This window comes from Phocaeicola sp. RTP21198st1_B8_RTP21198_201120 (assembly GCF_040929485.1).
Classification (GTDB): Bacteria; Bacteroidota; Bacteroidia; order Bacteroidales; family Bacteroidaceae; genus Phocaeicola; species Phocaeicola dorei.
This window is the reverse complement of record NZ_JBCOCI010000036.1, coordinates 1-47,525: the sequence shown is the minus strand read 5'-3', so window position 1 is coordinate 47,525 and position 47,525 is coordinate 1. Positions and strand designations below refer to the sequence as shown.

Here is a 47,525-nt window from a genome sequence, read left to right as displayed (position 1 = left end):
CTCAAGGACTCCAAATCTATCAATACAATAAAAATATTGACGGTTCTTGTTTTTCCGTACACCATATTATATATACGATGCACCGGCTTGTACTACTTGTTTGTTTATCTTAAATCTTTCAAAGAACTCTTATTCTTGTCTATTTCCGTTTTACCCGGAAATGTTTTGCAAAGATAAAGTGTTTATTTTAAACCACCAAAAAAAATCGAACTTTTTTTAAAACTTTTTTGTTTCATCTATGTTATTCAAATCATCTTGTCAGTTTTAAACTTACCTCTCTTGCTAAGCGGATGCAAAAGTAGTTGATTTCATTTCTTTATCCAAATATATCTATTGTTTTTTCTATTTTTTTTATGATTATACTTATAAATAACTGATTTACAGATTATCTATAATGTTTATTTCGATAATCCATTTTGCAATATCAAAAAGTACACACCATATTATATATCGCGCGCGATAGACTAAAATGAATATTGGATAAACATCGGCTCACCTGCAAAATCATAGGGAAGGATTTTAGCTCTTAAAGGATCATTTTATTCTTCGGACAATTTCCGAAAGTCTTCTTGACGCATCATTCTTTCTCATTAGGAAGTTCGGACCTTTATGCCCTCATGCCCTCACTTTGTGTACAACAAACTCATTATAAACAACTTATGTAGTTAGAGTAAAAATTATCACCCTCACTTACAACCCATGCCCTCACTGTGTTTTGAAGCATATTTCTGTATAACATGCTTGCTTCCAATTATATATACTTCTTTTTATAGACTATTCCAATTTAATGTAAAATAGAGCGTTCTCGGGCCTTTTTCCCGCAAAAAGTGTGCATACCTCCACGGAATATGATAGCCCCCCCGGCAGCAGTAAAAAGACCAAGACACTTTTAAGAAAGCTCGTTATCTTTTGGAAGTGAATGATTTCACAGATGTGTACTAGGATTTAGTTAACAACTTCTATTGTTATTACTATATCAGATTTGCATAGTTGTTTTTAGGCCTAATGTAGTTGTTATATGGGAGATTCCACATACATCCGCATAAGTCCGCACATACAATATGTGTAGCCCTATGCAGACATACGTGTAAAAGCATGCTTTCTGACACGGGTAAAATATTGACCGGACAGCCGAATCGATTTTAAACTAAAGACTGATGAATATACAAACTTACAAACATCAGGCTAACACATTCTATGTCACATATCATGACAAAAGATGCTAAGTACAATGCTCCGTATCCAACTTTTATTTTAATATTCTATCTGTTCTATTTTAGGAGACAACTTTTCAATGACAGTACCCAGTTCTTCCTCCCACGGAATAACATTAAACTCTCCCCAAAAGTCAGCATCATATTTAAAATGTGTATCCGAAAATATAGTGCGTGTAGGCATCCGTTCTTTACGCTGGAAACGGGTCACATTATCTACATCCACCTTACAGGTAACCATTTCAAACCATGTATGCAAGGAAGAAGCACTGAACCATTGCCGTTTAAGTTTCACTTTAAAATAGAGATCGCCACGAATATGATTCATGTAATAAATGCCATTCCACTGCCTGTAAGAAATGGTATAAACCACCTCTTGCGCGGTTATTTTCCACTTCCGTGTCTTTCGTTCTATAAACATATCCGTAGCTTGCCTCACATAAGCAGGATTAATTTCAAGACGTGCCTGAACCAACGCATTGTTTTCAGCATCAATATATAATTCGCCACAATAAAGAGGTTCTTTTATTCCTTTATTTTGCCGAAAGGAAATCACATTAACCAAACGATTGTCTATCACCGTCATATCACAGGAGGCATAAAAATACACATTACCCTTACCGTCAGGCAACAGAAAATCCGGCAAGTTCTTGACAATATCCAGTTGCAAACAAGCATCAATTCCCGCACTCATCTTGGCTATCAGTGTATCCCGTTCCTGACTATCGACTATGCGACTCATTTTTAATAGTTTTACATGATCCTGAGAATGATTCAACAAAGAAGAAGGTTTGTAGATTTTAAAAACAGCCTCTGTCAGATTACGAAATTTTTGTTTATACCGAACCCCTTCCCTATAAAATGTAGTGAGATAAACAGGAACCGACGCATAATTTGTTTTTTTAGCTTTCAACATCTCACGCAACAACCGTATAGGATTGACAGCACGAATCACCACTTCTTGAATAGGAATCACCCGAGGTTCCAGAGACCACACCGCGTGTTGAGCCTCTAATAAAGACATATCCATCTCCTGTCCCACATACCCCACATGAGAAACCCCGATGCGACCCTGTCTCAACGAATCGGGCAATCGTAAACGGAATTCGCCATCCTGATTGGTAATACTGCCTATAGAAGTACCGACTACCCCTACCGTGCCGTAAGCAATGGGAGCCCCTGACTGATTATCCTGCAATTTGCCCTCTAAAGTAAAATAGGCCAAAGTATCTTTAGAAGTGGTAACAACCGGACATTGCACCTGCAACTGATTGATCAAAATATGATTCTCCACAATGCGCAGACTGATATCCTGCCGACCGATAATTTCGTAAACAGCCTGACGAATAGTGCGCTGTCCTGCCCCCAACTTCACCATACGATCATTGTCCACCACCTTGCTGTCATAAACAAAAAGAAAACCAGACTGTTCGGACACCTTGCCCAGTAAAGTATAGACAGTACCCTTACTCTTAGCAAGATAAATGACTCGCTCCAACACATCTCTATCCGCCGCTTTCGTAAATTCTGCCATGCAAACCAGCAAACTGAAAAAGAAGATATGCCAATAATAATGATATGTACGAATATGATTCATCTTCCCACTTTATTCGGATAAAACACCTATATCACCTTCACGAGTATATTTTAAATTCATAGCCAAACAGATAAGCTCTGCCATAGACTCCGGAGCTTCCCCAGAAAATGCAACCGTAAGCCGACGCTCCCCTAAGGAGGGAGAAGTCTTAAGCTGCAAACCGGAAGAATGCATATTAATAACTCTAAGGATATTCATCAAAGATTCGTCTTTGAAACGCATACTTTTCCAATAATGAGCTATCCGGGTATCGTCCCTATAATCAGTGAAACGCAATTGATGTGTTTTAAGCGTCACCGCTTCACCTGCATTGACATACATCTCTTGATTTTTATTTTTCAATGCCACTTTGACCTTGCCACGCTGTACGGACAGTTCGAAAGTACTCCCTACATCACTCTTCACATGAAACATCGTTCCCAAGACCTCAATTCTGACCTCCTCTGTTTCAATCAGAAAAGGACGTTCCCGGTTACCGGTCACATCAAACAGAGCGTTTCCCTGCAAACTAACCTCACGCTTGTCCATAGAGAAATGTTCAGGATATTGCAAAGAGGTTTCCCCACCCATATAGACAATAGATCCATCCTCGAGTGTGGTCACCAAAGTAGATTGCTCCGTGTTCTCCTGCATAATTAAAGCCTGGGCTTCTACCGATTCGCCCACTTTTCGATAAGTAACAGTCAAAAAGACACATATTCCGACCCATATAGCAGCCACAGCCCCCCACTTCCACAACATGGATGCAGACAAACGTTTCCTATCCTGCCGGCCTGATAACAAAAGTCCGTCAGCATCCAAACGGTCATACAATTTATTCCATGCCCGATCCACTCTTTCCTTATTTCTTTTTGTTTCACTCATGTCCTTATAATATAATTCTCAATTTCTTTTTTTAATGCTTTAAGAGCTTTTGTCATCTCAGCCTCTACAGTCTTCACCGACAAAGAAAGCTGCGAAGCTATTTCCGCATACTTTTTACCTTCCATACGATGCATCCGGAATATGCGCAACCTTCGTTCCGGCATCCGAGCAAGCGTAGTATCTATCAAATGTCTTAATTCCTGGTATTCTATCTCTTCTTGAGGACTGCTATCCTGTGTCCGCCCCTTCCGCGAGAGAACAAACTCCCGATATTTGTTTCTCACCTCCAGATGCTCGCAATATTGAAAAGACTGATTGCGCACCGCAACATAAAGATAGCTTTTCATAGAACGGAACAACGGCAGCCTCTCCCGATCTCTCCAAAACCCATAAAACAACTCCTCTACGATTTCCTCCGCAGCCTCCATACTGCCGGTGATACTCATGGCATACCAACAGAGAGGGGAATAATAACGGCGAAACACATCTTCAAACGCCTTTATATCTCCCTCCCTTATTTTGGTCAGTGTTAACAAATCATTCAGCATCCACTTCTTTTTTGGTAATTCTTTTCAACCATGCAAACTTCATCCGAGGCCTTAACGCGATTGTTTCTTTAACTTATGGACTGCATTTTCCAATGATTCCGTAGGTTCAATAATATTATAGGAGCCCCAGAAATCCTCGCTCCAATATTCATCCACTTTATCATAAAAAGCATCTTTCTGATGAAAAGCCATCTTTCCGGGAATTATCGCCACATTATTTTCCTCCCTATCCGTTGCCACCATCTCTGAAAGCACAGTATAACCGGTAGAGAAAAGCTTGCGCTTCCAATCACACTTAAACCGAATACGGTTACGGATATAGTTCAGAAAGGTTTTCCCATCCACATCTTTATAGGTAACAAGGAAAGAAAGTTCCTGTGGTTTAAAACGTAAGCCATAAGGTTTCTTGGCAAGAATAGCCTGTACCGCCTTGACTTTATTATCCATAGACAAGCTAAATTCCGCACGAGTAAACGACAACTTGTCACGATCAATATACAATTTGCCATAATACAAGGCATAAGGCAAAACAACACGGGGACGGAAACTGATCACATATTGCTGACGATTGTCTATCTGTACCGGTTCTTCCATAAAGAAATCATAATAGTTCAACGTTTCCACATCCAACAACGCATCCTGATTTTTCACAATGTCCACATAGATAGATAAAGTAGGACCGCCAGCCAGTTTCACCCCCAACGTATCACTGGCTCTCTGACTAAGCAGCCGACGTCCTTTCAAAACCTGTACCCGGTCTCGAGTAGTTGTCATATCCTCATAAGAAGTCTTGTAAACATCAATAATAGCTTCCGAAATATTGATATAACGACGCCCTTTCTGAACAGTTTCCCTGTAAAAACCGGTAAGCATATTGTTTTTATTACTGTAATTGACAGGAATCTTGCGAATGGCCTCTTCCACTATAAAACGAGGGTTGTGGGCATAAACCACAATCTCATTCAACATATTGGCATGAGGGGTAAGGTAAATCTTTAAATCCGATAAATGTTCTTTATCTAAACGTACTCTATTGTTATGATAACCGATATGTGAAATTTCTAAAGCAAAAACCATCTCCGCATCTTCTATCTTCAAAGAAAATTCACCATCCGCATTTGTCACCGTCCCCACACTGCTGCCCGGAACAGATACATTGACATACTCTAAAGTCCTTCTATTTTGTTTGTCCTTTACTACACCGCTGACTGTAATATAAGTATTCTCTTCAGCAAACGGTACCTCCTCTTGGCTCCATCCCGGAATGGCACTCAGCCAAAGAACAATGAGCAGTGTCCATTCAATAAATTGTTTTTTATGCGCTCTCATATTCATTAAGGTATTAAAAAAGTAAATACTAATCCTGTTTCTACTTATAAGATCACCCAGGATTAAAATACCCTATGAAAATAAGAAAAATAATTTGTTTTATCGATATTGATGCCCTTTTTACAGACCCAAAACAGTATAAACAATCAAAATAACTGTATCATTCTGTTTCTTCTTTTTTGATTATTGTCTTCTTTTTCTTCATTCTGCCACTCTTGCGCAAAGCTTCCGCTATAATCCATTGAAGCTGTCCATTCGTAGAACGGAATTCATCTGCCGCCCATTTCTCGATAGCTTCCATAGTTTCTGCGTCCACTCTGAGCACAAAGCTTTTTATCATCTCTTTCTTTGCCATTTCCTACATTAATGATTCAACGTTCCGGAATTAATTACCGGCTGTGCTGGCTCGTCCGCACAAAGCACTACCAACAAATTACTGACCATAGCGGCTTTCTTTTCTTCATCCAGTTCTACAATTCCATCCTCGGCTAATTTATCCAAAGCCATCTTAACCATAGAAACAGCCCCTTCCACTATTTTTTCGCGCGCGGTAATAATAGCACTTGCCTGCTGACGACGAAGCATCACCGCTGCAATCTCTGGGGCATAAGCCAAATAATTGATTCTGGCCTCTACTATTTCCATACCGGCCATAGCCAGACGCTCATTAAGCTGACGTTCCAGCTGGTCATTAATTTCTTCACCTCCGCCACGCAAGGTCAGTTCATTAGTATCATGCTCATTGTCATCGTAAGCATACTGTCCGGCCACCTGGCGAAGAGCCGCATCACTCTGCACACGTACAAAATCTTCAAAAGCATTCATACGCCCTGCCACGCTAACACTTGCCGTCCCAGTCCCTTTACTGTCCGCCATCGTCTGCGCATCAATCTCAAACATCGCCTTATAGGTATCTTTCAATTTCCAAACCAAAACCAGCCCTATCAGAATAGGATTACCAATCTTATCATTCACCTTTATCGGCTCCACATCCAGATTACGGGCGCGAAGAGACAACTTTTTCTTGTTCATGAAAGGGTTTACCCAAAAGAAGCCTGTGTTTTTAAAAGTGCCTTTATATTCACCGAAAAACACCATTACACGTGCCTCATTAGGTTCTTGAGAAAAATATCCCGGAAGCATCAGCACAAACAACAATACCAGCACAAATAAAACAGGAATAGATAACCAAGGTAGTTGTCCAAAAATCAAAAAGTTCAGGAATACTAGTGCAGGCAACATAACCAAGTTAAAGAACAAAGCCATAAATCCATTGATTACCAGCTCATTGTAAGACATTTCTTTTGTTTCCATAATGATTTATTTTGATATTATTATGATATCACAAATCAAACAATATTTCTTGAGGTAAGCAAACTGATTTATATGTTATACGGCAGAAACGAACAAAATATTCACCAAAATGCAACAAGAAGCTCCTACTTTGTTGACCTAAATCAATAAAATTGGAATATTGATTAAAAATATGCTGCAAAATACATATTATAACGAACAAAAGCTTTATCTTTGTGTTGTAAAACATAAAAAGATATTTTTTAGTAGCTACTAAGGTAAAAAGAAAGATTGTTTAAAGAAGGCTAACCGGGAGGTATGCCTGCTATTTATGAGTGTTTTTAGGTATTAATTAAAAAAGAAAGGATAACATTATGAAAAAGGTAAAAAACATTTTTCACAAAATCGCTAACGCTGATCCTATGATTTGGGGTTACGTTATGTTGAACGAAACAAAGTAAATTAGAACCAATACAGAGCAACACCCTGTAGGACTATAAAAAAGGACGGTTATTTAACCGTCTTTTTTATGCCCTTTTACGGGATTTCCACTATCTTTGTTCATTCATTTTTAAACGTATGGACAAATGCAAGTAGATACCCATAATAAAGAGTTTCAAGATGCCTTGAATCTTATCCAATATACACGTCAGTCAGTATTCCTCACTGGAAAGGCGGGTACAGGTAAATCTACTTTTCTAAAATATGTCTGCGAAGTAACCAAAAAGAAACATATAGTACTGGCTCCCACAGGTATCGCAGCTATCAATGCCGGTGGAAGCACACTGCATAGTTTTTTTAAATTACCATTCTATCCACTTTTGCCGGATGATCCTAAATTCAGTTTGAAAGATGGAAAGTTACATAGCTTTCTAAGATATACTTCCGCCCATCGCAAACTGATAAAAGAAATAGAATTAGTGATCATCGATGAAATTTCCATGGTTCGGGCAGACATTATTGACTTTATAGACAAAATATTGCGGGTATATTCACAAAATATGCGTGAACCATTCGGAGGCAAACAAATTTTGCTGGTAGGAGATATTTTTCAGCTTGAACCAGTCATTAAAAATGACGAACGTGAGATAATCAACCGCTTCTATCCCACCCCTTATTTCTTTTCGGCACGAGTCTTTCAGGAAATGGAGTTGGTATCCATAGAACTGACAAAAGTATACCGCCAGTCGGACAAAGTTTTTGTTAATGTATTGGATCATATCCGGACCAATACTGCCGGAGCAGCTGACTTACAACTACTAAACACCCGTTACAACACTCAAATAGAAGAAAATGAAAGTGATATGTATATCACACTTGCTACCCGGAGAGATACCGTAGACTTTATCAATGAAAAGAAATTATCTGAACTGCCTGGAGAATCAACGATTCTGACCGGTGAGATACATGGAGAGTTTCCAGAAAGCAGCCTTCCCACCCAAATGGAACTGGAAGTAAAACCAGGAGCACAAATTATTTTTATAAAAAACGATTACGACCGCCGTTGGGTGAACGGTACGATTGGCACCATTTCAGGTATAGACGAAGAGGATACATTATATGTTATCACAGAAGACGGGCAAGAATTTGACGTTAAAAAAGACAGTTGGCGCAATATACGATATAGGTACAATGAACTAGAAAAAAAAATAGAAGAAGAAGAGTTAGGAGTATTTATACAATATCCTATCCGTTTGGCATGGGCCATCACTATACACAAAAGCCAAGGATTGACTTTCAGCAGGGTCGTTATTGATTTTACAGGAGGGGTGTTTGCCGGTGGACAAGCCTACGTAGCATTGAGCCGCTGTACTTCACTAAACGGCATCCAACTAAAAAAGCAAATTACACGTGGAGATATCTTTGTCCGTCCGGAAATAGTAAAGTTCTCTCAACGATTCAACAACCGCCAGTCCATTGAAAAAGCATTGAAGCAGGCACAAGCTGATGTACAATATGTAGAAGCAGTACAACACTTCGACAAAGGTGATTTTGAAAGATTTCTAGAACAATTCTTTCTTGCCATCCATTCACGTTATGACATCGAAAAACCTTTGATTAAAAGATTTATACGTAAGAAACTGGGAATCATCAACAATTTGAAGGTCGAAAACAAACGGCTAAAAGACCAATTCCATGTACAACGTAAAAATCTTGAAAAATATGCCCGCGAATATTATTTAATGGGAAATGAATGTATTATCCAAGCACATGATTCACGTGCTGCTATTGCCAATTATGACAAAGCGATTGAATTGAATCCTTCTTATACGGACGCTTGGGTGCGTAAAGGTATCACATTACATAATGACAAGGAATATTACGAAGCCGAAGTTTGTCTGAATGAAGCAGTACGCCTTAGTCCCGCTTTATTCAAAGCTATTTATAATCGAGGAAAAAACAGACTAGCACTAGATAATATAGAAGGAGCTTTGGGAGATTTTGACCGGGCTGTTTCTTTAAAACCGGAACATCCAAAGGCCCATGAATATTTCGGAGACGTATTGATGAAAGTAGGAAAAGAAGAGGAAGCCGCCCTACAATGGGCTATTGCGGAACGCTTGCGTGAAAAAAATTCTAAAAATTAAAATAACATGCTTTTAAGACTTTATAATAAGAATAATAATCCCAAAGATCTGGAAGAAGTAATCCGGATATTGGAAGAGGGCGGGTTAATTATTTACCCTACCGATACGATGTATGCCATAGGATGTCATGGCCTGAAAGAACGTGCAATAGAACGTATCTGCAAACTGAAAAACATTGATCCACGTAAAAACAATTTATCCATTATCTGTTACGACTTAAGCAATATCAGCGAATATGCCAAAGTAGATAACAGCACATTCAAGCTAATGAAACGAAATCTTCCCGGACCGTTTACTTTTATCCTGAATACGGGAAACCGTCTGCCCAAAATATTCAAGAACCGTAAAGAAGTAGGTATACGCGTACCTGACAACAACATCATCAGAGAAATATGCCATATACTAAAAGCACCGATCATGACCACCACGTTGCCTCTGAAAGATGGTGAAGACATAGAATATATTACCACTCCAGAACTAATAGAAGAAAAATTCGGGAAAGAGGTAGAACTAATTATTGACGGAGGTATCGGAAACATAGAACCTTCTACCATTGTGAACTGTACAAGCGGAGAAGCAGAAATTGTACGCCAAGGCAAAGGTATTCTGAACGATTTTTAATCTGAATTGTTTTATATATTAGAAATGTCAAATTAAAGTAAATTTATCATGTTATTAGCATCTGAAACAAGTATTCAATTAACCAATGCATTAGAGAAACTGATCGACTCCGGCATTCAATTAGGAGAAAGAGTATTAGGAGCACTTATTATTTTTATAATCGGAAAGTTCCTCATAAATTGGCTGAACAGACTTTTTGCACGTATTTTGGAAAAAAGAAAAGTGGACCCGAGTATCCAGTCATTCCTAAAGAGTATGGTGAATATCTTACTGCTCATCATGCTGATTCTTGCTGTGATAGGGAAATTAGGTATCGAACTGACAGGATTCGCCGCACTTCTCGCTTCTGCCGGTGTTGCCATCGGTATGGCACTGTCTGGTAACTTACAAAATTTTGCCGGAGGACTGATTATCTTATTGTTCAGGCCTTATAAAGTGGGGGACTTTATCGAAGCTTCTACCGGTGCCTCGGGAACAGTAAAAGAAATACAGATTTTTCATACTATTCTTATCACTGCAGACAACAAGATGATATATGTACCTAATGGAGCCATGAGTAGTGGGGTCATTACAAATTACAGTAAACTGGACACCCGCCGTATAGAATGGAATTTTGGCGTGGACTACGGAGAAGACTATAATAAAGTAGAAAAAGTATTGCGCGAAATCATAGCCAATGATAAACGTATTCTTACCAGTCCGCCCCCTTTTATTGAATTAGGAGAACTTGCTGCCAGCAGTGTAAATATAAAAATCCGCGTATGGGTGAATAGTTCGGATTATTGGAACGTATTTTTCAGTATGAATCAGACTGTTTATACTACTTTTAATAAAGAAGGAATTAACTTCCCATTCCCGCAGCTTACTGTACATCAAGCCTAACGTCAGAAATTTTTAGAACACGAATGACGCAATTGTCACAAGCTTGATCTTACCAATCATGTGTCATTTGCGTCATTTATGTTCTATCACAAGATTTATTTTCTATCCGCTTTCAAACGATCAGCCATAGCCTTAGCCAACTCCTTTGCCTGAGTGTTAGTTTCGGCCTTCATGCTATGTTTCATTTCTACAGGATTTCCGACAGGCTCAAATTTCAACTTATCATTAAACTCTGCAATTTTCTTCACAGCAGCGCTAGCCCATGTAAATGAGCCAAAATATCCCAGATAACGTCCCTTTATCTCGCGAGAAGCCAGCTTGCTCAGCAGAGCTTCCATTTCCGGATACATCTGAGTATTATAAGTGGGGCATCCCACAATCAGTCCTTTATATTTGAATACATCCGCAATAATAAAAGAATGACTGGTATGAGAAACATTATGCATCACGATATTACGAATTCCCTGCTTGCTCAGTTCTTCTGCAATAACTTCTGCCACTTCTTCTGTATTACCATACATCGAGCCATAAGCTATTACAACCCCTTCTTCAGCCTCATAACGACTCAAACGGTCATAAATACGTACCACGCGAGGAATTTCTTCCGTCCATACCGGACCATGAGTAGAACAAACAGTCGTTATTTTCAAGTTTTGCAATTTCTGTAAGGCCTTCTGTACCGGCGCACCATATTTGCCTACAATATTAGAATAATAGCGCACCATTTCATTCCAATAAATATCTGTATTAATATTTGTATCAACCACACCACCATTCAATGCACCAAAACAACCGAAAGCGTCACCGGAAAACAAAATACCTTCCGTTTCATCAAAAGTAACCATCGTTTCGGGCCAGTGAACCATTGGAATCAATGAAAAACGCAGTCTGTGGTGTCCCAAAGCTAAAAAATCTCCTTCACCCACTACATAACGCTCACCGCCTACACCATAAAATCCTTCAATCATTTCGAAAGTCTTCTTATTACCGACAATCACAATGTTAGGATAATATTGCTTGATCAAACTAATAGAACCGGAATGGTCTGGTTCCATATGATTTATAATCAAATAATTGATAGGTTTATCACCGATAATACTACGAATTTTCTTTAAATAAACCTCAAAATAGCATACATCTACTGTATCCACCAAGGCGACCATCTCGTCGTCAATCAAATAAGAGTTATAAGACACACCGTAAGGTAACGGCCACAAGTTCTCAAACAAAGCCTTGTTACGGTCATTCACTCCCACATAATGTACTTTTCCTTTGATTTCCATATCTGTTTCCTTCTTTTAATATTTATAGTATTTGCCTTGCCAGGCATCTTTTTCTCTCATCCGCTTTTTCACCTTATTCGTAAATTCATAATTTTTCAATCCCCAATCAGGAGCTATCAACAATTCTTTGGGTGATTGGGAAACAAAACGCTCCAGTACGATGTCCGGACGAAGATGTTCTATATAATCAATGACTAAATCAACATATTCATCAGCTGTATAAAGATGGAAAGCTTCAGGATCTTTCACATATTCACTCGCCATACGCGTACCTTTAATAAGTTGTAACTGATGCAGCTTTAAAGTAGTCAGAGGTAATTGTGAAAGTACTCCGGCCTGTCCGATTAACATTTCTCTTTTTTCTCCGGGCAAACCAAGGATTATATGCCCTCCTACCAAAATCCCTCTCTCTGCAGTCTTCCGAACAGCCTCTGCAGAAACGGCAAAAGTATGTCCCCGGTTTATCCTGCGCAACGTTTCATCATCCGTACTTTCAATGCCATACTCCACTAATACAAAAATGTGTTTACCAAGCTCTTCCAAATAATCCAGTAATGATATCGGCATACAGTCCGGACGAGTCCCTATCACCAGCCCTACCACATCCTCTACCATCAGCGCCTCTTCGTATTTTCTTTTCAACTCTTCCAGTTCCCCATACGTATTGGTATAAGCCTGAAAATAGGCCAGATATTTCATTTCCGGGTATTTACGTACAAAGAACCGCTTTCCTTCTTCCAACTGCTGAGTAACAGACTTTCCCGTATGGCAATAGGCCGGATTAAATGTTTGATTATTACAATAAGTGCAACCTCCGTATCCTACCGAGCCGTCACGGTTAGGACAAGTAAATCCGGCATTAATAGAAATCTTCTGCACTTTGCAAGGAAAGTGCATGGCTAAAAAGCCGGATAAGTCGTTATAAAGCATCTCTCTGTTCATGAACTTATTTTGCGGGACAAAGATACGTATTTTCAAACAAAAGTTTTACCTTTGTCTTTGATTATCATTTAAAGAATTTATCTATTATGAGAAAATTAAGCATATTTATTATTTTATTCTTCTGCCTGCTGACAGTCGGAGCCCAACAAGTAAGCTTGCAAGACGTAGCAAACAGAACGTATCGTGCCGAAGGAATCAGAGGTATCAAACCGATGTTGGATGGAGAACATTACACCCAAATGAGTACTGATGGCAAAAAAATCATGCAGTATTCTTTCAAGACCGGCAAAGAGACAGGTACCATCTTCGATGTAAATACGGCCCGTGACTGTAGCATCAAGTCATTTGATGACTATATCATGTCACCCGATGAGAAACTGATTCTAATACAGACTGATACCAAACCGATTTATCGTCGTTCGTTTACTGCCAATTATTATATTTTCAACGTAAAAAACAATAAAATGGAACCGCTCTCAGAAAACGGCCCACAACAGGTTCCTTTATTCTCACCGGATGGCAATCAGATAGCTTTTGTACGTGATAATAACATCTATCTGGTAAAATTATTGTTTGGCAACAGTGAATCACAAGTAACCAAAGACGGCAAATTCAACGAAGTACTAAATGGTATTCCCGACTGGGTATATGAGGAGGAATTCGGTTTCAACCGTGCTTTCGACTTCAGTGCAGACAGCCAGATGCTTGCCTATATCCGTTTTGATGAGAGTCAAGTACCTATGTATTCTTTTCCACTATACAAAGGTATGGTTCCCGCATTAGAGAAATTCAGCACTTATCCGGGAGAATATGAATACAAATACCCTATGCCAGGAATTGACAACTCCAAAGTAACCGTTCATACTTTTGATATAAAAAGTAAGGTAACCCGCAAGATGGACTTGCCTCTAGACGCAGACGGTTATATTCCTCGCATCAAGTTTACGGATGATGAGAATGCGTTGGCAATCATGACTTTGAACCGTCATCAAAACCGTTTCGACCTCTATTTTGCCAATCCACGAAGTACATTGTGTAAACTGATGGTACGTGATGAAGCTCCCCAATACATTAAAGAAGAAGCATACTCCAACATCGTTTTCTATCCAAAAAATTTTGTAGTGATGAGTGAAAAAGACGGTTATAACCATCTCTATCTTTACACTAGCGGAGGAAACCTGGTTAAGCAACTCACAAAAGGAAACTTCGAAGTGAAAGATTTCCTGGGATGGGATGAAGCTACCAACACATTCTATTTTGAGAGCAATGAAGGCAGTCCGCTACGCACCGCTATCTACAAAGTGGATGGCAAAGGTAAAAAGACCAAACTGTCCAAGCAGGAAGGAACTCATAAAGCTATTTTCAGTAACAATATGAAGTATTACATCAATACTTTCTCTAATATCAACACCCCTCCTGTCATTACCCTTAATGACAATAATGGTAAAGAGTTGGCAACCTTAGTAGATAATAACAAATTGAAACACCAAGTTTCACGTCTGAATATGCCAAGTAAAGAACTATTTAGTTTCAAGACCAATGACGGTGTGGAATTGAATGGTTGGATAATGAAACCCGCAAATTTCAATCCAAACAAAAAATATCCTGTTATCATGCACCAATACAGTGGACCGGGTTCACAAGAAGTTGCAGACAAATGGGGAATTGGAGCCCGTAGAGATGGCGGCATGTTCGAAGCTTATATGGCCGGTCAAGGTTTCATCATGGCTTGTGTAGACGGACGCGGAACTGGTGGCCGGGGTTCTGATTTTGAAAAATGTACCTACTTGAACTTAGGAGTAAAAGAATCGAAAGATCAAGTAGAAGCCGCCAAATACTTAAGTACACTACCTTACGTGGATGGTAACCGTATCGGTATATGGGGATGGAGCTATGGAGGTTACAATACATTAATGTCCATGAGTGAAGGAACACCGATATTCAAAGCAGGAGTCGCTGTTGCAGCTCCTACAGACTGGCGTTTCTACGATTCGGTATATACAGAGCGCTTCATGCGTACCCCCAAAGAAAACATGGAAGGTTACAATGCTGCATCTGCTATTAACCGTGCCAACAAACTGAACGGTGAATTGTTGCTGATCCACGGCACAGCAGATGATAATGTACACTTACGTAACAACGCAGAATATAGTGAAGCATTGGTACAGGCCGACAAGCAATTTGACATGCAAATCTATACCAACCGCAACCATGGAATCAGTGGAGGCAACACAACTAGACATTTACTGACTCGCGTAGCCAATTTCTTTATTGATAATTTAAAATAAAAACCATTCATCACAGATTATACAGTTTTACATAAAAACCGAATGAGAACAATTTACATTGGTATAATCTGTGGTGAATTATAAATCTAATATCATCATGAATCATGTTAAAAAACCAGACTGGCTTAAAATAAGCATAGGGGCAAACGCTCGATATACCGAGACCAAACATATTGTAGATTCTCATAAACTACATACCATTTGTAGTAGCGGACGATGTCCCAATATGGGAGAATGCTGGGGAAAAGGTACTGCCACTTTTATGATAGGTGGCGAAATTTGTACCCGTTCCTGCAAATTTTGCAACACACAGACCGGACGACCTCTTCCGTTAGACCCTGAAGAACCGACCCATGTAGCAGAGTCCATTCAACTCATGAAATTATCCCATGCCGTTATTACTTCTGTAGACCGTGATGATCTAAATGATTTGGGTGCTGCCCATTGGGCTAAAACGATTTCAGAAATCAAACGATTGAATCCGGAAACCACGTCCGAAGTTTTAATTCCTGATTTTCAAGGAAGAAGCGAACTGATTCAGCTAGTCATTGACGCCAAACCAGACATCATTTCACACAATATGGAAACCGTACGCCGCATCAGTCCCTTGGTACGAAGTGCAGCCAACTATGCAACCAGTTTAAAGGTCATCAAACAAATAGCCAATAATGGTATTACAGCTAAATCCGGTATTATGGTAGGTTTGGGAGAACGGCCGGAAGAAGTAGAAGAAGTCATGGACGATTTATTGGCACAAGGTTGCAAGATACTTACTATTGGCCAATATCTACAACCCACCCACCGCCATTATCCGGTAGCGGAATATATTACCCCCGATCAATTCAAACAGTATAGAACAATTGGATTAAAGAAAGGATTCCGAGAAGTGGAAAGCGCACCTTTGGTACGTTCCTCCTATCATGCAGAAAAACATATAAAATTTAAAGGGTAACGAGTAAACCAACTTTATATCTTTTTTGTTATAAAGATATAAATAGAGATAGAGAGAATGAAATCGTTACTGGAATACAAGAATTTAATCATGTCTACAGGGTTAATTCCAACCATCGTATGTATGATTTTCTGCATTTTCTTTCAAGATGCAGCTGTTTTGTATGTCTGTAGTTTGGCTAGCATTATTTATATCCTATACAGACTTGTCAAACCTCCTGTTTATCAGCCAAACCTAGTATTACTACATGGAACTTTGGCATTAATCATTGCATCCATCATAAAAGGTATAAGCGGAGATATGCTTATTCCGGACCGAACAGTTCCCATTACGTTAGAAATACTGATACTCTGTTTTTCACTACTCTACCTCATGGTCCCCAATTTTTATGCAAAACTATTCTCCTACTTTCATTATAAGATATCTATTCTGAACTGTTGGGCCACACAGGTTATAGCTGTTTTATCCGGCATTCACTTGTTTGCTTCCTGTATAATTTATTTATTTTTCAGTCCACTTTCTTATAATACCCTTTACGCTATGACCCACATCATCCCTCCTTTGATATATGTCATTTGCATTATTGTCAATCATGCTTTTGTGAAAACAATCAGTTTAACTTATAAAAAAATGCCTTTCTTACGTATCGCCCCTATTTGCAATGGAAAGATTTATGTTGCCCCCCGCAGTTATCAAGGTGAAGAACCCGGCAAGTTGGACATACCTATGGAAGACTACATTTATGCCTGCAAGACAGATACGGATAAATATGCCAAAGAAGTAGAAAATAAATATAGCAACCATATTACCGGACAACCGGAGCCACGCTTCAGTCTGAAACATTTGGTAAAAGAAACCAATGGAGTAAAAAAAATCATCATGCTATATATTCTTCCTTTAAATGACGAAGAACAGATACATTTTACTGGAGGGAAATTTGTTACTCCCGAAGAAATAGAAATGAATTCTGCCCAATATAGTTCTTTTCTAAAAGAAGAAGTAGATCATCTGAACATAGTGGCACAAATGTGGGAGGAATTTAAATGAATATCTGTTATCGCACTACTTATAAATCAAGAATATGCAGGGAATCTTCGATAAGTCCGGCAATTTCCCCTGCCACTCCTTTATTGTCTTAGTCTTGATATATTCTCCTTCACACGTAATATTGGCAGCAATACAAAGTTTGGTTTGCGGACGGCAATTCTTAAGAATATCTTCCACCATCTTATTATTACGATAAGGAGTTTCAATAAAAAGCTGCGTCTGATCTTCTGCATAAACACGCTGCTCCAATACCTTAATACGTTTTGCACGCTCACCAGACTCAATAGGCAAATAACCATGAAAAGCAAAACTTTGTCCATTAAAACCCGACCCCATAACAGACATAATAATAGAGGAAGGTCCTACCAAAGGCACCACTTTAAGATTCTTACGCTGAGCAATAGCAACCACATCCGCTCCAGGATCGGCAACAGCCGGACAACCGGCTTCAGAAATAACTCCCATGGACTGTCCGGCTAACAAAGGTTTCAGATAACCGGAAATATCTTCAGGAGAAGTATGTTTGTTCAATGGATAAAAAGTCAATGCATCTATGTCAATCCCACGATCTACCTTTTTCAAAAAGCGACGTGCCGAGCGTACATCTTCTACAATAAAATGTTTGATGCCGAGAATGACCTCTTTATTATACACAGGTAACACATTTTCCACAGGAGTTTCGCCCAATGTGACAGGCAATAGATACAAAGCAACTTCCATCATACTACTAATCAGTCAAAATATCAAGGTTTGAAATCTGTTTCAGCTAACATCTGATGATAATCTGTTTTAGCCAACAAATCCTTTATTGTCATATCAGGATGCTTTTTCATATATTCATCAATCAGCAAAATCCCCATCCATACTCCAATGCTTGCAGGAGTTTTCTCACCCATAATAGAAATAAAGGGATCCTTGCGTATATAAGTACGTACAACAAGAGGATCGGTAGCATATAAATGACCATTTTCAACCATTGTCTTCCACAGACTTATTTTGTTCTTCCTGCACCACTCAGCCTCATCCTCACTATATCCCATCTCTTTCTCAAAAGATTCATACCCTAAAATATGAGCCACTATCCAATTTATCTTTCCACGATGCATAATCATATCTAATAAAGTACGACCAGGCTGCCATGGCAAAGGATACTGACTCAGCAAATAAAAGGTAAAACAATCCGGAACAATACGATCAGGCTCCATACTGCGACATTGATAGTCATAATAGAAGCGTTTATATAAAGGATAATCCGCCCCCATATACTTATCAATACTAAAGCCCAAAATACTATCCCCAACTACAACCGACTGATTCAGCGCAGCTATTTGAGCATAAAAATGAGGTACAAACAATGCAGGAACCTCTTTCTTCAAACGTTTGAAACCTTTAGTCAGTTTTTCCTCAACCCAACTAAGATCCTTAAATTTCTCTTCGGCATCGTGCATCAAAGTCAATAAGGTAGAATCCGAATAATATTCCAACATCCGGTCGTTAATCTTCATGTCATCCACCTCACCTATCGCCAATACATCTTCTATCAACAGCTTGGTAACCTGAGGATAGTCCGTATTCATTTTTTGCAGTGCCGAGAAACTATTCATCGTAACATACTCATACTGCAAACGATCATAACGGGCAACTCTTACATCCACATCAGCAGTATTGCCACTCTTCCCATCCCATTGACAGGAGGAAAGAGCAACAAGACATCCCACTAATATGAATATAATTTTGCGTATCATCTATTTCTTATCCGTAAATGATATTTCCGTTTTCGTCTTTATATTCGTCCAAACCTTTTTCATAAGTTGCCATGGCACGCAAACTCATACCTACACTGGAGAAGCCTCCATCGTGATATAAATTCTGCATAGTCACTTTGCGAGTCAGGTCAGAGAACATTACAATACAGTAATCTGCACATTCGTCTGCCGAAGCATTGCCTAATGGTGACATACGGTTAGCAAAATCAAACAGTTTATCCATACCTTTCACACCTGAGCCGGCAGTAGTCATAGTCGGCGACTGAGATATGGTATTCACACGCACATGATGTTCACGACCATAAATGTAACCAAAACTGCGCGCGATAGATTCAAGCAATGCTTTTGCATCCGCCATATCATTATATCCATAGAATGTACGTTGCGCAGCAACATAACTCAATGCCAGAATTGAACCATACTCTGCAATAGCATCCAGCTTTTTAGCAGCTTGAATCATTTTGTGGAACGAAACGGCAGATATATCCAAAGTCTTGCTCAACATATCATAATCGAGGTCATCATAAGTACGTTTCTTACGAACGTTAGGAGACATACCGATAGAATGAAGAACGAAATCTATTTTTCCACCTAATATTTCCATCGAACGTTTGAAAACATTCTCCAAATCTTCAACGCTGGTTGCATCTGCTGGAATTACCTCACAATTCAGTTTCTCAGCTAAAGCAGAAACTTCTCCCATGCGGACAGCTACCGGAGTATTGGACAATGTAATGGACGCACCTTCTTCTACAGCCTTTTCAGCAACTTTCCATGCGATAGACTGTTCGTTCAATGCACCAAAAATAATACCTCTTTTTCCTTTCAACAAATTGTAACTCATACCTTCTTTATTGTTAAATTAGTTTGCAAAGATACAAACAAATAAATTAATCATAGCTTTTTTTGCACACAAATGAAGAAATAATGCAATTATAAAACTAATTTTTACCATTTAAGGTTTCAGCTAAATGAGAATTTAACAAAAAATCCACTTATTCTATCAAATAGTGCACATAAAGGACAATTCTTTCAGTTATATTTGCCATCGAATTAAGAGGTTTTTTCATAATATTTATTTAAGGTTAGAATTAGGTTAACATGAAACATTATTGCTACTCCCGTAAATAGCCCGTGAGGGTCTTTTACGGGAGAGTGATAAGACTTCTTAAAGCAACAATCAACTAGATAATTATTAATCTTAAACATATATAATACCAATGACTACTTTAATAAAGAAGATTCTATTACTTCCTGCCACATGTTTAATCCCCCTTTTGACCGGATGTAATAATTGTCCGTCTACGACTATTGTAGAAGATATCATAGATCCCGCCATCTATACAAGTCTCCCTTTCAAGATGGATAAAGTTGAACAACCTACTTTCCCAGACTATTCGGTAAACATCATAGATTTCGGTGCCAAACCAGACGGTATTACTTTAAACACAAAGGCTATTAATGATGCAATCCAACAGGTTAATGCCAAAGGCGGTGGTAAAGTCATTATCCCTGAAGGCTTGTGGTTGACCGGTCCCATCGAACTATTGAGCAATGTGAATCTATATACAGAAAAGAATGCATTAGTATTATTCAGTGCAGACCATTCACTATATCCCATTATAAACACGTCTTTTGAAGGTTTGGAAACCCGTCGTTGCCAGTCTCCTATTTCAGCACGTAATGCTGAAAATATAGCGATTACAGGTCACGGAGTATTTGATGGTAATGGAGACACATGGCGTCCGACCAAGAAAGATAAACTGACTGAAGGTCAATGGAAAAAATTGATCGCCTCTGGTGGTGTAGTAGATGCCGACGGAAGAATCTGGTATCCCAGTGAAGGTGCATTGAAAGGTGCTATCCTATCAAAAGACAACTTCAATGTACCTCGTGGAGAACTTACCGATTCTGACTGGGACTACATGCGCGATTGGTTACGTCCTGTATTGCTAAGTTTCATCAAATGTAATAAGGTATTGCTGGAAGGAGCGACATTCAAAAATTCACCTAGTTGGTGCTTACATCCGCTATCATGTGAAAATATTACAATTAATAAAGTTACAGTTTCTAATCCTTGGTACTCACAAAACGGAGATGCTCTTGATTTGGAATCATGTAATAAAGCATTGATTATCAACAACTCATTTGATGCAGGAGATGATGGTATCTGTATAAAGTCAGGAAAGGACGAACAAGGGCGCAAACGCGGTGAACCTTGTCAAAATGTCATCGTTATGAACAACACCGTATTACATGGACATGGAGGTTTTGTTGTAGGTAGTGAGATGTCAGGAGGCGTAAACAACATATATGTAGACAATTGTACTTTCATGGGTACAGATGTTGGCTTACGCTTTAAAAGTAATCGTGGGCGTGGCGGATTGGTAGAGAATATCTACATCAGCAATATCAACATGATTAATATTCCGAACGAAGCATTAATATTCAATTTATACTATGGTGGAAAAGGTCGTGGTGAAGACCCTAATCAGGATGAAAAGAAAGCAGAAACTACCATCCCTCCTGTAACAGAAGAAACTCCGATATTCCGTAATATCTTTATCAAAGATGTAACCTGTAACGGAGCAGGCAGGGCTGTGTTCTTCAATGGTTTGCCTGAGATGAGAATCAAGAATATCAATATGGAGAATATCATCGTATCTAATGCTAAAGAAGGTGTAGTATTAAGCGAAGCCGACGAAGTTAATATGAAAAATATCAAAATAGAGTTATTAAAAAGTGGAAAGAACTTGAAGATGCAAAATGTTTCCAATGTAATGATAGACGGAAAGAATCATGCTGAAATCGGGGCACAAGGAGAAGAACTCAACTTCTAATTCTTACACCCATTAGTGCATTTCTCCACTTAATTTATAAAAATAGTAAAGCACGGATTGCACGGATAAACACGGTTTTCATACTAACACTGTGTAATCCGTATGATCCGTGCTTAAAATAATAAACTATACATCATTATGAAAAAGCGCTCAATTATTGTCCTCACATTATTAGCAGGATGCTTTACCAACTCTTTTGCACAAAAAGGCGAAAAGACACTGACCGTAGAAGTCAGTAATGAATGGACTCAAAATAAGACCGATGAACCGGTAGTGATAGATTTAAATAACCTGAAAGCAGGTTTCAACATCAAATCCGCCACTGTATGGGAAGGTAATAAAGAAATTCCGTCCCAACTAGACGATCTGAACGGTGACGCACGTGCTGACGAACTGGCTTTCCTTATCGATATGCCAGCCAAAAGCAATAAAAGTTTCCGTGTAATTCTCTCTTCAGAAAAAAGTGAAAAAAACTATCCGGCACGTACTTATGCCCAAATGAAAGCTTACGGACATAACAACAAATTCGCCAATATTACGGGATTTTCAGCGGCAGGAACCGAGAATGTATATAGTTTTGTTTACCATCACGGACCGGCTATAGAGAGTGAATTAGTTGCCTATCGTATCTATTTCAATGAAAAACAGACGGTAGATCCATATAGCAAAGTAAATAAAAGACTGGAAATAAAAGAGACTTGTTTCTACCCTACCAAAGCGCAACGTGCCAACGGCTACGGAGATGATGCGCTACGTGTTTACAATAGTGGTGGTGTAGGTGCATTAAAAGGTTGGAATGGTACTGAAGCGACCCACATAAAACCAGTAGTAAACCGCACGGAACGTGTACTAGCCTCCGGACCTGTACGTGCCATCGTCGAAGCAGAAGTCATCGGTTGGGAATATCAAGGAAACGATTTGAACATGATCAATCGATATACCATCTATGGCGGTCATCGAGACATGAAGGTAGATGTCCTGTTTGACCGTCCGCTTAAACAGGAAGTCTTTGCAGCAGGTGTACAGATTCTGAAAGAAGGAGGTCACATGAGCGACCATAAAGGACTGACTGGAAGCTGGGGAACCGACTGGCCTGTCACAGACACCATAGGCTATGTGAAGGAAACAACAGGTATGGGAACTTTCATTCCTAAATATATCGGTAAAGAAGTACAAGACGGATCAAACTACTTATATACCTTACAAGCACTGGGGCAACAGCATTTCCACTATTACGTTACTTTCACCTCAAAAAAAGAAAGTTTCGGATTTAAAGATATGAAAGACTGGTTCAATTATCTTCCCCAATGGAGAAAAGAATTGGAACATCCTTGCAAAATTACGATTAAATAAAAAATCTAAAACCATGAAACGACTAATCACTCTCTGTCTGCTAGGAAGCTGTTTTTTATCTGCTCCCGCACAGAATTATGTATCCCAAGCCTGGGTGGCCGATCAAGGCAATGGAACCTACAAAAATCCAGTCCTGTATGCGGATTACTCCGATCCGGACATTTGCCGTGTAGGAAACGATTATTATTTGACCTCATCCAGTTTCAACTGTCTGCCCGGTTTACAAATATTACACTCCAAAGACCTTGTCAACTGGACTATCATAGGTGCGGCTGTACCCTACGCACTGCCCCCTGTTACCGATGTCCGTCCTGAACATGGCAACCGTGTATGGGCACCCAGTATCCGTCACCATAACGGTGAATTCTATATATTCTGGGGTGACCCGGACCAAGGAGTATTCATGGTGAAAGCCAAAGATCCGAAAGGTCCCTGGAGCGAGCCAGTTTTGGTGAAAGCTGGAAAGGGCATCATCGACACGACCCCATTATGGGATGATGACGGTCGTGTATATCTGGTTCACGCTTATGCAGGAAGCCGGGCCGGACTGAAAAGTGTAATTACAATTTGTGAGCTAAGTGCTGATGCAAGTAAAGCTATCACACAATCCCGTATCATTTTCGATGGTCATGAAGCACATCAAACTTGTGAAGGGCCCAAATTCTATAAACGTAATGGATACTATTACATCTTCCATCCGGCAGGCGGCGTTCCTACAGGATGGCAAGTCGTACTTCGCTCAAAAAACGTATACGGTCCATACGAATGGAAAACAGTATTAGCGCAAGGCAACTCTCCCGTCAACGGACCTCATCAAGGCGGTTGGGTAGACACCCCTACAGGAGAAGACTGGTTCATGCACTTCCAAGACGTAGGAGCTTACGGACGCTTAGTCCACCTGCAACCTATGAAATGGGTTGATGACTGGCCCGTTATAGGTGTTGATAAAGACGGCGATGGTTGTGGTGAACCTGTTCTGACTTATAAAAAGCCTAATGTAGGTAAGAACTATCCTATTTGTACCCCGCAAGAAAGTGACGAGTTTGATGGTTATACATTGTCTCCTCAATGGCAATGGCAGGCTAACATCAATGAAAAATGGGCTTATTTCAACGGAGGAGAAGGATTTGTACGTCTATACTCCTACCCAGTTCCCGAAGATTATAAAAGTTTATGGAATGTTTCTAATCTGATGCTACAAAAAACCCCGGCTCCCAATTTTACTGCCACCACCAAGCTTACTTTCAAGCCGACAGAAAAATATAAAGGTGAACGTACGGGACTGGTTGTAATGGGAATGGATTATGCCGGATTAGTTGTTGAAAACACAGACAACGGACTTGTCCTGTCACAAGTGGAGTGCCTGAAAGCCGATCGGGGGGCTACTGAAAAAGTAAATGCTTCCGTTCCCTTAAAAGGCGGCACAATCTATCTTCGCGCTAAATTTTCTGCAAAAGGAGACAAGATTAAAGCCAGTGAAGGCGGTCACGACTTATTAGTGAAATGTAACCTCAGTTACAGTACGGACGGCAAGAAATTCCAGCCATTAGGAGAAACTTTCCAAGTAAAAGAAGGTAAATGGATAGGAGCCAAGGTAGGTATCTTCTGTACGCGCCCCGCTATTGTAACCAATGACGGAGGATGGACAGACGCTGACTGGTTCAGAATTGAAAAATAAAGAAAATATTCATAATACATTGTACTTTTTGCATTTTTAATCGGTGAAAGTCGTATATCGTGTCGGTTAAATTCCTAATTTTGTGCCGCAAAAGGCATCCATGAACAATAATGCAAGAAAATACAATAGATATAATGAAGTAGACGAAAGGATACTAGCTCTCTTTGCTGAAAACAAAGAAAAGGCCTTTCGTCTACTGTATGATACTTATTATCTCCCTTTATGCCTCTACTCTGTACAATTCACAGGCTCTACGGAAACTTCAGAAGATATTGTACAGAATCTATTTGTCAGTTTTTGGGACAAAAACTCACATACCACCATTTCCTCCAATCTGCACGCATGGTTGTTCAATGCCGTCCGTTTCTCTTCACTGACAAAAGTGCAGCGAGAACGTTACTTTTCTTTAGACGAAATGGAAGAAGAATCTTCTTCTCCTATCGATGACTTTTATGATGAGGAAGAACTATTGCAAAAAAGAAACCAGCTACTGACTGAATTAAAAAAATTGCCAGAACAAGAGTACAATGTTCTAGTCAAAATTGTTCTGGAAGATAAAAAGTACAAAGAAGTAGCTGAAGAGCTCCATATTTCCGTAAATACAGTAAAAACCCATCTATCACGCGCACTAAAAATGTTGCGTCGTTTCAATATGATAGAAATTCTAATCTTATTTAATTTATAAATTTATTCAGATTTTTGTCACCCATTTTGCGTATTTGTGATACTTCTGTTAAACTGTACAACAATTATGCAAAAGAGTAAAACGGAAACACTAATTCAAAAATACCTGTCCCATCAGCTTAACGAGCAGGAATTGGAAGAATTAAAGCTATGGATTGAAGAAGACGCATCGCATAGAGAAATCTTTGTGAAGTTACTTTCACTCCACCATGTAAACAACCAACTTAACTTATTACATCAGTTTGATAAAGAAGCCTCATGGAAGTCTATTCAACACCGTTGTAACCGGTCCCATACTATTCATCGCCGTATCGCTATTTATTCCTCGGCCGCTGCAATAGCAATACTAATAGGAATTACCTCCATTTTATATTTCAATGGCCAGAAGCCAGTACCTGCCATTGCCCAAAACGAACAGCCACAACAATCCCCTCTTCCCAAAAACACAGAAACTCCTAAAGCCACCTGGGTACAAGCAAACCATTCTGTAGTTCCCCTCTATGAAAACCAACGGGAAATCAATGGAAGTCATATCAACAATGGAGAAATCATATTTCCTCAAGAAAGTGATTCCCCCCACAAACCCAAACTGGATACTGAATTATTACAGAATAAAATTATAGTGCCAAAAGGTTCGGAGTACGCAATAGTATTAGCTGATGGCACAAAAGTAAAAATGAATGCGGACTCTCATATTGATTTTCCGGTTCAATTCGGAGATACCCGAGAAGTCACTTTGGAAGGAGAGGCCATGTTTGAGGTAACACACGATGAAGCCCGCCCTTTCATAATAAAAACACACGACCATGCTATTTATGTATTAGGAACAACTTTCAATATCTCGGCTTATCCCGATGAAGAATTATCAGTAACCTTAATTGAAGGAAAATTAAAGGTAAATGCTCCATCAGGTGAATATTATCTACTACCAGGCGAACATTACTCTTCTGCACAATCAAAAGTTTCCAAAGTAGATACTGAATTCTATATTTCATGGACTGAGGGTGCTATGGAGTTTGACGCAATGCCATTTCCTTTGCTGATAGCCCGTCTGTCCCGATGCTATAATGTAGATATTCAAATAGCATCCAAGGAATTAGAAACCATGAAATTCACCGGAGTTATTTTCCGTAACAAGCCTTTGGACTTTGCACTAGACATCATTCATCGTGTATCCGATGTCAAGTTTGAGAAAAAGGGAGAAACCATATTAGTAAAAAAACAATAATCAAGCCCTGTATAACAGGAACATTCTAAATTATTAAATAAGTTATTTGAGTTTTATGAAAAGAAACGAGCTTTGGAAGCGTTTAGTAGCTAAACCTCCAAAAATGAGGTTTTTAGTAATGCTAATGTGCATATTCTGCACATTCAACGCTGTGTTTGCAAATGTATCAGCTGACAAGACAGTCACTATCAAAAGTGAAAACATCAGTGTGAAAGAGGCCCTTAACATGGTCAAAAAGCAAACCGGCATTAATATCATGTACGAAGATGCAACTTTAAACAATGTACCTTTGAAACTAACATTAAACAAAGAACCTCTGGAGCAAGCACTTTCAGTGATTTGTAGCCAGGCAGGTATGCGTTATGAGTTGGTAGAAAACAATTATGTGTTAATATTACCGATTGACAGAAATGCCAAACGCAGAACGATTACCGGAGTTATCAAAGATGATACGGGTGAACCGGTCATTGGAGCTTCTATTGTCATCCAAGGTACAACTTTCGGTACTGTAGCCAATATGGATGGGCAGTTCATGTTGTCTTATCCCGAAAATACTAAAAACGACGAACTGATGATCAGCTTTATCGGTATGCAGACGGTTAAGGAGAAAATTGGTAACAGACATGTCTTCAATATAAAAATGGAAAGCGAAGTAACCAATCTGGATGAAGTGGTCGTAGTAGGTTATGGTACTTCTTCTGTAAAAGATTTGACCGGTTCTGTGGCTTCAGTAGGGTTAAAACAATTAAGTCAATTAAATACTCCTAATGTAACTTCCATGCTTCAAAACTTGGCCGCTGGTGTACAGGTATCACAAAATACCGGTGTACCGGGCGAAACAGTCCGCGTGCGTGTGCGTGGTGCTACCTCATTGACCGGTTCCAATGAACCCTTGTATGTGATCGATGGAGTTCCTGTAGAAGATCCCAGTATGCTGGATGCAATTTCGCCCAATGACATTCAGTCTATGGACGTACTGAAAGATGCTTCTGCGGCTGCTATCTATGGTTCTCGTGCTGCAAATGGTGTAGTTATCGTTACCACCAAAAAAGGAGTAGAAGGTTCCAAACCCACCGTCAACTTCAATTATAATGTAACCACTGATGTCCAGATCAAGAATTTCCGTATTTTATATGGTGACGAATGGCGCGAAACAGTACGCCGCTTCGCTAAAGAAACCTTGGTATATGATCCGTCCAACCAATATGCATTAGAAATTCTTGAGCCTAATTCCACTGCATTAGGTAGTGCTAATACCAACTGGTTTGACGAAGTGAAACAAACTGCCATCCGCCATAATGCCGACTTGACTGTAAGCGGAGGCAGTAAAGTATCCAAATACCTTATTTCATTATCAGTATTCGATCAGCAAGGTATGGTCAAAGGAGGTGACCTGAGCCGGTATAACGCACGTGTGTCTACAGAAATGAATGTGCTGCCTATCCTCCGTTTTGGTATTAATGCCAATATGAGCTATACAGACCAAGATAATGCAAACACTTCACTATTTAGTGCGCAAGGTTTCCGTCCTGACCTTCCTATATACAATGACAATGGTGAATTTGATTTATCAAGTGGCAGTGCCAATCCGGTAGCTAACACCTATAAGAAGAACCATAATAATATTTACCGTATCATGGGAACCGTATATGGAGAAGTTGATATCTGGAAAGGATTCCGCTTCCGTTCCAGCTTATCAGGTAATTTACAATTTACTGAAAACAATTCATTTAGTCCAAGTTTTCTAAGTACTAGAAATGAAGCTAGCGGATCTGAATATCATTATAAATATTCAAAAACCGTATTCGACAATACATTGAATTATAACTATGAGTTCAACAAGAACCATGTACTGGATGCCGTAGCCGGTGTCTCCTTTGAACGCGGCATCAGCCGTAGCACCACCATGAACGGCCAAACTTATCCGGATAATGACATCTACACCAATCTGGGAAGTGCTGCAAGCATCTCATCTTGGGGCAACGGATATAATGCAAGTGGTTTGTTCTCTTCATTTGCCCGTATCAATTATAAATTAATGGAGCGCTACCTGTTTACTTTTACAGGACGTTATGATGGTTCATCCATGTTTGGTTCGAACAACCGTTATGGTTTCTTCCCTTCGGGAGCCATTGCGTGGCGTATCTCTCAGGAAAACTTCATGAAAAACCTGACATTCATTAATGATTTGAAATTGCGTGCCAGCGTAGGTACTACCGGTACCCAAAACTTAACCAGCTTCTCTAATCGTGATTTATACGAAGCAACCAGCTATAATAATCTATCAGCCATTATACACAAACAAGTGGGTAACCGCGACATCCGTTGGGAAAAATCGACCCAATATGATTTAGGTCTTGATTTCGCATTGTTCGACTACCGACTGACCGGTTCTATCTCCGGCTATATCAAAGATACCAAAGACTTGATCTGGTCATTTGATTTCCCACCCAGCGCAACCGGCGGCTCCATGCAGATGAACCGTAACATCGGAGCACTGACCAACCGCGGTATTGAAATAAACCTGGTGGGCCGTGTATTATCTACTAAAGACTGGAGTTTGGATTTGACCTTGAATATGTCACATAACAAGAATAAAGTCACCAGACTGGTTGAAGAAGGTAAAGCACAATCAGCTATGGATGTAGTGGTTCAAGGCAGCTATGCCGACCAAGTATTGGCTGTAGGTTATCCAATGGGAGCTTTCCATGGTTATGAATATGCCGGTATCATACAAGACCAGGCCAGAATAGATGAATTGAACGCCTATGCTAAATCAAAGGGACAAAGTTATTACGATGGGAACTCCTTAAAACCGGGACATTTGGAAATCAAAGACCTGAACGGGGATGGAATCATCAACTACAATGACCGTGTTATTATCGGTAATCCTGATCCGGATTTGTTCGGCGGTTTGACTGCTAATTTATCTTATAAACAATTTAGTTTGTTCGCCAACTTCGGATATCAGATTGGTGGCTTGAAGATCTATAACAAGACATTGCAGAATCTACCCGGACAATTAACCGGTTTGATTGACTATGGATTGAATGACAGATGGTCTGACACCAACAAAGATGCCAAATACCCGGCCTTGTATATAGGTGACGGTGTACCTAGACTCACCGATCATGAATTGTTTGATGCCTCCTTCTTCCGTTTGCAGGAAGTGCGTCTGACTTATAATTTACCTTTAAACAAAGTAATTAAAGGACAACTATTTATCTCGGCTACCAATTTGTTCACGATCACCTCTTATCCGGGAACAGACCCTGCTACCGTAAACAGTAACAGTAATTATGGCGGTAACTATGAAACCTCAGCTTATCCAGGTTTCCGCTCTTTCTCGGCAGGTTTAAAAATTAACTTATAATCATTTAAATGTATAATCGAATGAAAAAATATATATTCTTAGCTTTACTTACAATGGGCGTTTCCTCGTGCCAGTTGGTAGATGTCTTGGACCAAAAGCCCGAATTCGAAGCAGATTTAGACGGCGCCATCACAACACCCGCTGCTGTAGAGTTAGCTTTAAACGGAATCTATTACTCCTTGCCCGGGAATGGGTTCAATGTCATATTTCCTACAGTAAGTGGTTCATTCAAAGCCGGAACCATGTGGCGTCAAGAAATTGTAAGCGCCGGTAATGCCGTTTACTACTCCGAGCGAATGTTGCCTACCCTATCATTCAGTGATGCAACGGAATGGGACGCAGATTACGCTGTAATCAAAAATGCCAACTTCCTGGAAACAGCCTGTAACCGTATGAGTGACGGAGAGTTCTCAGGAAACCGTAGAGCCGAAGTGTTAGGTGAAATAGCCTATTTACGTGCTCTGGCCTACTTCAACGTCTTGGTTCGTTACTGCGAATTTTGGGATATGAACAGTGAATACGGGGTGGTCATGCGCAATGAAGCTCCATCCGTATCCAATGCTTTGAAGGCGCGTAGCTCCGTAGCCGATTCTTATCAATATATTCTGGATCAACTGGAAATAGCGATTGAAAAAGCTCCTGATTGGAAAAAGCTTTCACAAGCTTCTAAAGAAGCAGCCAAGGCATTAAAGGCAAGAGTATTGCTGTATGCAGGAAAATACACAGAAGCGGTAGCAGCAGTCAATGATGCGATTGATACAAATGCTCCATTGCCGGAAGCAAACTACGGTGACGTTTTTGATAAGTTTTCAACAACCAAAGAGATTCTGTTCGCTCGTGTATTCGACCAAAAAGATGCAACCAACACTTCCACCCGCCAGCAATGTTATGGTAACAGCCCCACGAAGAAACAAGGCTATTGGGGGCCCACCAATGAGTATGTGGAACTGGTGGGGGATGATCCTCGCGCCGATGCCATCTTCTCTAAAGTAGACAGTTTGATGGACAGCCGCAGTTCTGCCGTGGCTTATAATCTGAAGTCAGTGAAAAAGCTGCTGAACGATGCCAATGACATGCCTGTCATCTTCAGCCGTGTTTCCGAACTTTATCTGATTAAAGCCGAAGCCTTGTATCGTTCGGGAGCCTCTATATCCGAAGCCTATGCACCGATCCGTAAACTACGCGAAAGAGCAGGAGCCGAAATTATTCTTCCAGCCAATAACGAAGAACTGGAAACGGCCATATTCAACGAATGGATGCTGGAATTGTCTTTCGAGAACTGGCATGAATGGTTTGCCATGATCCGTTTTGCAGGATACACGGAGAAACCCGATTTCACCCGTCTGCTTGCCTTGAACAAGACGTTAAGAGAAGCTTTGGAAAAAGAATATGAGAAATCGGAAGCACAAGGAGACAATTATTACCAACGCATCATAGACCGCCGTATTGATGCCATTCCGTCGTCAGAAATCAGTTCTAATCTGGAATGTAAACAAAACCCCGGTTATTAACATATTAAATTCAAAGACATGAAAAAATATATCTTACTCATTTTCGCATGTATCTATGCGATTCACTTAAGTGCCCAGAATGCAGGAATCAATTTCCTACACGGCACTACTTGGGCAGAAGCCGTAGCCAAGGCCAAAGCAGAAAATAAACTGATATTCATTGATTTCTATACCCAATGGTGCGGACCTTGCCTGAATATGGCACAAACCGTATTCTCATTGCCTACAGTGGGTTACTACTATAACCAAACTTTCATCAACCTCAAAATTGATGCTGAAGAAGGTGAAGGAATTACATTAGCCAAGAAATACGGTGTACGCAGTTATCCCACCTATGCATTCATAGATCCTGCTACCGAAGAAATCGTCCATCACAGCAGCAGTCGTCAGACTCCCGAACAGTTTATTCAGACAGGAAAAGACGCAACCGTTCCTACCAAACGTTCTTTTTACCTGCAAGACCAATATACCAAAGGAAACAGGGAGCGTGCTTTTTTAATTGATTACATCAATTATCACTATTCAGTCTATGCACGCAAGAACGTACAGACCGCTTTTGACGAATTAATAAAAGGAGGCGCCAAACTGACTGATCCGGATGTATGGGAAGTATATGTAAACACCATCAACGGCATGAACCCGTACCTAAAGCAAGTATCAGACAATTATGCAGATTTCTGTCAGCGTTTCGGTAAAAAAAATGTTGATGCCAAACTGGCAAAAGAAACTTCATACGGCGAATTGGCGGAAATTGAAGCCTTATGCAACTATGAAGGAAAAGATTTCAACTTGAAAATGATCCGTATCAATAATGATATCCGGGAACAAAAGTATGAAGCGGCAGCTACCCAGATTGATGCGATGATTGCAGATACCACAATCAACCAACAAGAGTTGATCGGCAGATTGAAATTTATCGCCCGTTTGGGATACAAGGCAGAGGAACTTCCCGAATTCTGGTTCAACAAATGTGTAGGCTATCTGCAATACATTGCTTATAACCAAACAGACAGAGATGATGCTTTCATCCATCAGGAATATGCAGCCGCCTTGGAAATGGTGCTTCGTAAACTGAACGGCAAAGCCCCCATCCCTGCCAGCCTCAGCACAGAACCCGCATACGGAAAGAAAGTCTATAACATGCGTCCCGATGCATTGAAAATGAAACCTAAAAGAAAAAAATAAGATGAGAACTCTAAAATCCATCCTGGTACTTGGCCTTGCGCTGAGTACCTTCACTGCTGCGGAAGCTGCAAAGCTCACTTTTAAGGTCACCAATCCCAATGAGAAGGTCAAAGTTATATTGACTTTCAGCCAAAGTGGCGAACAAAAAGAAGTAGCGATTGACGCCGCAGGAAACGGCAACATAGAAATCACGGGATTCACTCCGCAATATGTAACCATGCAATACACACGCGGACGCCGTACCCTTTATTTGGACCCTAATCAAGACCTTACTTTGTCATTCGACAGTGATAACATGTGGAGAAACACAACCTTTGAAGGAGCAGGCGCCGCTATCAACACCTATCTGGGAAGCAAAGAGCTCCGATCACTCGGCATGCCCGACATGAAAATGCAGGAAGCCTCCCTTATACACAAAGGAGACAGCCTGTATGCAGTCAATTGCCAAGTATTGGAAGCCGCAAAACTTCCGGCCGATTTCACTGCACAGGAAAAAATACGTCTGCAATTCTATACGTATTATTATTTCTCCAAATACGCTTTGTATCATCCTCATTTTGGAAAGGATGACAACTATATTCCTTCCAAAGCATATTATGAGAAACTGGAAGCTATTACTCCGATCAATGCCGGTTTATTAGCGCTGAAAGAATATAAGGCTTTCCTTCCCGATGCTATCAGCGCCTTTAGTAATAAAGGAAAAACGATTGCATCAAGTTCAACAGAACAATGTGTAAACTACATAGATGCAACCATACAGGATGAAAAGGTTGCAGAATTTCTGATTGACCAATTTGTTTATAACTTTGTAGACAATAACGGACTGGATGAAGCAGACGGACTGATTGTCCTATTCCGCAAACACGTGAAGGATACAAAGTCCATAGAAAAATTCAACGCACTTTGTACCAAGTGGGAAAAATTAAGATCAGGCAATCCCTCAGCAGCTAGCTTCTCCTATCCGGATATAAATGGAAAGACGGTTTCAATGACTGACTTGAAAGGAAAATATATCTATATTGACGTGTGGGCTACCTGGTGTGGTCCTTGCCGTGGAGAACTTCCCGCGTTAAAGGAACTGGAAGAGAAATATGCAGGAAAGGATATTCATTTTGTCAGCCTGTCATGCGACAAGAACAAAAAGGCATGGGAGAACATGGTAACAAAGGAGCAGTTGAAAGGGATCCAGTTACACATGGGAACAGACAGGACCTTTATGGATGCTTACCTCATTAACGGCATTCCCCGTTTTATCCTGCTGGATCGGGATGGTAACATCATCTCTGCTAATATGACACGTCCGTCAGATCCCAAAACAGCAGAGAAGTTCAATGAACTGTTAGGACTATAAAACTCTCTCTTATATTAAACATTAATCGGATGATAGGCTTTCTTCGTGAGGAGAGGGCCTATTCTATTTGTTTTAGCTAGGAGAACGATACAGAGAGAATGAATAAAAAACACGAACTATACAGATTTTACAGTATTGTCTAAAACACCTGTAATTTCCGTATAATTCGTGTCCGAATAATTTAAATACAATGTATTTTATTGTAGGAATGAAATCAGCACACCGGCAGCCACGGCAGAACCGATAACTCCTGAAATGTTACTTGCCATACAATATTGAAGCACATGATTTTTGGAGTCATACTTCAAAGCAATTTCATTAGCCACACGGCTGGCCATGGGCACAGCACTCAAACCTGTAGCACCAATCAGTGGATTGATTTTCTTTTTGGTGAAAAGATTCATCAACTTCACAAACAAGATACCACCGGAAATAGACAAGGCAAACGCCAAGAAACCACCTACCACAATGCCGATAGTAGTCCAGTTCAAAAATGCCTCCGTAGTCATTGTCGCACCGACTGACAACCCCAAGAAGATAGTTGCCGCATTCATGATACTATTTGAAGCTGCATCAAACAAACGTGAAGTATCACTACCTATTTCCTTAATCAAGTTACCAAACATCAACATACCAATCAAAGGCACTGCACTTGGCACAAACAGAGCGACCACCGTAGTCACTACAATCGGAAATACAATCTTCAGCACACGAAGATTCTTGATTTCTACCGAAGAAGGATATTTCTTTTCCTGTTCCTTCATATTGATACTCAATTCTTTCTTCGTACACCAGATTTTCACAACCAACGGAATGATAACGGGTACCAGAGCCATATACGAATAAGCGGCAATGGCAATCGGCCCTAGCAAATGGGGAGCCAGTTTAATAGTGGTAAAGATAGCGGTAGGACCGTCTGCTCCACCAATAATCCCCAATGAAGCCGCTTCTTTCGGAGTGAACCCCATCAAGATAGCTACCAGCAATACAGTGAAAATACCCAACTGTGCAGCTGCTCCGAAAATAGAAAGCCGCAGATTACGCAACATCGGACCAAAGTCTGTCAAAGCACCTACCCCCATAAAAATAATAGGCGGAAGAAAACCGGTCTTAATCAACATGTAGTAGATAAAGTTCATCAGGCCCAAGTCGTGCGCAATTTCGTGCAACGGCATTTCCCAGATGTTCTTCAGTGCTCCATTCACCATTACCATGCCATTCTCATCGGCCTGGACAACCCCCATCTCACCACCGGGAAAGTTAGCCAGCAACACTCCGAAAGCTATCGGAATCAGCAGCAGTGGTTCGTACTTTTTCTTGATACCCAAGTAAAGTAAGATGAACGCAATGGCATACATTATCAAGAATTGCGGCTCAGCAATAATATTGCTGAAAGCAGTCATATCATAAAGTCTTTCAAATATATCTTCCATTATACTATTTTCATTAATACGTCATCCTCTGAAACCGTGTCACCCGAATTAGCGCAAATAGCAGTTATAGTACCGTCATATTCCGCACGGATCGCATTATAGGTCTTCATTGCTTCGACGTAACAAATCACATCACCTTTATTAACCTTTTCACCCACCTTCTTCGGGGTTTCCTGAGCATTCTTTACCAAGAAGAATTTACCTTCCAACGGAGAAAGCACATCTTTCCCTTCACCTACCGGAGCAGGAGCAGTTTGTGCAGGAACTGCACCCGAAGCAGCTGTCAGCGTAGCAGGATCTACAGCACCATATGCCACTGTAACACGATAAGGTTGTCCGTTCACATCCACTGTCAGTACTTTTGTTTTGTTTTCAGCTTCGACAGGAGTAGTGGCATTCGCCTTCTCCTCACGACGTTTCTTCACATCTGCCAAGAAGTCTTCTTTCGCCTTTCCACTCTTATAAGCTTCATACTGGGCCGGATGCATGGCATACTCAAACAGTTCTTCGTCATCCTGTCCTTTATCCCATTGTTTTTCAAGCATCATCTTACGATATTTTTCCAACTGGTCGGGATAATTGTCCTGAGGATTGCCATCAAAGAACTTGCGGCCTTCACGTTCTGCCTTTTCAATAATTTCAGGGGCCAGTTTACCCGGTAAACGTCCTGCTTTACCCAAAATCATATCCCAAATATCATCGGCAATCATTCCCCAACGTTCCTTACCTTTCTCCATAGCCATTACATTCATCATGGCAAGGTTCTTCACATACTGGCTAAACGGAGTTACCAAAGGAGGATAGCCCACACGCGGCCATACGTAAGCAACTTCATTGAACAGCTTGATCAACAATTCATCCTGGGTCATAAACGGCAGGTTACGTTTTGCCTTATACTTGTTGATAGATTCCAGGTTCGTTTCAAGATCGGCCATCAAACTTCCCATCATGCCGCCCGGTAATCCCGGAGCAATCAGTAAAGAATTCATCAGACGGTTTTTGGGACTGATATATAAACCAAGGAAATCATCCATAAACTCCTGAATCATAGAACGCACTTTCATATACGCTTCCATATTAATTTCGGGCACTTTAAATCCGGCATCTTTCAACATGGCTTGCACACTAATCAAATCAGCATGGCCGGTTCCCCATGACAATGGTTCCATACCTACATCAATATAGTCGCAACCAGCCTGGCATACTTCCAAAATAGAAGCCATATTGAATCCGGGCCCCGCATGAGAGTGATACTGTATAGGAATATTTTTAATCTTCTTGATTCCGGCAACAATCTTTCCCAATGAAACGGGACGTCCGATGCCGGCCATATCTTTGATACAGATTTCATCGGCTCCGGCTTCTATAAGCAGTTTGGCCATATTCACATAATATTCCACAGTATGTACCGGAGAGAAAGTGATACAGAGCGAACATTGTGAAATCATTCCGGCTTCATGAGCATAGCCGATAGAGGGGATAATGTTGCGGACGTCATTCAATCCGCAGAAAGTACGGGTAATATCCGTTCCCTGCGCATGTTTAACCTTATAGAATAATTTACGGACATCTGCCGGAACGGGACTCATACGGAGACCGTTCAACGCACGGTCCAGCATATGGGTCTGGATGCCTGCTTCGTGGAAGGGTTTCGTCCACTCGCGCACAGCTCTATTCGGATTTTCACCAAACAATAAATTTACTTGTTCAAAACCACCACCATTTGTTTCCACACGGGCGAAACAGCCCATTTCAATAATAGCCGGGGCAACCTTAACCAACTGGTCTACACGAGGCACGTACTTACCTGCACTCTGCCACATATCGCGAAAGACCAGACTAAATTTTACTTCTCTTTCCATTTTTGATAAATGTGTTTTTCTTTTTTTGGATTATAACTTCTCAATCTTTATCACCTGACCTTTACCTGCCGTCAAAATCTCAACTGCCGCCTTAATAGCATCCATAGCACCAGTATCTGCCGTAGGTGCTACAGCAGGTGCTTTTTTAGGAGCTTCTTCGGGAGCCACTTTGTTGACAACAGTAATAAGGTACTTGCTTAGATAGATAACGATGAGGAGAATGACAAAGACAGTCGCCATACCGACCACCATCAACATCAATCCAACTCCTATGTTCTCCATAATTTTTAGTGTTATTAATAGTACTTACTACACTCATAGGTTATTCAAAGCCTAAAAAGTGCTCAAATTTAGCCATTTCGGCTTTACTTCTATCATAAATGGAATACAAAATATGCAAAATTATCAGAAAATAAGAAGAGACTAAAAAGAATGAGCTTAAAATCCGGAACAGTCATCAGGCCAAGAGATTAATAGTATCTTCGTCCACTGTAAAAGGAAATTAAATCTGCCTGCCCGATGGCACTCCGAAAGGTGTTTTTGTGATTTTTTAAAGAAGGATTTCATTTAATGGTTTCCGCTTCTTTTCTGTGGGTTCATCCTCCGCATAACCGACCGGAATCAAGACGGCCGGTTCCAAATTTTCAGGCAATCCCAAAACCTCACTGCATCGCGGAGTGTCAAAATTACAAACCCAACAAGTACCCAGTCCTTGTTCGGCAGCAGCCAGACAAAGATGTTCTACTGCAATAGCAATGTCAATATCAGCGTGATCCTTATTATCGGCACGCCGATGCCAAGACTCATTATGATTCACACAAGCCACAATGATACAAGGAGCCGTAGCAAGCCATTCCCGTTTATAACATGAATACAACGTTTTCAGTACGGCCTCATCTGTAACAATACGGAAACGCCATGGTTGAAAATTAACTGCAGACGGTGCAAAACGTACACATTCCATGATATAATCCAACTTTTCAGCCTCAATAGGACGATTGGCATATTTGCGTGCAGAGTAGCGCGCCTTCACTAATTCTAGAAAGTTCATAAGCATTATTATTAGTTTGCATACAAAAATAGTAACTTTGCACCGATAAAAGAAGTACAAATATGAAGAAACTTGTAATATTCGACCTGGACGGCACATTACTGAACACTATTGCCGACCTAGCTGCCGCCACCAACCAAGCCTTACAGTATTATGGCTATCCTACACATGAAATGGAAGCATACCGTTTTTTTGTAGGAAACGGAATCAATAAATTATTTGAGCGTGCTCTGCCTGAAGGGGAGCGTACGGAAGAGAATGTATTAAAGATACGTTCACAATTCATCCCTTATTATGATGAGCACAATGCCGATTTAAGCCGCCCTTATCCCGGTATCTCCGAATTATTAAAAACACTGCAACAGCAAGGGATCATGATAGCGGTCGCCTCCAATAAATACCAAGCAGCTACCCGAAAGTTAATAGCACACTATTTTCCAGAAATAAACTTTGTGGAAGTACTGGGACAACGCGAAGGTATCCCCGCAAAACCCGATCCATCCATCATAAACGAAATCATGACAAAAGCAGGAGTCAAACAGGAAGATATACTTTATGTAGGTGATTCTAATGTAGATATGCAAACAGCGCATCATGCCGGAGTAACAGCTATAGGTGTGGCATGGGGATTCCGGCCGCGCACAGAATTGGAAGCCTTACATCCGGCACATATCATAGAAAAAGCAGAAGAATTACTTCCGCTTCTCCTTTCATGATTATTTTCATTAAATAGATAATTCATCAAGCACCTTGATAAGCGATTTATCAAGGGGCTTGTCTTTTTTAATTGCCTCAGAAAAAGGTACATATACCACCTCATCGTTATGAATGCCAATCATCACGTTGCGCTGCCCTTCCAATATGGCATCAATAGCTCCCGCCCCCAGACGGCTGGCAAGAATACGGTCATAAGCACTAGGCGAACCTCCACGTTGCAAATGCCCTAAAATGGTAACACGCACATCATATTGAGGATATTCTTTCTTGACACGCTCTGCATAATGCATGGCACCTCCGTCTTTCGGACTCTCGGAAACAATAACAATACTGCTATTCTTTGTCTTACGAAAACCGCGCCCGATAAATTTCTCCAATTGATCCACATCCGTACGATCTTCAGGAATAATCGCTGCCTCAGCACCAGAAGCAATGGCACTGTTTTGAGCCAGAAAACCGGCATCACGTCCCATCACTTCCACAAAGAATATACGGTCGTGAGAGGTTGCCGTATCACGGATTTTATCCACACATTCCACAATCGTATTTAAAGCCGTATCGTAACCTATGGTAAAGTCAGTACCATAAAGATCATTATCTATTGTACCAGGTAACCCGATACAAGGCACATCATATTCTTCCGCAAAAATCCGGGCTCCTGTAATAGAACCATTTCCACCTATAATCACCAAAGCATCAATTCCTTCTCGCTGCATAGTATCGTATGCTTTCTTGCGTCCTTCTACTGTTTGGAATTCAGCAGAACGGGCTGTCTTCAACATCGTTCCCCCACGTTGAATAACACTGCTCACATCCTGGGTGGTCAGTTCCTTCACTTCTCCATTAATCAGCCCTTCATATCCTCTATAAATACCCTTCACTTTAAATCCGTTACAAATTGCACTCCGGGTTACCGCACGGATAGCGGCATTCATGCCAGAAGCATCCCCTCCGGATGTCAGCACTCCAATACATTTAATTGTTTTCATATATTCGTATGTTAGCTTTTATCGTTACCTAAGGTACGACAAACATTATACCATATAGAACTAATATTTATTATAATTGTTCTTTTTTTATTCCTTTTGCACGAAGTCCTGACATTCGTTTCAAGAGTTTTTCTACAATAAAAAATTAATATGAGCGAATCAACCATCTCCAAAGAAACAAACAGTGAATGATTTGAACATTTCACCCTTTTGTTACGTTTATATAAATATAGTATAAACAAAAAAATAAAAACGTATTATGTCAGTCATTTATAAATTCTTATTTCCATCCAAGCCCGATGGCACTGCTATGTCACTTCTGATATTAGCTTTACGAATCCTGTTTGGTATTTTACTCATGTCGCACGGTGTACAGAAATGGGCCAACTACGATGTCATGTCCGGCAGTTTTCCCGATCCTTTAGGAATAGGCAGCCAACTTTCACTGGTACTGGCTATTTTTGGTGAAATGGTTTGTTCGATGGCTTTCATTTTCGGATTCCTTTATCGCTTGGCAATGCTTCCGATGATCTTCACCATGTGTATCGCATTCTTTGTTGTTCATGGTTCTGATCCTTTCGCCGTTAAAGAATTAGCCTTTATTTATCTGGTAGTATTCATATTATTGTATATAGCAGGACCGGGTAAATTCTCACTAGATCATTTCATAGCCAAAGCACTTGCCTCCCATAAGAAATAACCGATTCAGATATGTTTCAAGAAACGTTCTATATCTGCTTCCAATTTTTTATAAAGAGGTGATAACTTATAGCTGGTATGTTTGCGGAGTACAATGTCTACTCCCAACTGCCGGCGCTGATAGCTGGTCAGTTCATTATGAAACTGCATATTATGCTCTGCCAGTTCTTTAATCTCCGTTTCACGTTCACGGCGTAACACATTGCAGACAGGTACTAACAATCTCATCACTACACTATCCATAATGTGATGTCCTTGAATAAACATATAGGTATTGTCCTCATTCACTCCCAATTTGGCAAATTCCCGCTTCATCGCCTCTATTTCCTCCAAGGCTTTCGGATGGCGGCGTTCCAGTTCCAATAATTTACGCCTCACCCTGCGGCTCATACTCTCTAAACTCCGTTCAGGATGATAGACACTGACTCTATCCAATTTCACATACGAACAGAAGTCAAGCAAAGAAAATTCGGAAAGATTATGTTTTCTATAAAACCACACCGACCAAATGAACAACGGATAAGCTATTTGGGAATACATACGCATAAAAGCGACAAAATCCACCAACGGATGGTCATTCAACGTTGCCATGACACAAACCTCATGCAATGCTTCAGCATAACACTGATAGTTTTCTATAGCATATGCATAGGTATGAAAAACATATTTGTTATTTATAATATAACGTGAAGTATGGGTAGCCCCCTGTAACAGATAGTCATAATCACTATCTACACAAGCTATCATATTTTGTCCCAACTGAGGTCCCAGTTCATTCATCAGCACAGACTTCTTACCTTTAGCCAAAGTGGTTTTCGAAGGAAGCATCACTTCGAAATAACGAGTTTCATTTTCGTATTCACCTAACAAGGTACGCCAGAATGAAATATCATCATAGCTCTCAACGTATGCAATAATCTTGCGTCGCGAACATTTAGGTTTCAATTTGTTGGCCGCACCAATATATAAGGAGGACAGATTCTCGGACAATCTTTTTCCCATAGTATCGTCGTTAGAAATTGTTTATTTTGTAATATCACTCACCTCGGTCACTGCATCCAGCCAGCCATCCATAATCACAGCAGGCGAATGAGTTGTCAACACAATCTGTACATTAGGATTCAATTGCCGTATCAATGAAATAAGGCGTTGCTGCCATTCCACATGCAAGGATACTTCAGGTTCATCCATAAACAGGACTCCCCGACGGTTGTCTTGTACCAGAACCGTCAGCAAAATAACCAAAATCTGCTTCTCACCGGAAGACAGTTGATAAGGATAAAGTATATCTCCATCCTGTTCAAACAAAATCTCATTACTTTTACGAATGATTTTTTTACCGGTTTCACCAAACAAGTCATCCATCAAATCCTGGAATTTCGTCTTGGGGTAAGACATTTCGGCAGCACGAAGCTGACCGTCAGGGCCACCGGAAGTAAGGCACTCAATAATGCGGTTACCAATATTTACCTGATAATCCAAATAACGCCGTTGCAACTGATAAAGTTGCCAATCCAATTCTGTCTTAACATTCTTATCCGCCATCTTTTCGAGAAGTTCCGAATGAATCAACGGACGGTCAAAACTACGGATTACATCAAAGTGTATCAGGGTCGCATCTTCCGGAGAAAAGACAAAATGTACCCCGGGAGTCGAACCGTTACTCAACGCTCCGCCTTCCAAAGCCGTCAGACTGTTCACAGATCTGTTCAGGATAGTGCTCTTGCCGATACCATTCACTCCGCTCAGAATATTGACATCCGGACGCAGTTCCCATGAGATATCTTTACGGCCCCAAAGCCGCTTTATCTCAATACGTTTTATATAATCAGCTTGTTTTTTCATTTTTGATAGATTTACTTATAAGCAAAGATAGAAAATATAAAAAAAACCTCCTACATTTGCACTGTTATTTAAGGTAAAAAGAATGGCTATTCAAAAGTACAAAGGACATTTGGCATTGCTAGGCGCTGCCATAATGTGGGGATTGATGTCCCCAATTGGTAAAACGGCGTTAGAAAACGGTATTTCAGGTCTTTCCCTCGCTACATTTCGAATGACAGGAGGTGCTATCTGTTTTTGGATAGCTTCTATTTTCGCTCCTAAAGAACAAGTAAAGCCGCACGACTTGATGATGTTGTTCTTTGCAGGATTATTGGGTATCGTCCTGAATCAGGGATGTTTCACTTTCGGACTATCACTGACTTCCCCCATCGATGCTTCCATTGTAACCACCACAGCCCCTATCGCTACTATGATTGTCGCTGCCATTTATCTGAAAGAACCGGTTACAGGGAAAAAAGTGATTGGCATTTTTCTAGGTTCCATCGGAGCTTTAACACTCATATTGAGCAGCCAAGGCTCAACAGATGGAAAAGGCGGAAGTATTCCCGGAGATTTGCTTTGCCTGTTGGCACAAATCAGTTTCTCATTCTATCTGGCTATTTTTAAAGGACTGATCAGCAGATACAACATATTTACTTTAATGAAATGGATGTTCACCTATGCAGCCATCTGCTTTATTCCATTTTCCTATCATGAGGTCTCGACCATACATTTTCACGAAATTTCCACTTCTACATGGGCCTGCGTAGCCTACGTCATTGTAGGTGGAACATTCCTTGCCTATATTCTGATGATGATCGGACAGAAAACATTGCGCCCTACTGTCATCAGTATGTACAACTATGTGCAGCCTATTGTAGGAACCAGTGTCTCTATCTTGTTAGGAATGGGAACCTTCGGCATTGCCAAAGGAATAGCTGTGGCACTGGTATTCACGGGAGTTTATATTGTGACTCAAAGTAAAAGCCGTGAACAGATGCTGGCTGAACAAGCAGCCAAGAAAGAATAACCTCAACTACACTGCAATCCGAAACCAGACACTCTTCACCGACCATAAAAGCCGTATCCACTCTACTTTTAAGTAATGATACGGCTTTTTATGTATTTAAAGGAATTCTCAGACAATTGGCTCCTCCAATTTCAGTTTCTCCAAATATGCTTTCGTATCCGCCCAAAGCTGTCTTGCCTGTGGATGATTCATAAACTTATCCTTTACTTTTTTAGGCTTGCAAGAAGCGAACATTTGCCCTGTAACTTCTTTCCATCGATCATCCAAAAGCAAACTGACAGCTGTCGCGGCTCCTTGCTTCGGAGTACGGATACAAGGACGGAACAGTATGTCAGTCAACGGGTCAAACCACATATCCATACGGATGATATTGGTAGAAACAATACCAGGATCGGCAGCATTGACAGTAATTCCTTCTGTTTTCAGCCTTTCAGAAAGTTCACGGGTAAAAAGCCACAAAGCCAATTTTGTATTACTGTAAACAGGGATACGCCAAAAACTGCCTCTTTTTCCACGAATCAAAAATTCAGGAGTAATCTTCCCTATGGAATACGTGCAAGAAACCATGTTCACAATCCGGGTTCCTTGACCCATCAGAGGCAATAATTTCAAAGTCAGTAAAAAAGGGGCCACATAATTCACAGCTACCGTATATTCCAAACCATCCTCCGTTGTAATCAAACCACCGGAACTCATTGTTCCCGCATTGTTCATCAGTAAATCGATATGCTTTCCGCGCCCCAACAAGTCGTCCGCGATATTAGTCACAGAAGCCATGGAAGAAAGATCAACTTGTCTGACTTCTATCTCTTTATTGCCAGTTTCCAAAATCAACTGGTTCTTACGCTCCTCTCCTTTAAAAAGAGTGTAACACAACATTATTACATGATAGCCGGCCTGTGCTACCGCACGGGTTATTTCAGTACCCATTCCTCCATCGGCACCGGTTATTATGGCTAATTTACTCATTGGTTCTCTAATTTTTCTATTTCACGTTCCAAGCAAAGGGGTAATTTCTCTTCCAGATGTTTGTGACATGCCATATCAATAGTGTACATTCTCGCAATACAATAATTACTATGACCGCAATTGCAACGAGCCTTTTCTTCAGTCCGCAACCGATTCACAAAACCAGGTTCATTCAGCAACGCCCTTCCCATCTGTACAAATTCAAAACCATCATCCAATACCTCATCTATCTTTTCACGAGATACCAGCCCTCCCACATATACTAACGGAATTTCCTTTATTTCTGTTCTGAATCTTAATGCATCTTCCAAGAAATAAGCCTCTTTAAAAGGTACTGTCGGAATCATCCATTTACCTACCATACGTACCCCATATTTCAGCCACCAGCAGTTCATATAATGTGTCATACTTTTTATAGGCATCGCTCCCCGCATGACATACATAGGCGCTTTGCTTACAAAGCCTCCGCTCAGCACCAACGCATGAGCCCCGTCTTGTACCAACCGTTTCGCTACCTGCACAGCTTCATCTATTTCCATGCCGCCTTTAAAACCGTCACGCATATTGGTTTTTACCAGAACGGCCATGTCATTACCTGCGGCACGCATCACTTCCTCCATTACCATATCCATAAAGCGCATACGGTTCTCCAACGAGCCGCCGAACTCGTCCTTACGATGATTGGTGTAAGGTGAAAGAAACTGACTGATAAGATAGCCATGCCCTGCATGTACCTCCACCGCGTCAAATCCGGCCTCACGTGCCCAATTAACCGACTGACCGTATGCCTTTGCCATCTGCGGCAGTTCCTCCTTGCGCAAGCCACGCACAAAAGTAGGCGAATAAAGATTAAAACCGGAAGAAGCTCCTACGGGTGTTACCCCACAAATACTTTTGTGCGACATATTTCCACAATGTCCCAACTGAATGCTTGCAGCAGCTCCTTCTTTATGAACCGCATCGGTTATTTCCCTTAATCCCGGTATAATTTCAGGGCGCATCCACAATTGCCTGTCGAAAGAAAGGCCACTTTGTGTAACAGCTGCATAAGCAATAGTAGTCATTCCCACTCCACCTGCTGCCACCGAACAGTGATAATCCTTCAATTGCCGGGACGGCGCATTACCCGGACACATGCTCTCAAAAGCAGCCGAACGAATCGTACGGTTACGCAAAGTCAGCGGCCCGATAGAAGCGGGAGTAAATAATTTAGAGTTCATCATTCATATGTTATGTTTCGCTTTCATCATTTCCTGAAACAGAAACGATATACTATTCAAATTCAATAAATAAAAGGAATCATTCTTTTCTTTTTTCCTACCGCATCCTTACCAAACTCTTCCCGGTAACGGTTACGGATGGAATTGGCACGTGGAGCCAGATTAGCAAACGTCCACAGTACAAACACCCATGCAGCAGGCGAACAAGTGAGTACGGCAAACCCTATCCATTCCACCAACTCGCCAAAATAGTTGCCCGAAGTGACATATCGGTACATTCCCTTCTGTGGCAAATAATGGCGTGTATCGCCCGGTTTACGTAAATGGCGGATCACACTGTCGGAATGTAGATTAATGCCCATCCCTATAAAGAACAAAATGATCCCAAACCAAAAAGAAGGAGTACTGAGCCAGGCATCTGTATAGAGTCCTTCCGGAGCCAGATAGAACAACCATTCGCCCTGCATCAGTCCGTTCAGGACATTAAAGACCACTCCCATCAACATAATGGCAAGGGGCATCCGGCTCTTTCCTTTCATCAGGAAAGGGAAGATAAAAGAGCGCTGGAAATAATGTAATTCAAAAAGAAGAAAAAAGAGGAAAGGAGCAGCATCAAAACGCACGCTGCTGTTCCACCACAGATAAAGCATTACAAGGAATACAGGTGCTTCCATCAGCACCCAACCTAATTTATTGTTCACTGAAAGTCCCCATTTCGGGGTGTGGAATATACCATAACCGGCACGTACATAATAGAGGGCTACAAATACAATCACCGCAAGTGCGGACATTGCCAATAGCAAAAATTCAAAAGTCTGTTGTCCCATACTCGTTCCTCCCTGTATTAAATTTAGTAAGTCACTAACAAATTTAAGGGAAAAATCAGAGGAAAGCAACAATTAAGAGATTTTTTGCAAGAAAAGGATACGATTTTTATCGCAGAGAAGGCTTTATTTAGAGAGCGCTGTACTATTTTGTACAGGTTTTCCATTGATTTCCACCCCAAAGGTTTGCCTTATAAACCAATCCGGCTGAGATGTATCTACATTGCAAAAACCAGTAGTACCTGCCTTCCCTTTATCTTTTATATACTGGAACTTCATATATGTATCACTTGTAAGATATATAATCTTTCACCTGTAACATTACTAATCTTACAGCCCACACATTAGTAACGTGTCACCCCACACGTTACTAACCTTTCAAACGTCCTGTTCTTTTCTGAAAAGAACAAGGCCTTTAAAAAAAAGAACAAGACGTTTTCATTGAAAGAACAAGAGCTTTTTAAAATTTGACCTGTTGTTTTTTCCATAA

39 protein-coding genes are annotated in these 47,525 nt (G+C 40.6%); 18 read left to right on the top strand and 21 right to left on the bottom strand.

The window, feature by feature from the left end; genetic code table 11:
- Positions 1-1,254: 1,254 nt before the first annotated feature.
- The 6 genes from AB5935_RS13895 to AB5935_RS13870 all read right to left on the bottom strand — a co-directional run bounded on the left by AB5935_RS13895 (position 1,255) and on the right by AB5935_RS13870 (position 6,866).
- On the bottom strand, positions 1,255-2,811 hold the full coding sequence (locus AB5935_RS13895) for a carboxypeptidase-like regulatory domain-containing protein (RefSeq protein WP_008656320.1): 1,557 nt from the start codon (positions 2,809-2,811) through the stop codon (positions 1,255-1,257).
- 9 nt (positions 2,812-2,820) lie between these two features.
- Complete coding sequence (locus AB5935_RS13890; RefSeq protein WP_007840745.1) at positions 2,821-3,675, bottom strand: FecR family protein; 855 nt, start codon at positions 3,673-3,675, stop codon at positions 2,821-2,823.
- On the bottom strand, positions 3,672-4,223 hold the full coding sequence (locus tag AB5935_RS13885) for an RNA polymerase sigma-70 factor (RefSeq protein ID WP_007836084.1): 552 nt from the start codon (positions 4,221-4,223) through the stop codon (positions 3,672-3,674). The genes AB5935_RS13890 and AB5935_RS13885 overlap by 4 nt, the downstream gene beginning before the upstream one ends.
- A 51-nt stretch (positions 4,224-4,274) precedes the next feature.
- The gene (locus AB5935_RS13880; RefSeq protein WP_007845831.1) at positions 4,275-5,552 is read right to left on the bottom strand and encodes a carboxypeptidase-like regulatory domain-containing protein; all 1,278 of its coding nucleotides are present in this window, start codon (positions 5,550-5,552) and stop codon (positions 4,275-4,277) included.
- 160 nt (positions 5,553-5,712) lie between these two features.
- Positions 5,713-5,907, bottom strand: coding sequence for an Arc family DNA-binding protein (locus AB5935_RS13875; RefSeq protein WP_007836087.1), 195 nt, complete (start codon positions 5,905-5,907; stop codon positions 5,713-5,715).
- Between the two features lie 8 nt (positions 5,908-5,915).
- Entirely contained in the window at positions 5,916-6,866 is a 951-nt protein-coding gene (locus AB5935_RS13870) for an SPFH domain-containing protein (RefSeq protein ID WP_007836089.1), read from the bottom strand.
- Positions 6,867-7,432: 566 nt separating this feature from the next.
- Here AB5935_RS13870 and AB5935_RS13865 point away from each other — a divergent pair.
- From AB5935_RS13865 to AB5935_RS13855, 3 genes are read left to right on the top strand one after another with little or no spacing between them, the layout of a single operon-like run.
- A complete protein-coding gene (locus AB5935_RS13865; RefSeq protein WP_007836100.1) occupies positions 7,433-9,433 on the top strand; it encodes an AAA family ATPase in 2,001 nt (666 codons plus the stop codon).
- Between the two features lie 6 nt (positions 9,434-9,439).
- Entirely contained in the window at positions 9,440-10,054 is a 615-nt protein-coding gene (locus AB5935_RS13860; RefSeq protein ID WP_007836102.1) for an L-threonylcarbamoyladenylate synthase, read from the top strand.
- A 48-nt stretch (positions 10,055-10,102) separates the two neighbouring features.
- On the top strand, positions 10,103-10,936 hold the full coding sequence (locus AB5935_RS13855; protein ID WP_007836103.1) for a mechanosensitive ion channel family protein: 834 nt from the start codon (positions 10,103-10,105) through the stop codon (positions 10,934-10,936).
- 95 nt (positions 10,937-11,031) lie between these two features.
- Here the strand turns inward: AB5935_RS13855 and AB5935_RS13850 are convergent, their stop codons facing one another.
- Both AB5935_RS13850 and AB5935_RS13845 read right to left on the bottom strand, forming a co-directional pair.
- Positions 11,032-12,219, bottom strand: coding sequence for an FprA family A-type flavoprotein (locus AB5935_RS13850; protein ID WP_007836106.1), 1,188 nt, complete (start codon positions 12,217-12,219; stop codon positions 11,032-11,034).
- 15 nt (positions 12,220-12,234) lie between these two features.
- On the bottom strand, positions 12,235-13,161 hold the full coding sequence (locus tag AB5935_RS13845) for a TIGR01212 family radical SAM protein (RefSeq protein WP_007836114.1): 927 nt from the start codon (positions 13,159-13,161) through the stop codon (positions 12,235-12,237).
- Between the two features lie 86 nt (positions 13,162-13,247).
- On the opposite strand from AB5935_RS13845, the gene AB5935_RS13840 reads away from it, so the two are divergent.
- The 3 genes from AB5935_RS13840 (at position 13,248) to AB5935_RS13830 (ending at position 17,448) form a co-directional block, all read left to right on the top strand.
- Positions 13,248-15,449 (top strand): S9 family peptidase, encoded by a 2,202-nt coding sequence (locus tag AB5935_RS13840; protein ID WP_007836116.1) that lies wholly within the window; start codon positions 13,248-13,250, stop codon positions 15,447-15,449.
- Positions 15,450-15,546: 97 nt separating this feature from the next.
- The gene (lipA, locus tag AB5935_RS13835) at positions 15,547-16,401 is read left to right on the top strand and encodes a lipoyl synthase (protein WP_038612530.1); all 855 of its coding nucleotides are present in this window, start codon (positions 15,547-15,549) and stop codon (positions 16,399-16,401) included.
- 57 nt (positions 16,402-16,458) lie between these two features.
- Positions 16,459-17,448 (top strand): hypothetical protein, encoded by a 990-nt coding sequence (locus AB5935_RS13830; protein ID WP_038610914.1) that lies wholly within the window; start codon positions 16,459-16,461, stop codon positions 17,446-17,448.
- Positions 17,449-17,463: 15 nt separating this feature from the next.
- On the opposite strand, the gene AB5935_RS13825 is transcribed toward AB5935_RS13830, so the two are convergent.
- Genes AB5935_RS13825 through AB5935_RS13815 form a run of 3 tightly spaced genes read right to left on the bottom strand, consistent with a single transcriptional unit; the run spans position 17,464 to position 20,058 of the window.
- Positions 17,464-18,168, bottom strand: coding sequence for an SAM-dependent methyltransferase (locus AB5935_RS13825; RefSeq protein ID WP_008656313.1), 705 nt, complete (start codon positions 18,166-18,168; stop codon positions 17,464-17,466).
- 23 nt (positions 18,169-18,191) lie between these two features.
- Positions 18,192-19,193: a hypothetical protein gene (locus AB5935_RS13820; protein WP_007836120.1), complete on the bottom strand. Its 1,002-nt coding sequence runs from the start codon at positions 19,191-19,193 to the stop codon at positions 18,192-18,194.
- 7 nt (positions 19,194-19,200) lie between these two features.
- Positions 19,201-20,058 carry an enoyl-ACP reductase gene (locus AB5935_RS13815; protein WP_005845903.1) on the bottom strand — a complete coding sequence of 286 codons (858 nt, stop codon included), beginning with the start codon at positions 20,056-20,058 and terminating at the stop codon, positions 19,201-19,203.
- 376 nt (positions 20,059-20,434) lie between these two features.
- Between AB5935_RS13815 and AB5935_RS13810 the strand changes: the two genes are divergently transcribed.
- The 9 genes from AB5935_RS13810 to AB5935_RS13770 all read left to right on the top strand — a co-directional run bounded on the left by AB5935_RS13810 (position 20,435) and on the right by AB5935_RS13770 (position 34,417).
- Positions 20,435-22,054, top strand: a complete 1,620-nt coding sequence (locus AB5935_RS13810; RefSeq protein ID WP_007840741.1) for a glycoside hydrolase family 28 protein — start codon at positions 20,435-20,437, stop codon at positions 22,052-22,054.
- A 138-nt stretch (positions 22,055-22,192) separates the two neighbouring features.
- Positions 22,193-23,407, top strand: a complete 1,215-nt coding sequence (locus AB5935_RS13805) for a DUF4861 domain-containing protein (protein ID WP_038610917.1) — start codon at positions 22,193-22,195, stop codon at positions 23,405-23,407.
- 13 nt (positions 23,408-23,420) lie between these two features.
- Positions 23,421-25,085: a glycoside hydrolase 43 family protein gene (locus tag AB5935_RS13800; RefSeq protein WP_007836130.1), complete on the top strand. Its 1,665-nt coding sequence runs from the start codon at positions 23,421-23,423 to the stop codon at positions 25,083-25,085.
- A gap of 100 nt (positions 25,086-25,185) precedes the next feature.
- A complete protein-coding gene (locus tag AB5935_RS13795) occupies positions 25,186-25,770 on the top strand; it encodes an RNA polymerase sigma factor (protein ID WP_368327457.1) in 585 nt (194 codons plus the stop codon).
- A 66-nt stretch (positions 25,771-25,836) separates the two neighbouring features.
- Positions 25,837-26,997: a FecR family protein gene (locus AB5935_RS13790; RefSeq protein ID WP_007836134.1), complete on the top strand. Its 1,161-nt coding sequence runs from the start codon at positions 25,837-25,839 to the stop codon at positions 26,995-26,997.
- A 55-nt stretch (positions 26,998-27,052) separates the two neighbouring features.
- A complete protein-coding gene (locus AB5935_RS13785; RefSeq protein ID WP_007836137.1) occupies positions 27,053-30,370 on the top strand; it encodes a SusC/RagA family TonB-linked outer membrane protein in 3,318 nt (1,105 codons plus the stop codon).
- A 20-nt stretch (positions 30,371-30,390) separates the two neighbouring features.
- Positions 30,391-31,881 carry a RagB/SusD family nutrient uptake outer membrane protein gene (locus tag AB5935_RS13780; RefSeq protein ID WP_007845836.1) on the top strand — a complete coding sequence of 497 codons (1,491 nt, stop codon included), beginning with the start codon at positions 30,391-30,393 and terminating at the stop codon, positions 31,879-31,881.
- A gap of 18 nt (positions 31,882-31,899) precedes the next feature.
- On the top strand, positions 31,900-33,066 hold the full coding sequence (locus AB5935_RS13775) for a thioredoxin family protein (protein WP_038610922.1): 1,167 nt from the start codon (positions 31,900-31,902) through the stop codon (positions 33,064-33,066).
- 1 nt (position 33,067) lies between these two features.
- The gene (locus AB5935_RS13770) at positions 33,068-34,417 is read left to right on the top strand and encodes a TlpA family protein disulfide reductase (protein WP_038610925.1); all 1,350 of its coding nucleotides are present in this window, start codon (positions 33,068-33,070) and stop codon (positions 34,415-34,417) included.
- Positions 34,418-34,614: 197 nt separating this feature from the next.
- Here AB5935_RS13770 and AB5935_RS13765 read toward each other — a convergent pair whose 3' ends face one another.
- The 4 genes from AB5935_RS13765 to AB5935_RS13750 form a co-directional block, all read right to left on the bottom strand.
- Positions 34,615-35,850: a sodium ion-translocating decarboxylase subunit beta gene (locus AB5935_RS13765; RefSeq protein WP_007836146.1), complete on the bottom strand. Its 1,236-nt coding sequence runs from the start codon at positions 35,848-35,850 to the stop codon at positions 34,615-34,617.
- Complete coding sequence (locus AB5935_RS13760; RefSeq protein WP_007856258.1) at positions 35,850-37,712, bottom strand: biotin/lipoyl-containing protein; 1,863 nt, start codon at positions 37,710-37,712, stop codon at positions 35,850-35,852. Before AB5935_RS13760 ends, AB5935_RS13765 begins: the two co-directional genes overlap by 1 nt.
- Before the next feature lie 30 nt (positions 37,713-37,742).
- Positions 37,743-37,994, bottom strand: coding sequence for an OadG family protein (locus AB5935_RS13755; RefSeq protein ID WP_007836150.1), 252 nt, complete (start codon positions 37,992-37,994; stop codon positions 37,743-37,745).
- 268 nt (positions 37,995-38,262) lie between these two features.
- A complete protein-coding gene (locus AB5935_RS13750; RefSeq protein WP_007840726.1) occupies positions 38,263-38,763 on the bottom strand; it encodes a nitroreductase family protein in 501 nt (166 codons plus the stop codon).
- A 62-nt stretch (positions 38,764-38,825) separates the two neighbouring features.
- Here AB5935_RS13750 and AB5935_RS13745 point away from each other — a divergent pair, with 62 nt between their 5' ends.
- The gene (locus AB5935_RS13745) at positions 38,826-39,479 is read left to right on the top strand and encodes an HAD family hydrolase (RefSeq protein WP_007836153.1); all 654 of its coding nucleotides are present in this window, start codon (positions 38,826-38,828) and stop codon (positions 39,477-39,479) included.
- A gap of 9 nt (positions 39,480-39,488) precedes the next feature.
- On the opposite strand, the gene pfkA is transcribed toward AB5935_RS13745, so the two are convergent.
- The gene (gene pfkA / locus AB5935_RS13740) at positions 39,489-40,469 is read right to left on the bottom strand and encodes a 6-phosphofructokinase (RefSeq protein WP_005845888.1); all 981 of its coding nucleotides are present in this window, start codon (positions 40,467-40,469) and stop codon (positions 39,489-39,491) included.
- A 259-nt stretch (positions 40,470-40,728) separates the two neighbouring features.
- Between pfkA and AB5935_RS13735 the strand changes: the two genes are divergently transcribed.
- A complete protein-coding gene (locus AB5935_RS13735) occupies positions 40,729-41,169 on the top strand; it encodes a DoxX family protein (protein ID WP_007836156.1) in 441 nt (146 codons plus the stop codon).
- Between the two features lie 5 nt (positions 41,170-41,174).
- Here AB5935_RS13735 and AB5935_RS13730 read toward each other — a convergent pair whose 3' ends face one another.
- Both AB5935_RS13730 and AB5935_RS13725 read right to left on the bottom strand, forming a co-directional pair.
- Positions 41,175-42,170, bottom strand: a complete 996-nt coding sequence (locus AB5935_RS13730) for a DUF4435 domain-containing protein (RefSeq protein ID WP_007836159.1) — start codon at positions 42,168-42,170, stop codon at positions 41,175-41,177.
- A gap of 21 nt (positions 42,171-42,191) precedes the next feature.
- Positions 42,192-43,013 carry an AAA family ATPase gene (locus AB5935_RS13725; RefSeq protein ID WP_007836167.1) on the bottom strand — a complete coding sequence of 274 codons (822 nt, stop codon included), beginning with the start codon at positions 43,011-43,013 and terminating at the stop codon, positions 42,192-42,194.
- Between the two features lie 82 nt (positions 43,014-43,095).
- Between AB5935_RS13725 and AB5935_RS13720 the strand changes: the two genes are divergently transcribed.
- On the top strand, positions 43,096-44,022 hold the full coding sequence (locus tag AB5935_RS13720; RefSeq protein ID WP_007836169.1) for a DMT family transporter: 927 nt from the start codon (positions 43,096-43,098) through the stop codon (positions 44,020-44,022).
- A 108-nt stretch (positions 44,023-44,130) separates the two neighbouring features.
- On the opposite strand, the gene AB5935_RS13715 is transcribed toward AB5935_RS13720, so the two are convergent.
- From AB5935_RS13715 to AB5935_RS13705, 3 genes are read right to left on the bottom strand one after another with little or no spacing between them, the layout of a single operon-like run.
- Complete coding sequence (locus AB5935_RS13715; protein WP_007836171.1) at positions 44,131-44,991, bottom strand: SDR family NAD(P)-dependent oxidoreductase; 861 nt, start codon at positions 44,989-44,991, stop codon at positions 44,131-44,133.
- Positions 44,988-46,214: an NADH:flavin oxidoreductase gene (locus tag AB5935_RS13710; RefSeq protein ID WP_007845840.1), complete on the bottom strand. Its 1,227-nt coding sequence runs from the start codon at positions 46,212-46,214 to the stop codon at positions 44,988-44,990. The genes AB5935_RS13715 and AB5935_RS13710 overlap by 4 nt, the downstream gene beginning before the upstream one ends.
- 59 nt (positions 46,215-46,273) lie before the next feature.
- Positions 46,274-47,038, bottom strand: a complete 765-nt coding sequence (locus AB5935_RS13705) for a DUF1295 domain-containing protein (RefSeq protein ID WP_007836177.1) — start codon at positions 47,036-47,038, stop codon at positions 46,274-46,276.
- Positions 47,039-47,525: the final 487 nt, after the last annotated feature.

What these genes read in the sequence shown, in the direction of transcription:
- AB5935_RS13895 (WP_008656320.1), bottom strand. Translation starts at nt 2,811, where the DNA reads ATGAATCATATTCGTACATATCATTATTATTGGCATATCTTCTTTTTC.
- AB5935_RS13890 (WP_007840745.1), bottom strand. Translation starts at nt 3,675, where the DNA reads ATGAGTGAAACAAAAAGAAATAAGGAAAGAGTGGATCGGGCATGGAAT.
- AB5935_RS13885 (WP_007836084.1), bottom strand. Translation starts at nt 4,223, where the DNA reads ATGCTGAATGATTTGTTAACACTGACCAAAATAAGGGAGGGAGATATA.
- AB5935_RS13880 (WP_007845831.1), bottom strand. Translation starts at nt 5,552, where the DNA reads ATGAGAGCGCATAAAAAACAATTTATTGAATGGACACTGCTCATTGTT.
- AB5935_RS13875 (WP_007836087.1), bottom strand. Translation starts at nt 5,907, where the DNA reads ATGGCAAAGAAAGAGATGATAAAAAGCTTTGTGCTCAGAGTGGACGCA.
- AB5935_RS13870 (WP_007836089.1), bottom strand. Translation starts at nt 6,866, where the DNA reads ATGGAAACAAAAGAAATGTCTTACAATGAGCTGGTAATCAATGGATTT.
- AB5935_RS13865 (WP_007836100.1), top strand. Translation starts at nt 7,433, where the DNA reads ATGCAAGTAGATACCCATAATAAAGAGTTTCAAGATGCCTTGAATCTT.
- AB5935_RS13860 (WP_007836102.1), top strand. Translation starts at nt 9,440, where the DNA reads ATGCTTTTAAGACTTTATAATAAGAATAATAATCCCAAAGATCTGGAA.
- AB5935_RS13855 (WP_007836103.1), top strand. Translation starts at nt 10,103, where the DNA reads ATGTTATTAGCATCTGAAACAAGTATTCAATTAACCAATGCATTAGAG.
- AB5935_RS13850 (WP_007836106.1), bottom strand. Translation starts at nt 12,219, where the DNA reads ATGGAAATCAAAGGAAAAGTACATTATGTGGGAGTGAATGACCGTAAC.
- AB5935_RS13845 (WP_007836114.1), bottom strand. Translation starts at nt 13,161, where the DNA reads ATGAACAGAGAGATGCTTTATAACGACTTATCCGGCTTTTTAGCCATG.
- AB5935_RS13840 (WP_007836116.1), top strand. Translation starts at nt 13,248, where the DNA reads ATGAGAAAATTAAGCATATTTATTATTTTATTCTTCTGCCTGCTGACA.
- lipA (WP_038612530.1), top strand. Translation starts at nt 15,547, where the DNA reads ATGAATCATGTTAAAAAACCAGACTGGCTTAAAATAAGCATAGGGGCA.
- AB5935_RS13830 (WP_038610914.1), top strand. Translation starts at nt 16,459, where the DNA reads ATGAAATCGTTACTGGAATACAAGAATTTAATCATGTCTACAGGGTTA.
- AB5935_RS13825 (WP_008656313.1), bottom strand. Translation starts at nt 18,168, where the DNA reads ATGGAAGTTGCTTTGTATCTATTGCCTGTCACATTGGGCGAAACTCCT.
- AB5935_RS13820 (WP_007836120.1), bottom strand. Translation starts at nt 19,193, where the DNA reads ATGATACGCAAAATTATATTCATATTAGTGGGATGTCTTGTTGCTCTT.
- AB5935_RS13815 (WP_005845903.1), bottom strand. Translation starts at nt 20,058, where the DNA reads ATGAGTTACAATTTGTTGAAAGGAAAAAGAGGTATTATTTTTGGTGCA.
- AB5935_RS13810 (WP_007840741.1), top strand. Translation starts at nt 20,435, where the DNA reads ATGACTACTTTAATAAAGAAGATTCTATTACTTCCTGCCACATGTTTA.
- AB5935_RS13805 (WP_038610917.1), top strand. Translation starts at nt 22,193, where the DNA reads ATGAAAAAGCGCTCAATTATTGTCCTCACATTATTAGCAGGATGCTTT.
- AB5935_RS13800 (WP_007836130.1), top strand. Translation starts at nt 23,421, where the DNA reads ATGAAACGACTAATCACTCTCTGTCTGCTAGGAAGCTGTTTTTTATCT.
- AB5935_RS13795 (WP_368327457.1), top strand. Translation starts at nt 25,186, where the DNA reads ATGAACAATAATGCAAGAAAATACAATAGATATAATGAAGTAGACGAA.
- AB5935_RS13790 (WP_007836134.1), top strand. Translation starts at nt 25,837, where the DNA reads ATGCAAAAGAGTAAAACGGAAACACTAATTCAAAAATACCTGTCCCAT.
- AB5935_RS13785 (WP_007836137.1), top strand. Translation starts at nt 27,053, where the DNA reads ATGAAAAGAAACGAGCTTTGGAAGCGTTTAGTAGCTAAACCTCCAAAA.
- AB5935_RS13780 (WP_007845836.1), top strand. Translation starts at nt 30,391, where the DNA reads ATGAAAAAATATATATTCTTAGCTTTACTTACAATGGGCGTTTCCTCG.
- AB5935_RS13775 (WP_038610922.1), top strand. Translation starts at nt 31,900, where the DNA reads ATGAAAAAATATATCTTACTCATTTTCGCATGTATCTATGCGATTCAC.
- AB5935_RS13770 (WP_038610925.1), top strand. Translation starts at nt 33,068, where the DNA reads ATGAGAACTCTAAAATCCATCCTGGTACTTGGCCTTGCGCTGAGTACC.
- AB5935_RS13765 (WP_007836146.1), bottom strand. Translation starts at nt 35,850, where the DNA reads ATGGAAGATATATTTGAAAGACTTTATGATATGACTGCTTTCAGCAAT.
- AB5935_RS13760 (WP_007856258.1), bottom strand. Translation starts at nt 37,712, where the DNA reads ATGGAAAGAGAAGTAAAATTTAGTCTGGTCTTTCGCGATATGTGGCAG.
- AB5935_RS13755 (WP_007836150.1), bottom strand. Translation starts at nt 37,994, where the DNA reads ATGGAGAACATAGGAGTTGGATTGATGTTGATGGTGGTCGGTATGGCG.
- AB5935_RS13750 (WP_007840726.1), bottom strand. Translation starts at nt 38,763, where the DNA reads ATGAACTTTCTAGAATTAGTGAAGGCGCGCTACTCTGCACGCAAATAT.
- AB5935_RS13745 (WP_007836153.1), top strand. Translation starts at nt 38,826, where the DNA reads ATGAAGAAACTTGTAATATTCGACCTGGACGGCACATTACTGAACACT.
- pfkA (WP_005845888.1), bottom strand. Translation starts at nt 40,469, where the DNA reads ATGAAAACAATTAAATGTATTGGAGTGCTGACATCCGGAGGGGATGCT.
- AB5935_RS13735 (WP_007836156.1), top strand. Translation starts at nt 40,729, where the DNA reads ATGTCAGTCATTTATAAATTCTTATTTCCATCCAAGCCCGATGGCACT.
- AB5935_RS13730 (WP_007836159.1), bottom strand. Translation starts at nt 42,170, where the DNA reads ATGGGAAAAAGATTGTCCGAGAATCTGTCCTCCTTATATATTGGTGCG.
- AB5935_RS13725 (WP_007836167.1), bottom strand. Translation starts at nt 43,013, where the DNA reads ATGAAAAAACAAGCTGATTATATAAAACGTATTGAGATAAAGCGGCTT.
- AB5935_RS13720 (WP_007836169.1), top strand. Translation starts at nt 43,096, where the DNA reads ATGGCTATTCAAAAGTACAAAGGACATTTGGCATTGCTAGGCGCTGCC.
- AB5935_RS13715 (WP_007836171.1), bottom strand. Translation starts at nt 44,991, where the DNA reads ATGAGTAAATTAGCCATAATAACCGGTGCCGATGGAGGAATGGGTACT.
- AB5935_RS13710 (WP_007845840.1), bottom strand. Translation starts at nt 46,214, where the DNA reads ATGATGAACTCTAAATTATTTACTCCCGCTTCTATCGGGCCGCTGACT.
- AB5935_RS13705 (WP_007836177.1), bottom strand. Translation starts at nt 47,038, where the DNA reads ATGGGACAACAGACTTTTGAATTTTTGCTATTGGCAATGTCCGCACTT.